The organism is Methyloversatilis discipulorum, from assembly GCF_000527135.1.
GTDB classification, from domain to species: domain Bacteria; phylum Pseudomonadota; class Gammaproteobacteria; order Burkholderiales; family Rhodocyclaceae; genus Methyloversatilis; species Methyloversatilis discipulorum.
This window is the reverse complement of sequence record NZ_AZUP01000001.1, coordinates 1,417,405-1,472,658: the sequence shown is the minus strand read 5'-3', so window position 1 is coordinate 1,472,658 and position 55,254 is coordinate 1,417,405. Positions and strand designations below refer to the sequence as shown.

At 65.7% G+C, this 55,254-nt stretch carries 57 protein-coding genes and 1 tRNA gene (2 of these 58 cut by a window edge); 50 read left to right on the top strand and 8 right to left on the bottom strand.

Annotated elements, in window-relative coordinates; all coding sequences use genetic code 11:
• Window positions 1-301 carry the 5' end (the start) of a flagellin N-terminal helical domain-containing protein gene (locus METFAM1_RS0106700; RefSeq protein ID WP_019918835.1) on the bottom strand. The gene continues 542 nt to the left of window position 1, outside the view, so the window shows 301 of its 843 coding nt (coding positions 1-301); its start codon is at window positions 299-301; its stop codon lies beyond the left edge, outside the window.
• 346 nt (window positions 302-647) lie between these two features.
• Between METFAM1_RS0106700 and METFAM1_RS0106695 the strand changes: the two genes are divergently transcribed.
• The 17 genes from METFAM1_RS0106695 (at window position 648) to flgJ (ending at window position 13,958) form a co-directional block, all read left to right on the top strand.
• A complete protein-coding gene (locus METFAM1_RS0106695; RefSeq protein ID WP_019918834.1) occupies window positions 648-992 on the top strand; it encodes a flagellar hook-basal body complex protein FliE in 345 nt (114 codons plus the stop codon).
• A gap of 21 nt (window positions 993-1,013) precedes the next feature.
• The gene (gene fliF, locus METFAM1_RS0106690) at window positions 1,014-2,735 is read left to right on the top strand and encodes a flagellar basal-body MS-ring/collar protein FliF (RefSeq protein ID WP_019918833.1); all 1,722 of its coding nucleotides are present in this window, start codon (window positions 1,014-1,016) and stop codon (window positions 2,733-2,735) included.
• Window positions 2,707-3,744 (top strand): flagellar motor switch protein FliG, encoded by a 1,038-nt coding sequence (locus tag METFAM1_RS0106685; RefSeq protein ID WP_019918832.1) that lies wholly within the window; start codon window positions 2,707-2,709, stop codon window positions 3,742-3,744. Before fliF ends, METFAM1_RS0106685 begins: the two co-directional genes overlap by 29 nt.
• The gene (fliH, locus tag METFAM1_RS0106680) at window positions 3,741-4,454 is read left to right on the top strand and encodes a flagellar assembly protein FliH (protein ID WP_019918831.1); all 714 of its coding nucleotides are present in this window, start codon (window positions 3,741-3,743) and stop codon (window positions 4,452-4,454) included. The genes METFAM1_RS0106685 and fliH overlap by 4 nt, the downstream gene beginning before the upstream one ends.
• Complete coding sequence (fliI, locus tag METFAM1_RS0106675; RefSeq protein ID WP_019918830.1) at window positions 4,451-5,761, top strand: flagellar protein export ATPase FliI; 1,311 nt, start codon at window positions 4,451-4,453, stop codon at window positions 5,759-5,761. Before fliH ends, fliI begins: the two co-directional genes overlap by 4 nt.
• On the top strand, window positions 5,758-6,189 hold the full coding sequence (locus tag METFAM1_RS0106670; RefSeq protein WP_019918829.1) for a flagellar FliJ family protein: 432 nt from the start codon (window positions 5,758-5,760) through the stop codon (window positions 6,187-6,189). The genes fliI and METFAM1_RS0106670 overlap by 4 nt, the downstream gene beginning before the upstream one ends.
• Window positions 6,190-6,277: 88 nt before the next feature.
• Window positions 6,278-7,651, top strand: a complete 1,374-nt coding sequence (fliD, locus tag METFAM1_RS0106665) for a flagellar filament capping protein FliD (RefSeq protein ID WP_019918828.1) — start codon at window positions 6,278-6,280, stop codon at window positions 7,649-7,651.
• A gap of 38 nt (window positions 7,652-7,689) precedes the next feature.
• Complete coding sequence (gene fliS / locus METFAM1_RS0106660) at window positions 7,690-8,076, top strand: flagellar export chaperone FliS (RefSeq protein ID WP_019918827.1); 387 nt, start codon at window positions 7,690-7,692, stop codon at window positions 8,074-8,076.
• Complete coding sequence (locus tag METFAM1_RS0106655) at window positions 8,069-8,380, top strand: hypothetical protein (RefSeq protein ID WP_019918826.1); 312 nt, start codon at window positions 8,069-8,071, stop codon at window positions 8,378-8,380. Before fliS ends, METFAM1_RS0106655 begins: the two co-directional genes overlap by 8 nt.
• Window positions 8,377-9,417, top strand: a complete 1,041-nt coding sequence (locus METFAM1_RS0106650; protein ID WP_019918825.1) for a flagellar hook-length control protein FliK — start codon at window positions 8,377-8,379, stop codon at window positions 9,415-9,417. Before METFAM1_RS0106655 ends, METFAM1_RS0106650 begins: the two co-directional genes overlap by 4 nt.
• A gap of 5 nt (window positions 9,418-9,422) precedes the next feature.
• Entirely contained in the window at window positions 9,423-9,872 is a 450-nt protein-coding gene (locus METFAM1_RS0106645) for a flagellar basal body-associated FliL family protein (protein WP_019918824.1), read from the top strand.
• Window position 9,873: 1 nt separating this feature from the next.
• Complete coding sequence (locus tag METFAM1_RS0106640; RefSeq protein WP_019918823.1) at window positions 9,874-10,587, top strand: FliA/WhiG family RNA polymerase sigma factor; 714 nt, start codon at window positions 9,874-9,876, stop codon at window positions 10,585-10,587.
• 30 nt (window positions 10,588-10,617) lie between these two features.
• Window positions 10,618-11,535, top strand: a complete 918-nt coding sequence (gene motA, locus METFAM1_RS0106635; RefSeq protein WP_019918822.1) for a flagellar motor stator protein MotA — start codon at window positions 10,618-10,620, stop codon at window positions 11,533-11,535.
• Window positions 11,522-12,508 (top strand): flagellar motor protein MotB, encoded by a 987-nt coding sequence (locus METFAM1_RS0106630; protein ID WP_024300532.1) that lies wholly within the window; start codon window positions 11,522-11,524, stop codon window positions 12,506-12,508. The genes motA and METFAM1_RS0106630 overlap by 14 nt, the downstream gene beginning before the upstream one ends.
• Window positions 12,509-12,560: 52 nt before the next feature.
• Window positions 12,561-12,836 (top strand): flagellar biosynthesis anti-sigma factor FlgM, encoded by a 276-nt coding sequence (gene flgM, locus METFAM1_RS0106625; protein ID WP_024300531.1) that lies wholly within the window; start codon window positions 12,561-12,563, stop codon window positions 12,834-12,836.
• Entirely contained in the window at window positions 12,833-13,252 is a 420-nt protein-coding gene (flgN, locus tag METFAM1_RS0106620; RefSeq protein WP_019918819.1) for a flagellar export chaperone FlgN, read from the top strand. The genes flgM and flgN overlap by 4 nt, the downstream gene beginning before the upstream one ends.
• A complete protein-coding gene (gene flgJ, locus METFAM1_RS0106615) occupies window positions 13,239-13,958 on the top strand; it encodes a flagellar assembly peptidoglycan hydrolase FlgJ (RefSeq protein ID WP_019918818.1) in 720 nt (239 codons plus the stop codon). The genes flgN and flgJ overlap by 14 nt, the downstream gene beginning before the upstream one ends.
• On the opposite strand, the gene flgA is transcribed toward flgJ, so the two are convergent.
• A complete protein-coding gene (flgA, locus tag METFAM1_RS0106610; protein ID WP_024300530.1) occupies window positions 13,952-14,686 on the bottom strand; it encodes a flagellar basal body P-ring formation chaperone FlgA in 735 nt (244 codons plus the stop codon). The two genes, flgJ and flgA, sit on opposite strands and share 7 nt — an antisense overlap.
• 202 nt (window positions 14,687-14,888) lie before the next feature.
• Between flgA and flgB the strand changes: the two genes are divergently transcribed.
• From flgB to METFAM1_RS0106525, 17 genes are all read left to right on the top strand, one after another.
• A complete protein-coding gene (gene flgB, locus METFAM1_RS0106605; protein WP_019918816.1) occupies window positions 14,889-15,254 on the top strand; it encodes a flagellar basal body rod protein FlgB in 366 nt (121 codons plus the stop codon).
• 2 nt (window positions 15,255-15,256) lie between these two features.
• Window positions 15,257-15,682, top strand: coding sequence for a flagellar basal body rod protein FlgC (gene flgC, locus METFAM1_RS0106600; protein WP_019918815.1), 426 nt, complete (start codon window positions 15,257-15,259; stop codon window positions 15,680-15,682).
• A 4-nt stretch (window positions 15,683-15,686) separates the two neighbouring features.
• Entirely contained in the window at window positions 15,687-16,355 is a 669-nt protein-coding gene (locus METFAM1_RS0106595) for a flagellar hook capping FlgD N-terminal domain-containing protein (RefSeq protein ID WP_019918814.1), read from the top strand.
• Window positions 16,356-16,372: 17 nt separating this feature from the next.
• The gene (locus tag METFAM1_RS0106590) at window positions 16,373-17,560 is read left to right on the top strand and encodes a flagellar hook protein FlgE (protein WP_019918813.1); all 1,188 of its coding nucleotides are present in this window, start codon (window positions 16,373-16,375) and stop codon (window positions 17,558-17,560) included.
• Between the two features lie 12 nt (window positions 17,561-17,572).
• Window positions 17,573-18,298 (top strand): flagellar basal-body rod protein FlgF, encoded by a 726-nt coding sequence (locus METFAM1_RS0106585; protein ID WP_019918812.1) that lies wholly within the window; start codon window positions 17,573-17,575, stop codon window positions 18,296-18,298.
• Between the two features lie 46 nt (window positions 18,299-18,344).
• The gene (gene flgG / locus METFAM1_RS0106580; protein ID WP_019918811.1) at window positions 18,345-19,121 is read left to right on the top strand and encodes a flagellar basal-body rod protein FlgG; all 777 of its coding nucleotides are present in this window, start codon (window positions 18,345-18,347) and stop codon (window positions 19,119-19,121) included.
• Entirely contained in the window at window positions 19,121-19,786 is a 666-nt protein-coding gene (flgH, locus tag METFAM1_RS0106575) for a flagellar basal body L-ring protein FlgH (protein WP_019918810.1), read from the top strand. Before flgG ends, flgH begins: the two co-directional genes overlap by 1 nt.
• Window positions 19,787-19,796: 10 nt before the next feature.
• The gene (locus METFAM1_RS0106570) at window positions 19,797-20,951 is read left to right on the top strand and encodes a flagellar basal body P-ring protein FlgI (protein WP_019918809.1); all 1,155 of its coding nucleotides are present in this window, start codon (window positions 19,797-19,799) and stop codon (window positions 20,949-20,951) included.
• 2 nt (window positions 20,952-20,953) lie between these two features.
• A complete protein-coding gene (locus METFAM1_RS0106565) occupies window positions 20,954-21,376 on the top strand; it encodes a rod-binding protein (RefSeq protein WP_019918808.1) in 423 nt (140 codons plus the stop codon).
• Window positions 21,373-22,752, top strand: coding sequence for a flagellar hook-associated protein FlgK (flgK, locus tag METFAM1_RS0106560; RefSeq protein WP_019918807.1), 1,380 nt, complete (start codon window positions 21,373-21,375; stop codon window positions 22,750-22,752). The genes METFAM1_RS0106565 and flgK overlap by 4 nt, the downstream gene beginning before the upstream one ends.
• A gap of 10 nt (window positions 22,753-22,762) precedes the next feature.
• Window positions 22,763-23,674: a flagellar hook-associated protein FlgL gene (gene flgL, locus METFAM1_RS0106555; RefSeq protein ID WP_024300528.1), complete on the top strand. Its 912-nt coding sequence runs from the start codon at window positions 22,763-22,765 to the stop codon at window positions 23,672-23,674.
• 17 nt (window positions 23,675-23,691) lie between these two features.
• Complete coding sequence (locus METFAM1_RS0106550) at window positions 23,692-24,720, top strand: hypothetical protein (protein WP_019918805.1); 1,029 nt, start codon at window positions 23,692-23,694, stop codon at window positions 24,718-24,720.
• Window positions 24,721-24,865: 145 nt separating this feature from the next.
• Complete coding sequence (locus tag METFAM1_RS0106545; protein ID WP_232419674.1) at window positions 24,866-25,525, top strand: TetR/AcrR family transcriptional regulator; 660 nt, start codon at window positions 24,866-24,868, stop codon at window positions 25,523-25,525.
• A 1,042-nt stretch (window positions 25,526-26,567) separates the two neighbouring features.
• On the top strand, window positions 26,568-27,611 hold the full coding sequence (locus tag METFAM1_RS0106540; protein WP_019918803.1) for a sensor histidine kinase: 1,044 nt from the start codon (window positions 26,568-26,570) through the stop codon (window positions 27,609-27,611).
• Window positions 27,586-29,034, top strand: coding sequence for a sigma-54-dependent transcriptional regulator (locus METFAM1_RS0106535; protein ID WP_019918802.1), 1,449 nt, complete (start codon window positions 27,586-27,588; stop codon window positions 29,032-29,034). Before METFAM1_RS0106540 ends, METFAM1_RS0106535 begins: the two co-directional genes overlap by 26 nt.
• A gap of 154 nt (window positions 29,035-29,188) precedes the next feature.
• Window positions 29,189-29,647 (top strand): Crp/Fnr family transcriptional regulator, encoded by a 459-nt coding sequence (locus METFAM1_RS0106530; RefSeq protein WP_020164161.1) that lies wholly within the window; start codon window positions 29,189-29,191, stop codon window positions 29,645-29,647.
• Between the two features lie 38 nt (window positions 29,648-29,685).
• Window positions 29,686-30,435, top strand: coding sequence for a sulfite exporter TauE/SafE family protein (locus METFAM1_RS0106525; RefSeq protein ID WP_019918800.1), 750 nt, complete (start codon window positions 29,686-29,688; stop codon window positions 30,433-30,435).
• A gap of 318 nt (window positions 30,436-30,753) precedes the next feature.
• Here METFAM1_RS0106525 and METFAM1_RS0106520 read toward each other — a convergent pair whose 3' ends face one another.
• The 4 genes from METFAM1_RS0106520 to METFAM1_RS0106505 are packed head-to-tail and all read right to left on the bottom strand — an operon-like array spanning window position 30,754 to window position 37,205.
• Complete coding sequence (locus METFAM1_RS0106520; RefSeq protein WP_019918799.1) at window positions 30,754-31,695, bottom strand: dimethyl sulfoxide reductase anchor subunit family protein; 942 nt, start codon at window positions 31,693-31,695, stop codon at window positions 30,754-30,756.
• Between the two features lie 33 nt (window positions 31,696-31,728).
• Window positions 31,729-32,460, bottom strand: coding sequence for a 4Fe-4S dicluster domain-containing protein (locus METFAM1_RS0106515; RefSeq protein WP_019918798.1), 732 nt, complete (start codon window positions 32,458-32,460; stop codon window positions 31,729-31,731).
• A gap of 58 nt (window positions 32,461-32,518) precedes the next feature.
• The gene (locus tag METFAM1_RS0106510; protein WP_019918797.1) at window positions 32,519-35,425 is read right to left on the bottom strand and encodes a molybdopterin oxidoreductase family protein; all 2,907 of its coding nucleotides are present in this window, start codon (window positions 35,423-35,425) and stop codon (window positions 32,519-32,521) included.
• A gap of 46 nt (window positions 35,426-35,471) precedes the next feature.
• Window positions 35,472-37,205 (bottom strand): SulP family inorganic anion transporter, encoded by a 1,734-nt coding sequence (locus tag METFAM1_RS0106505; protein ID WP_157256736.1) that lies wholly within the window; start codon window positions 37,203-37,205, stop codon window positions 35,472-35,474.
• A 547-nt stretch (window positions 37,206-37,752) separates the two neighbouring features.
• Between METFAM1_RS0106505 and METFAM1_RS0106500 the strand changes: the two genes are divergently transcribed.
• The 11 genes from METFAM1_RS0106500 (at window position 37,753) to METFAM1_RS0106450 (ending at window position 48,017) form a co-directional block, all read left to right on the top strand.
• The gene (locus METFAM1_RS0106500; protein WP_019918795.1) at window positions 37,753-38,958 is read left to right on the top strand and encodes an aromatic ring-hydroxylating oxygenase subunit alpha; all 1,206 of its coding nucleotides are present in this window, start codon (window positions 37,753-37,755) and stop codon (window positions 38,956-38,958) included.
• Window positions 38,959-38,993: 35 nt separating this feature from the next.
• The gene (locus tag METFAM1_RS0106495; protein WP_024300526.1) at window positions 38,994-39,455 is read left to right on the top strand and encodes an aromatic-ring-hydroxylating dioxygenase subunit beta; all 462 of its coding nucleotides are present in this window, start codon (window positions 38,994-38,996) and stop codon (window positions 39,453-39,455) included.
• Window positions 39,456-39,474: 19 nt separating this feature from the next.
• On the top strand, window positions 39,475-40,515 hold the full coding sequence (locus tag METFAM1_RS0106490; protein WP_019918793.1) for a 2Fe-2S iron-sulfur cluster-binding protein: 1,041 nt from the start codon (window positions 39,475-39,477) through the stop codon (window positions 40,513-40,515).
• Between the two features lie 10 nt (window positions 40,516-40,525).
• Window positions 40,526-41,251: a cyclic nucleotide-binding domain-containing protein gene (locus METFAM1_RS0106485; protein ID WP_081627194.1), complete on the top strand. Its 726-nt coding sequence runs from the start codon at window positions 40,526-40,528 to the stop codon at window positions 41,249-41,251.
• Between the two features lie 123 nt (window positions 41,252-41,374).
• Window positions 41,375-42,514, top strand: coding sequence for an ABC transporter substrate-binding protein (locus tag METFAM1_RS0106480; RefSeq protein WP_024300525.1), 1,140 nt, complete (start codon window positions 41,375-41,377; stop codon window positions 42,512-42,514).
• Window positions 42,515-42,569: 55 nt separating this feature from the next.
• A complete protein-coding gene (locus tag METFAM1_RS0106475; RefSeq protein ID WP_019918790.1) occupies window positions 42,570-43,922 on the top strand; it encodes an ABC transporter permease subunit in 1,353 nt (450 codons plus the stop codon).
• Window positions 43,922-44,785, top strand: a complete 864-nt coding sequence (locus METFAM1_RS0106470) for an ABC transporter ATP-binding protein (protein WP_019918789.1) — start codon at window positions 43,922-43,924, stop codon at window positions 44,783-44,785. The genes METFAM1_RS0106475 and METFAM1_RS0106470 overlap by 1 nt, the downstream gene beginning before the upstream one ends.
• 3 nt (window positions 44,786-44,788) lie before the next feature.
• The gene (locus tag METFAM1_RS0106465; RefSeq protein ID WP_019918788.1) at window positions 44,789-45,610 is read left to right on the top strand and encodes an ABC transporter permease; all 822 of its coding nucleotides are present in this window, start codon (window positions 44,789-44,791) and stop codon (window positions 45,608-45,610) included.
• 11 nt (window positions 45,611-45,621) lie between these two features.
• A complete protein-coding gene (locus METFAM1_RS0106460) occupies window positions 45,622-46,515 on the top strand; it encodes an ABC transporter ATP-binding protein (RefSeq protein ID WP_232419671.1) in 894 nt (297 codons plus the stop codon).
• Window positions 46,516-46,687: 172 nt separating this feature from the next.
• Complete coding sequence (locus METFAM1_RS0106455; protein WP_019918786.1) at window positions 46,688-47,536, top strand: amidohydrolase family protein; 849 nt, start codon at window positions 46,688-46,690, stop codon at window positions 47,534-47,536.
• 22 nt (window positions 47,537-47,558) lie between these two features.
• Entirely contained in the window at window positions 47,559-48,017 is a 459-nt protein-coding gene (locus METFAM1_RS0106450) for a GNAT family N-acetyltransferase (RefSeq protein WP_027491022.1), read from the top strand.
• A 129-nt stretch (window positions 48,018-48,146) separates the two neighbouring features.
• On the opposite strand, the gene METFAM1_RS0106445 is transcribed toward METFAM1_RS0106450, so the two are convergent.
• Window positions 48,147-48,731, bottom strand: a complete 585-nt coding sequence (locus tag METFAM1_RS0106445) for a TetR/AcrR family transcriptional regulator (RefSeq protein ID WP_019918784.1) — start codon at window positions 48,729-48,731, stop codon at window positions 48,147-48,149.
• Between the two features lie 248 nt (window positions 48,732-48,979).
• On the opposite strand from METFAM1_RS0106445, the gene soxC reads away from it, so the two are divergent.
• Entirely contained in the window at window positions 48,980-50,290 is a 1,311-nt protein-coding gene (gene soxC, locus METFAM1_RS0106440; protein ID WP_232419670.1) for a sulfite dehydrogenase, read from the top strand.
• Window positions 50,291-50,300: 10 nt separating this feature from the next.
• Window positions 50,301-50,903 (top strand): c-type cytochrome, encoded by a 603-nt coding sequence (locus METFAM1_RS0106435; protein WP_019918782.1) that lies wholly within the window; start codon window positions 50,301-50,303, stop codon window positions 50,901-50,903.
• Window positions 50,904-51,199: 296 nt separating this feature from the next.
• Here METFAM1_RS0106435 and METFAM1_RS0106430 read toward each other — a convergent pair.
• Window positions 51,200-51,275: transfer RNA gene (locus tag METFAM1_RS0106430), tRNA-Asn, on the bottom strand.
• Between the two features lie 214 nt (window positions 51,276-51,489).
• On the opposite strand from METFAM1_RS0106430, the gene METFAM1_RS0106425 reads away from it, so the two are divergent.
• From METFAM1_RS0106425 to rfbD, 3 genes are all read left to right on the top strand, one after another.
• The gene (locus tag METFAM1_RS0106425) at window positions 51,490-53,280 is read left to right on the top strand and encodes an AsmA-like C-terminal region-containing protein (RefSeq protein WP_019918781.1); all 1,791 of its coding nucleotides are present in this window, start codon (window positions 51,490-51,492) and stop codon (window positions 53,278-53,280) included.
• Window positions 53,281-53,381: 101 nt separating this feature from the next.
• Complete coding sequence (rfbB, locus tag METFAM1_RS0106420; protein ID WP_019918780.1) at window positions 53,382-54,449, top strand: dTDP-glucose 4,6-dehydratase; 1,068 nt, start codon at window positions 53,382-53,384, stop codon at window positions 54,447-54,449.
• Window positions 54,446-55,254, top strand: partial view of a dTDP-4-dehydrorhamnose reductase gene (gene rfbD, locus METFAM1_RS0106415; RefSeq protein WP_019918779.1) — the 5' portion only. Its footprint extends 85 nt past the window's final position; 809 of the gene's 894 nt are visible here — the first part of the coding sequence; it begins with the start codon at window positions 54,446-54,448; its stop codon lies off the right edge, out of view. Before rfbB ends, rfbD begins: the two co-directional genes overlap by 4 nt.

Here is a 55,254-nt window from a genome sequence, read left to right as displayed (position 1 = left end):
CGTTACGGGCTTCGGTCGCCAGATCCTTCATGCGCAGCAGGATGTTGGTGATCTCGGTGAAGGCGCCCTCGGCGGTCTGCATCATCGAAATGCCGTTCTGCGCGTTGCGCTGGGCGACCGCCATGCCGCGGGTCTGGGCGCTCAGGCGGGTGGCGATCTGCAGGCCGGCGGCGTCGTCCATCGCGGAGTTGACGCGGAAGCCGGTGCCCAGGCGGGTCATCGAGGTGGACAGGGCTTTCTGGGTACCGCCCACCGAGTTCTGGGCGGTCAGGGCGGCGGCGTTGGTGTGCAGGCTCAGCATGGAATTCTCCTGGTCTAGGTCGGTGGGCACGGATCGGGCGTCATGCGCCGTCATCAGTCACAGGCGACCGTCGACCCGCCGGCCTTAAATCAGGATTCACCGGCTCGATTCCGGCACCCGACCGTGAGCGCTCGTCACATCTGGTCACTCCGGACCTTCAGGAATTTTTCCTTCCTCACGAAAAAACGTGGTTTTTCATATAGATAGTCTCAATATGAAGTTTGTATTTACACGTAAAGTTTTGTCTCTGGGCGTCGATACATACACGTACGGTTAAGCAGCGCATGCTGTGCCACACAAAACCTGCCGGCCTCTGCCACCGGCAAGACAAAAAGGTAATGCACGTATGGGATATGAGTTCGCCAACGCGATCGGCGCCAGCAAGGCCCTGATCGAGGCCGATGCCACCAACATTGCCGCGAGCGTCGCCATGCCGCTCCAGTCGGCTTCCCGCTTCGGGGGCGCAGACGGCGCCGGGTTCGCGAGCGCCATGCAGGACGCCGTGCAGCGTGTCGACGCGATGCAGCACGAGGCTTCGCAGCGCATGGAAGCGGTCGACAGCGGCCAGAGCGATGACTTGGTCGGCGCCATGCTGGCCAGCCAGGAGGCGAGCCTGTCCTTCTCGATGCTGATGCAGGTGCGCAACAAGGTTGTGGGGGCCGTCGAGGACCTCATCAAGCTGCCTCTCTGATACTGACCCGGAACAGCTCACGTGATCGCAACCGTACGCGGCGGCCTGCAACGCCTGCGCGCCGGCTCCGGGGCCATGCCCTCGCTGCCGCCGGCCTTCCTCAAGAGCCTGGTTCCGCTGATGGTGATCGCCGTCGCGGTGACCGCGCTCGTCCTCATGTATCTGTGGCAGGACCAGGCGAGTTACAAACCGGTGTTCGGCGCCCGACAGAAAGTGGCGACGGCCGACATGATGTCGGTGCTCGATGCCGAAGGCATTCCCTACCGGCTGCATCCGGAGAGCGGACAGGTGCTGGTACCGGACGCCCAGCTCGGCCGCGTACGCATGCTGCTCGCCGCCAAGGGCGTATCGGCGCAACTGCCGGCCGGCCTCGAACTGATGGACCAGAACGATCCGCTCGGTGTCAGTCAGTTCGTGCAGGACGTGCGTTATCGCCGCGGCCTGGAAGGTGAGCTGGCGCAGAGCATCCTGACACTGGACGCTGTCGATTCTGTGCGCGTGCATCTGTCCATCGCCCGCTCGACCTCCTTCGTCGCCACCGACGGCGAGAAGAGCACCGCCTCCGTGGTGCTCGGACTCAAGCCCGGGCGCACGCTGAGCCCCGAGCAGATCGCCGCCATCATCAATCTGGTGGCCGGCAGCGTGTCGACGCTGGACCCGCAGCGCGTCAGCCTGGTCGACCAGGCCGGCAACTACCTGTCGGCGCGCGTCGATCTGAGCGACGGCTTCGAGACGCACGGCGGCAACGAGGCCGCACATCGCTTCCAGAGCGAGGCGCGCGCCAATGTGCGCGACCTGCTGTCGCCGGTGCTCGGCGAGCACAACTACCGCGTCAGCGTGACCGCCGAGGTCGACAACGACCGCGTCGAGGAAACGCACGAGAAGTATGGCGAAGCGCCGCGCGTCACCAGCGAGGCCACGCGCGAGGAGCAGGACCGCAATCGCGTTGCGCTCGGTGTACCCGGTTCGCTCAGCAACCGCCCGGTCGCCGCACCGGCCGCCCAGGCGCCAGCGCAGCCGGGTGCGGCCGGAGAACAGCCGCCGGCCGCTGCGGCCGATGCCGCCGGCGCGCGCAAGAATGCCTCGACCCGCCAGTACGCCTACGACCGCAGCATCACGCAGATCAAGCGCAGCCGCGGCCGGCTGCAGAAGCTCAACGTGGCGGTCGTGCTCAACAACGCGGCGGCGGCCGATCCGGCCAAGGGCTGGAGCGAGGCCGAGATCGGAAACATCCAGCGCATCCTCGCCAACGGCCTGGGCATCAACGCCGAACGTGGCGACCAGCTCGTCGTGTCCGCGATGAGCTTCCCGGCGCAGCCGGAAGCGCCGGCCTGGTGGGCGCAGCGCGACAACATCGTCGATATGGGGTCCTGGCTGCTGTACGCCGCCGGCGGACTGCTGGCGCTGCTGTTCGTCGTGCGACCGCTGGTGCGCGCGGCGCAGCAGCGCATCGCGCCGCCAGCCGCACGGGACGACGACATTCCGGTGCGCGATGCCACGCCGGACGCACCGGCCGCCACCGCTGGCGCAGCACCCGCGCTGGCGCTGGATGGCGCACCGGCCGCCGGTGGCAGTCCGGTGGTGTCGCTGCTCGAAAACTACGATCTGCCGCCGCCGGGTTCCCCGGTCGACGTGCTGGTCGAACATCTGAAGGTCCTGGCCGGCAAGGAGCCGGAGCGGGTCGCCGAAGTCGTCAAGCAATGGGTGCAGAAAAATGGCCGATCCGAACAACCCGCTGAGTAATCCCATCATTCCGTCGGGCAGCAATCTGAGCCCGCTTGAACAGGCGGCCATCGTGCTGCTGAGCATGGGCGAGGAGCCGGCGGCAGGCGTGCTGCGCTGCCTGTCGCGTGAGGAACTGCTCGAAGTGACCGGCGTCATGTCGCGCCTGAGCAGCATCAAGGTCGAGAGCGTGCGCACCGCGATCCAGCGCTTCTTCGACGAGTACCGCGAACAGAGCGGCGTGCATGGCGCCTCGCGCGCCTATCTGAAGCGCTCGCTCGATCTGGCGCTCGGCGGCGAGATCGCCAGCAGCGTGCTGAACAGTCTCTACGGCGACGCCATCCGCCCGCTGATGGCGCGCCTGCAGTGGGCGTCGCCGAAGTGGCTGGCCGACTTCATCGCTGACGAACATGTGCGCATGCAGGCGGTGTTCCTCGCCTTCCTGCCGCCGGCGCTGGCCGGCGCCGTCATCGACGCGCTGCCGGTCGACGGCCGCGACCTGCTGCTGCTGAACGTGGCGCGGCTGAAGGAGATCGACCACGAACTGCTGGTCGAGCTGGAAGAACTGGTGAACCGCTGCCTTGCCAGCCTCGGCTCGCAGAGCGCCAGCGTCGAGGGTACGCGCCAGGCTGCCGAGATACTGAACCGTCTGTCCGGCAACAAGCAGCAGATGGTGGAACAGCTGCGCGCACGCGATCCGCAGGTGGTGTCCGAGATCGAAATGAGCATGTACGACTTCTACATCCTGTCGCGCCAGTCCGACACGGTGCTGCAGCGCCTGCTCGAAGACGTGCCGCTGGAACAGTGGGCGATCGCGCTCAAGGGTGCCGAGCCGGAAGTGCGCGATGCCATCATGCAGACCATGCCACGCCGCCAGGCGCAGAGCTTCGAGGACACGATGCGCCGCACCGGCCCGGTGCCGCTGAGCCGCATCGAACAGACCCGCCGCGAGATCATGGCCCAGGTGAAAACGCTGGTGGACGCCGGCGAGATCGAGGTGCAGCTGTTCGCCGAGGCCGTCGTCGAATGAGCGGCGTGCGCCCACACCGCTTTCCGCCGCTGGCGCAGATCGCCGCCGGCCGCGCGGACGGTCAGTCCGCCGCGCAGTACCAGCAGTCGCTGGCCGACGGATTCCGTCAGGGCATGGACGAGGGCTATCGCGTCGGCCACGAATCCGGTCATGCCGACGGGTTGGCCGAGGGGCGGGAAAGCGGCCGCCAGGAAGGTCTGCAGGCGGGGCGCGAGGAGGCGATGCAGCAGACGCTGGCGTCGTTCGAACAACTGGCGCGGCCGCTCGATGCCATGCTCGAACGGCTGCACAGTCTGCAGGCGGATTACCAGACCGCGCTGCGCAAGGAAGTGGTCGACCTGGTGGCGCGCGTCGCCCGTCAGGTCATCCGTTGCGAGCTGGCGCTGCAGCCGGCGCAGCTGCTGTCCCTGGTCGACGAGACGCTGGCGGCGATGCCGCCGACCCGTCAGGGCATCGAGGTTCACCTGAATCCGGAAGACCTGAAGCGCATTGCCGACATCGATGCGTCGCGTGCCGCGCGCTGGCATCTGGTCGCCGATCCGCGCCTGGAACTGGGCGAATGCCTGGTGAAGGCGGGCGATCACGAGGCCGACGCCGGCTGCGCGCAGCGGCTGGCCGCCTGCGTCGAGCAGGTGCGCGCCCAATTGCTCGACGGTGGCGATGTGCCGCAGTCGGTGATCGACGTGCCCTTCACCGCGGAGGCCGCATGATTACCGACGTGCTGCGCCGCCTCGAAATCGACGACGTGCCGGTGGCCACGCCCACCGGCCGCCTGGTCGGGGCTTCGGGCCTGCTGCTCGAAAGCGCCGGCTGCCCGCTCTATACCGGCCAGCGCTGCCAGATCGAAACGATGGACGGTGGCTGGCTGGATGCGCAGGTCGTCGGCTTCCGCGACAAGCTGTCCTTCCTGATGCCGTTCAAGAAGCCGGTCGGCCTGACCACCGGTGCCCGCGTGCTGCCGGTGCAGGACAAGCTCGATCTGATGATCGGCCCGTCCTGGCTGGGACGCATGGTCAACGGCCTCGGTGAACCGATAGACGGCCTCGGCCGCCTCGGCGGCGAACATCCGCTCGACCCGCATCCGCCGCGGGTACATCCGCTGAAGAAGAAGCGCGTGTCCGAGCCGCTCGACGTCGGCGTGCGCGCGATCAACGGCATGCTCACGCTGGGCAAGGGCCAGCGCGTCGGCCTGATGGCAGGCAGCGGCGTCGGCAAGAGCGTGCTGCTCGGCACCATCACCCGCCAGACCGCGGTGGACGTGGTCGTCGTCGGCCTGATCGGCGAGCGCGGCCGCGAGGTGCGCGAATTCGTCGAACTGTCGCTGGGCGAGGAAGGGCTGAAGAAGGCGGTCGTCGTCATCGCGCCGGCCGACGAATCGCCGCTGATGCGGCTGATGGCGACCGAGCTGTGCCATTCCATCGCCGCCCATTTCCGCGACCAGGGCAAGGACGTGCTGCTGCTGGTCGACTCGCTCACCCGCTACGCGATGGCGCGGCGCGAAGTGGCGCTGGCACTGGGTGAGCCGCCGGCCACGCGCGGCTATCCGCCGTCGGTGTTCTCGCTGCTGCCGCAGCTGGTCGAGAGCGCCGGCAACGGCGAGAACCCTCAAGGCAGCATGAGTGCGATCTACACCGTGCTGGCCGAAGGCGACGACCAGCAGGACCCGGTGGTCGACACCGCCCGCGCCATCCTCGACGGTCACATCGTGCTGACGCGCGAACTGGCCGAACGCGGTCACTACCCGGCCATCGACATCGCCGCGTCGATCAGCCGCTGCATGGCGCTGGTGGTCGACAAGGCCCATCTGAACGCCGCGCGCATGGTGAAGGAGATGGCGTCGCGGCACGCCCAGGTGCGCGATCTGATTCCGCTCGGCGCCTATGTCGCCGGCGCCGATCCGCAGACCGATCACGCGGTGTCGCTCTATCCGGACATCGAAGCCTATCTGCGCCAGGGCGTGGCCGAAGCCGCGCCGATGGCGCAGTGCGTGGCGCGCATCCAGGAGCTGGCGGCATGACGACGAAGACATCGATCCGCGCGCTGGCGCGACTGGTGGACGTGCGCGAGCGCGAGGTGGACCGCCTGCAGGCCGACATGGCCGGCAAGGTGGCGCTGCGCCAGCGCTATCTCGGCAACATCGAACGGCTGCAGTCGCTGTGCGACGGCGCGCCACAGACCGGCTCGCTGAACCCGCTGCTGTCGATGAACAGCGCCGGCTACAAGCAGTCGGTGGCCGAAATGGTGGCGGTGCACCGGCAGGAACTGGCGGCCCATGAGATCGAGATCGACCTCGCGCGACGCGAGCTGGCGCTCGTTTCGCGCCGCTGCGAAGTGCTCGACCAGGTGCTGCTGCGCCAGCGCCGCATCGTCGCCGATGGCGCGCGGGTGAAGGAACAGAAGGGGCAGGACGACATCGCCGCCCAGATGTGGAGATGCGCGCCGTGATGTCCCGCTATCGATCGATTTCAGTTTCTGGCCGTTCCGGTCGCCTTGACAGGTGGACGCGTCCGCTAACCGTTCACAGGAGCCAGCCATGAGCACTTTCGATCCCGTCACCACCGCCTCGCAGCTTGCGACCGCCTACATCAGTGCGTCGCAGACCCAGGTCGACACGCAGAGCAAGAAAGCGCAGGCCACGACGTCGGCGCTGACCAAGCTGCAAAGTGCGCTGCAGGCCTTCGACAGCGCCTTGTCGACGCTGTCGTCGAAAAAGGGCGTCACGCAGAACACGGCCACGCTGAGCAGCACCGGCGTCGGCACGGCGAGCGCATCGCCCGGCGCGGTGGCGGGCGAGTATCCGCTGTTCGTCGAGCAGGTCGCCAGCGCCCACCAGGTGGTGTTCACCGATCTGCCGGCGGTGCCGGTGCCGATGAGCGGCATGCTCAGCATCAATCTCGCCGGCGGCGCGACGATAGGCGTCGATTTCTCCGGCGCCGACATGGACGCCGACGGCACGCTGTCGCAGACCGAAATGGCGCGCGCCATCAACCAGGCCAGCGGCAACCAGGGCAAGGTCACGGCCATGGTGATGACGGCCGGCGGCCAGACGCAGCTGGTGCTGTCGTCGACCGAAACCGGTGCCGACGGCCAGATCACGCTGGATACCAGCGGCCTGCCCGCAGGCGCGTTCAAGGACTCGCTCGACAACGGCAGCGAACTGACCGCGGCGCGCGATGCCGTCGTATGGCTGGGCGCGCAGGGAAGCGGCGTGCGACTGCAGCAGGCGTCGAACACCTTCACCGCGATCGAGGGCGTCACGATGACCTTCACCCGCGCGATGACGGCGGGCGAGGCGCCGCTGACGCTGAAGGTGGCGGGCGACAGCAGCGGTACCGCAGCCAATGTGCAGAGCTTCATCGATGCCTTCAACAAGCTGAAGACCAGCCTGGACGAGCTGACCAGCACCGGCGACGCCGACAGCGGCGTCGCGGCGGCGGCTTTTGCCTCCGACGCCGGCATACGGTCGCTGCGCAACCGTCTCGACAGCCTGGTCCGCCAGCAGGTCGGTGGCCTGCGCCTGATGGACTTCGGCGTCAGCGCCGACCGCAGCGGCAAGCTGTCACTCGACGCGTCCAAGCTGGACAAGGCGATCGCCGCCAATCCGGACGCCATCGACACCCTGTTCGGCAGCGCCAGCATGACCTCGGGCAGCGGCCTGCTCGGCGGTTTCGCCAGCTATATGGACGTCTGGCTCGACTCCGCCGGCGGCCAGATCCAGCGCCGCAAGGACACCGTGCAGAGCCAGCAGAAGGCACTCGGCACGCGCCAGACCCGTATCGACCTGCAGTACGACAACGCCTATCAGCGCTACCTCGTGCAATTCACGCAACTGCAGTCGCTGCAGTCGCAGATGGGGCAGACCACCAGCATGTTCGACGCGCTGTTCGCGAGCTCGTCGGCCGGCTGAGGACTGCCTGCCCGACAACGAAACCGGAAGAGGATGCCTTGAACTACGACGCCTACCAGAGCTACCACGCCGTCAATCTGAACGCGCAGACGGCGCGCGCGACCCCGGTGCAGCTGGTGCTGATCCTGATGGACGGCCTGCTCGAGGAGATCGCCCGCGCACGCGCCCATATCGAAGCCGGGCGTTACGAACAGAAGGCGCTCAGCCTCGACCGCTGCGTCGACATGCTGAATGGTCTGGCGAGCTCGCTCGACGTGGACAGCGGCGGCGATGTCGTGGCCAATCTGGACTGGCTGTATGACTACTGCGCGTGGCGTCTGAGCGAAGGCGGCATCAAGCTCGACACCGCGCCGCTGGACGAAGTGAGCGGCCTGCTCGGCACGCTGCGCCGCGGCTGGGTCGGACTGGCGGACGGCCATGACTGACCGCCACACCTTCGCCCGCATCGCCCGCCGCCTCGAAACCGCTGCGCTCAGCGACGACTGGGCCACGCTGGCCGCGGCCGACCGCGAACTGGCCACCGTGCTGCAGGCGGTCGCCACCCGGCGCGAGCTGTCGGCGGCCGATCGCGACGCGTTGTCTGCGCTGCGCAAGGTGCACGACGGCGCGCTTGCGCGCTGCGTCGAAGCAGCTGGGCAGGTCAGTGGCCGGCTGGCCGAGCTGGACGCCGGGCGCGACGGCTGGCTGGCCTACGCACACGATGTCGAACTTTCCGGTAGCCACTCATGACGCAATCCATCCTCACGCTCGCGCCCGCCACGGCCGCGTTCCCGACATCGACGCCGGTGCTGCCGGCGCCGCCGGCCGGCCTGCTGACGGCCGCGAATGCGGCCGCACCGCTGCCCTTCGTCGACGTATTCCGCGCGCTGGGTCTGGCTTCGAGCGCCGCCGAGACTGCCGCGATGCCGCCGCTGGTCGATGCCGAGGCGGGCGCCTCCGAGGTGCCCCCCAACGACGTCAGCCTGCCGTCGCAATCGGCGCTGCCGGCCGCGCTGCATGCCGGCAGCGGCGTCACCGGACGCGAGGCGGAGACCGACGAACTGCCATCCGGCGAGGCGATGAACATGCCGATCGCTGCGCCGACCGTACCCCTTCCGCTGCCGGCGCAGACGCAGCAGGTGGCGCCTGCCGCGGCACGGCGCGGTGAGGTCGCACCGGTGGCGTTGGCCGGCGGCACGTCGGTTGCGCCGCAGCTTCTGCCGGTCGACGGGCCGGACGCCGAGGTCGTCGCGGCGGCGCAGCCTCTGCCGCAGTCCACACACGGCGCGCTTCCGACGACATCGCAGTCCACGCCGGTCGCGACGGAGACCGTACTGAAGCTCGCGCCGGCCTCACCGCAGAGCTGGCAGCAGCCGCTGACCGATGCGCTGGGCGATCGTCTGCAGTTGCAGAGCGTGCAACAGGGCGAGCGTGCGGTGATCCGCCTCGACCCGCCGACGCTCGGCCGCATCGAAATCATCGTGCACCAGGACGCCGGTGGTGCGCTGCAGGTTCATCTGAGCGCCAGCAATGGCGAGGTGCTGCGCCAGCTGCACGCCATCGGCGACAGCCTGCGCGCCGATCTTGGCCAGCGCCATGCGCAGGGCGACGTCACCGTGGTGGTGGCCGAATCCGGTCGCGATGCCAACGGCCGCGACGCCGATGGCCGCTCGCGCTCGGGACAACAACAGCAGGGCAGGGACGACGACAACCCGGGTGACGCACTGGCCGAAGCACAGGCCGGGGCTGGCGCGTCGCGCTTCGCCCTGACGACGGACGGGAGCTGAATCCGATGAAGAAGGCGATCATTTTCGCGGTGGTCGGCGTCGTGCTGGCGGCGGCCGGCGGCGGCGCGGTCTGGTGGTTCGGCATGAAGGATGCCGGCGGCGCCGATGCTCAGGCTGCAGTGCCGAAGGAGGCCGTGCCGCAGAAGTACGTGAGCCTCGACAAGGTGGTCGTCATGCTGCGACGCGCGCCGGAGGAGAACGTGACGCGCTACATGTCGATGGACCTGGTGTTCACCACGGCGATCGAGAAGGAGAAGGACACCAAGGAGCACCTGCCGCTGCTGCGCAGCATCGCGGTGCGCGCGCTGGCGTCGATGACCGCGCAGCAGGTCAGCGCGATGACCATCGACGAACTGGCGGCCGAGGTCAATCGCGCCTTCTCCGAGGACTACGACAAGGCGCATCGAAGCAAGCCCTTCGTCGAGGCGATGGTCGGCAAGCTGATCGTTGAATGACATGGACATGCATTCGGACTACGCCGAGGTGAGCAGCGCGGCGGCGCGCACGCTGGACGCCGCCGAGGAGCAGCGCTGGCTGGTGGAGTACGCACCGCTGGTGAAGCGCATCGTGCGCCAGCTGCTGTCGCAGGTGTCCGGAGCGATGGATCGCGAGGACATGGAACAGATCGGCCTGCTCGGCCTGCTCGAATCGTTGCGCCGCTACGGCACGCCCGATCAGGGTTTTGCCGGCTACGCGGCGCTGCGCGTGCGCGGCGCCATCCTCGACGAACTGCGGCGGCAGGACTGGCGGCCGCGCACCGTGCGCCAGGACAGCCACCGCACCCGCGACGCGGTGCGCGCGCTGACCCGTCAGCTCGGGCGCGAGCCGACCGAGGCCGAAGCGTGCGCTGCGCTTGGCATTGCGGCCGACGCCTTCCAGGCGCACCTGCTGGCGGAGAACGCCGAAACCATCGCCAGCTTCGACGAACTGGTCGGCCAGATGCACGAGATGGCGGCGGCCGGCCAGTCGCCGGAAGAACAACTGATGACCCGGCGCAGCCTGGCGCAGGCGCTGACCCGGCTGGACGAGCGCGAACAGCGCGTGATCCAGCTCTATTACGAATTCGAACTCAGCTACCGCGAGATTGCGGCGGTACTGGACTTGACCGAGGCGCGCATCTGCCAGATCAACAAGGGCGCGCTCAGGAAAATGAAGGCCTTCCTCGGCTGACCGCCCGGGAAAACCAAGAGGAAACGAATCATGCAGTCCATCGTAGGCGTCGCCATCATCCTGATCAGCGTGTTCGGCGGCTTCATGCTGCATGGCGGGAAGCTCGCCGTGATCTGGGAACCGATCGAACTGATCATCATCGTCGGCGCTGCGGCCGGCGCCATCGTGCTCGGCAACCCCGGTCACGTGCTGAAGGAAATGTGGCTGCAGCTGCGCAAGGTGATGCTGCGGCGCAAGCAGGGCGAGGAATTCCAGCGTCAGCTGCTGCTGCTGATGTACGAGCTGCTGCAGACCGCGGCCGGTGGCCTGAAGGCGCTGGATGCTCACGTCGAGGCGCCGCAGGAGAGCGAAATGTTCCGCCGCTACCCGCTGATACTCGAAGAACCCAAGCTGCTGCACTTCATCGTCGACAACTTCCGGCTGATGGCGATGGGCAAGATCAATGCGCACGAACTCGAAGGCGTGCTCGAACAGGAGATCGAGGCGATCCACGAGGAAATGTCGCAGCCGGCGCGCTCGCTCGGCAAGATCGGCGAGGCGATGCCGGGCTTCGGCATCCTGGCCGCGGTGCTCGGCATCGTGATGACGATGAATGTCGTGGCTGACGGCGCCGGTACCGGCGAGATCGCGGTGCGCGTCGGTTCGGCCATGGTCGGCACCTTCATCGGCATCTTCTTCTGCTACGGCGTGCTCGACCCGATCAGCAACATGATGAAGCAGCTGGTCGGCGAGGAACTGCAGGCACTGGAGTCGGTGAAGGTGGTGCTGGTCACCCACGTATCGGGCAAGCCGCCGCTGCTGGCGATCGACGCCGGACGTCGTCTGGTGCAGCTGAACATCAAGCCCAGCTTCGCCCGCCTCGAAAGCTGGATCAACGCGATGCAGGGCGCGGGCGATCCGGATGCCACGCCGCGCCGCCGCGCCGGAGACAAACGTGTCGAAGCCTGATGCGCACGGCGCAACCGTCGTCAAGCGCGTGTCCGGAAAGGGACACGAGGAGTCGCATGGCGGCTCGTGGAAAGTGGCTTTCGCCGATTTCTGCCTGGCCTTGCTCTGCCTCTTCCTGGTGCTGTGGCTGCTCGCGTCGCGCGAGCAGGAATCGCTGGAGCAGGTGCTGCGCGCGTCCGACAGCAGCCGCATCGACGAAGGCAGCGGCCTGATGGCGCAGTCGCTCGGCGGGCCGCGCGGCAGCCTGATCGAACGCGAACCGATGCCGCCGCGCGAGGGCATGTCGGCGCCGGGCGAAAGCGCGGCCCGCGGCGAAACCGCCCCGGCGGACGGGCCGCGCACGGCGCGCGTGCGCTACGAATCCCCGGCCGATATGGAAGCGCTGGCCCGCGTGATGAAGAAAATGAGCGCGGACGCCGGGCTCGAAGGCAATCTGCAGTCGGTGATCACACCATATGGCCTGCGCGTGATGCTGCACGATACCGACCAGCAGGGCATGTTCGACCGCGGCAGTTCCTTCGCCACCGAGCGCTTCCGCAAGCTGTTGCGTTCGCTGGGACCGCTGTTCGCGCAGATGGAGAACCAGATGCTGATCGTCGGTCACACCGATTCGGTGCAGTATGCGAATCGCGATCACGCGGCCTTCTCGAACTGGACATTGTCGAGCAACCGCGCGCTGACCGCGCGCTCGCAGCTGCTGGCCGGCGGCATGCCGAACGGCAGCGTGCTGCAGGTGGTCGGCATGGCGGACCGCGCGCCGTTGAATACCGAAGATGCGACGGCCGGCGTGAACCGGCGCATCGAACTGTTGATACTCACCAGCCGACAAGCCGAACTGGTGGCCGCGATGTATGGTTTGCCTAACGAGCGGCTGCCCTTTGCCGAGGGCGCGCACGCGGCCATGCCGGATCGCGCGGCGCTGGAACAGCTGCGCACGCAGCTGGCCGCACCGTCGGCCGGCGAATTGCGCTGAGTCGCGCGGGAACAGGTGAGCTTGCATGCGGACACGATCGAGAGGACATCAGATGAGAATTACCAGTAGCGCTGCTGCCGGGGTCAATGCGCCGGGTTCGGTGAGCGGCAACGGGCCGGTCGAGGCAACACCGGCGGTCGCACCGATGGCGCCCGCAACCTTGCAGTCGTCTGCGTTGCAGCCGGCGATGGAGGCGATGCGTGCATTGCCGGAGATCGACCAGGCGCGTGTGGATGCGCTGCGCGAAGCGCTGGCGCGCGGCGAGGTACCGTTCGATCCGGACAAGCTGGCCGGCCTGATCGAACGCTTCCATGGCGGCAAGGGATGAAGCGCGGCGAGGCCATCGCCCGTCTGCTGCGTGACCTGATCAGCGACGTGGCCGACTACGGCGCCTTGCGCTTGCTGCTCGACAGCCAGTTCGACGCCGCGCTGCGCCATGACGCCGCGACGCTGCGCGACCTCGCGACGCGCATTTCCGATGCGGTTCAGGCGCTCGACGCGCGGCGCCTGTTGCGCGCCCGTCTGGTGACCGGCCTCTACGGAAGTGACGGCCGCATGGAGCAGGTGTTCGCCGAACTGCCGGAAGACAACCGTGAACGCTGTCGCGCCATGTGGTCCGGGCTGCAGGCGCGGGTTGCCGACTGCAAGCGGCTCAATGCGCGCAACTGCCTGCTGATGACCGACCAGTACGAAATCATGCAGCGCGTGCTGCACGGCGAGGACCAGACCTATGCTCCGACCTGAGGCGGCGCGTGCGCTGACGCCCAACGTCGAGCCGACGCGCCCGCTGGCGCCGACCGGCGCCGCCGGACAGTTCGCGCCGCTGTTCGGCGAAGTGTCGGCTGAGGTCGACCGCTTCATCCGTCAGGGCTCGGCCGGCGGAGCAGACTTCGCCGGCAGCGCGGCCACGCTCAGCCCGGAAGCGCAGCTGCTGCGCAACACGACGCGGAGCGCCGGCGCGAGCACGGTGACCGGCGCGGACGATGCCGGTCGGCGCGATTTCGTCGCCGGCATACGCCCGTGGGCGACCGAGGTCGCGCAGAGGCTGGGCGTGAGCAGCGAAGCGGTGATCGCGCATGCTGCGCTGGAATCCGGTTGGGGACAGAAGCCGCTGCGTGCGGCCGACGGCAGCGACAGTCATAACCTGTTCGGCATCAAGGCGAGCGGGGCGTGGCGCGGCGCCACGGTCGAGGCGCGCACGACCGAATACCTGGAAGGTGTCGATGCATCGGTGAGCGCCAGCTTCCGCAGCTATGCCGACCGCGCCGGTGCCTTCAGCGACTACGCCCGCTTGCTTCTCGACAATCCGCGCTATGCCGGCGCGCTGAATGCGGGCAGCAATGTGCAGGCGTTCGCCGACGGGCTGGTGCAGGGTGGCTACGCCACCGATCCGGCCTATGCCGACAAGCTGGTGCGGCTGGCCGGCCAGATCCGCACGCGCGGCTATTGAGCGCCGCGCGTGACCGTCTCGACGTCACCGGCGCCGATGACGCGGGCGCGCAACACCGTGCCGGAAGACAGATTGCGCACGCGCACCATGTCGCCGATGCCACCCGCATCGAGCGCTTCGCCGGCCACCTGTACTTCGATGCCTTCGTTGCGCGCGACGATGCGTACCGCGTCGCCGCGCTTCACCAGCAGGGCGGCCGTCAGCAGGCGCTTGCGCAACAGATCGCCCGCTTTCAGCGGGCGGCGACCGGTCATGCCGATCACCTCGGACGGATCGGCGAAAAAGTCGGCGACGGCGGTCACGTCGCGCGCGTCGACGTCGATGTCGGCGTCGCCGATCGGATGTCCGGCCGCGATATCGGTCGCCGCGACGACCACGTCGGCAACGATGCGGGCGCGAGCCTGCACCTTGCGCGTCCAGCCGCCGTCGCCGGCGCAGCGCGCGGCATAGCGCAGGTGCGACGGTGATCTGACGTCCAGCGCCTCGACCTCGATGCGCCCGGCGCAGGGCGGTGGCGGCTTGTACGGGGGCTGCACGGTCACGCTGATGCGCGCATCGGTCAGCCCCATGCGCTCGGCCTGCTGTTCGAGCTGCAGCCGCGCGGCGGCCTCGACCTGGCCGACGATCTGTGCGGTGCCGTCGGCCTGCGCGGCAGCGGGCAGGCAGGACAGCGCGACGACCATGCAGAGGGCGTGGCGCATGCGGTTCGGATGAGTTCTTCGGTGCATCGGGGTCTCCTGTGGCCGGTGAAGGTAACAGCAATGCGGGCGTGAGAAATATCCGCATCCGGGGCCTCAAGTTCGCCGGCGGATTGTCGATGGTGTCCCTGAACTATACGCATACGCTTAACAAACGCCGACCGGATGAACGCCGGTGTCGCATCAGCGCGACGCCCCGATCAGCTTGCCGGCGATACAGACAGGAGCCGACATGGGTATCGATTTCGGGAAGGCGCTCGGCGTGCACGGCCAGGCCCTGCAGCTGCGTGCGGAGCGCACGCGGGTGATCGCCGAGAACATCGCCAACCAGAACACGCCGGGTTACCAGGCGCGCGACGTCGACTTCGGCGCCAGTCTGCGCCAGGCGATGGCGGGCGAGGCCGGAGGTCTGTCACTCGACAGCGAGGGGGGCGAAACGCTCTATCGCGTGCCTTTTCACGCGGCACAGGACGGCAACACGGTCGAACTCGGTGTCGAGCAGGCCGCCTTCTCGCAGAACACCTCCGATTTCCAGATCAGCCTCACCTTCGCCAACATGAAACTCAAGGGGCTGGCGAAAGCCATCGCCGGACAATAGCCATGTCATTCCGCGACATCACCCAGATCGCCGGCTCGGCCATGGCCGCCCAGACCGTGCGGCTCAACACCATTTCCAGCAACCTCGCCAATGCGCATTCGGCGTCCGGATCGGAAGAGACGGCCTACCGCGCGCGCAAGCCGGTGTTCGCCACGCTGCTCGGCGGCGAGGACGTCGGCGGCGCGCCGGCGGTGGCCGGTCGCGTGCAGGTGCTCGACGTGGTCGAGAGCACCGAACCTCTGCGTTCGGTGTACGAACCTGACAATCCGCTGGCCGATGAGGACGGCATGGTGTTCTACACCAATGTGAATTCGGTGGCCGAGATGACCGACATGATGTCGGCGTCGCGTGCCTTTGAAACCAACGTGGAAGTGCTCGGTCGCGTCAAGTCGATGCAGCAGGCCCTTCTGAAACTCGGAGAGGGGTGAGGCCATGCAGACCAGTCAGGTAGTAGGCGGCAGCCAGGGCAGCGCGTCCGACGCCGTGCAGGCGGCGAACGGCGAACAGGGTTCGCCGACCGAACTGTTCACCAAGCTGCTGGTGGCGCAGATCCGCAACCAGAACCCGCTGGAGCCGACCGACCCGAGCGACTTCGTCAATCAGCTGACGCAGCTCAGCCAGGTCGAGTCGCTGCAGGCGCTGGCCGAACAGACCGGCGCCAACGCGTCGGTGCTGTCCAGCCTGCAGGTGCTGGCGCTCGGCGCGCAGGTCGGTTCGGAAATCATGGTGAATACCGACACCGTCGAGGTCGGCAGCGAGCCGGTCAGCGGCGCATTCACGCTGACGTCGTCGAGCGCGCGCACGACGCTCGTTCTGAGTGGCCCGGACGGCGTCGAGCGCCGCATCGAGCTGGGCACCCGGGCGGCCGGCGAAGTGCCGTTCGAGATCGATCCTGCCGAGCTCGGCCTGCCGCCCGGCGCGCACACGCTGCGCGTCGAGACGGAAACAGGCGAGACGCCGGCCACCGAGATCGCCGGCCGGCTGCTCAGCGTGCGCATGGCCGGCAGCGGCAATGTCGCCCTCAACGTCGCCGGCCTGGGCGAGGTGTCGCCGGCCTACATCACACGTTTCAACGGCCGTCCGGCCACGTCGGTCAACTGAAAGAGAGGATACGGTCCATGAGTTATGAAATCGCGCTGTCCGGCATCAATGCGATCAACACCCAGCTCGAAACCATCAGCAACAACATCGCCAACACCGGCACCTATGGCTTCAAGTCCAGTCGTGCGAACTTCGCCGCGATGTATGCCGGTACCCAGCCGACCGGCGTCGAGGTGGCTTCGCTGACGCAGAGCATAGACATCGGCGGCGGCGTGCTCACCACCGGTCGCGGCCTCGATGCGGCGATCCAGGGCCGCGGCTTCTTCGTGACGCGCGACACCGCCGGCGCCTCACTGTTCAGCCGCGTCGGCATCTTCTCGACCGACAAGGACGGCTTCGTCGTCGACACCTTCGGCCGCCGCCTGCAGGGCTACGAAATGCAATCCGGCAGCACCACGCTGGGCGCCATGGGCGACCTCAAGGTGCCCGCCGGCCAGGTGCCCGCGAAGCCGAGCGACACGCTGCAGTACGTCGGCAACATGTCGGCCGACTGGGCTGCACCGGCGGCCGCGCCTTTCGATCCGGCCAATCCGCTCACCTTCAACAGTTCGCAGGTGGCGGTCGTCTATGACTCGCTGGGCGGCAAGCACAGCGTCGGCCAGTACTTCGTCAAGACCGGCACCAACCAGATCACCGCCCACTACACCTTCGACGGCGCGGCACTGCCGACGACGACGGTGATGGACTTCAACACCAGCGGCGCGCTGGTCACGCCGGCCGCACCGGTCGCGCTGGCGCTCGGCACGCCGGCGGGGGCTGCCGCGCTGAGCGTGGACATCGACTACACCGGCACCACGCAGTTCGGCGGCGACGCCACCGTGCGGGTCAACGCGGCCAACGGTTACGCTTCGGGCACGATGATAGGCGTGCAGATCGCCGAAGACGGCTCGGTCATCGCGCAGTACAGCAACAACGTGAAGGAGCCGGTCGGCCGCATCGCGCTGGCGGTGTTCCCGGACGAGGCCTCGCTGACCCCGGTCAGCGACACCAGCTGGACCAGTTCGTCGCTGTCCGGCGATCCGCTTTATTTCACGCCCGGCACCGGCATGGCCGGCGCGCTGACCGGTGGCGCGCTGGAGCAGTCGAACGTCGATATGACCTCGGAACTGGTGGGCCTGATGTCGGCACAGCGCAATTACCAGGCCAACAGCAAGGTGATCTCGACGCAGACCGAAATGATGCAGTCGCTGATGCAGGCGCTGTAACAGAGACCGGCCATGGATGCGCTGATCTATACCGCGATGAGCGGCGCCGAGCGCGCGCTGCATGCGCAGCAGGTGCGCGCCAACAACCTCGCCAACGCGGACACGCCCGGCTTTCGTGCCGATCTCGAAATGTCGGTCAGCGAGGCGGTGCAGGGCTACGGTTACGACGCCCGCCACCTCGGCCGGCTGCGCGCCGACTCGGTGTCCAACCGCCAGGGCACGCTGAAGCAGACCGACCGCGACCTCGACGTCGCCATTTCCGGCGACGGCTATCTCGCCGTGCAGTGGGGCGACGGCGAGGCCTATACGCGGGCCGGCGCGCTCACCGTCGATGCCGAAGGCACGCTGACCGTGAATGGCCGCGCGGTGATGGGCGAGGGTGGCACCATCGTGCTGCCGCCGTACTCACAGCTGGCGATCGGCGAGGACGGCACGATTTCGATCCGTCCGCCCGGGCAGCCATTGATGCAGCCGCTGGAACGCCTGAAGCTGGTGCGTCCGGATCCGGCAACGGTGATCAAGAACGAGGCCGGCCTGCTGGTGAGCCGCGGTCAGGACGAACTGCCGGCCGACCCGACGGTGCGTGTGCGCGCCGGTTTTCTCGAAGGCAGCAATGTGTCCGCGGTCGAGGAAATGGTCGCGACGATGGCACTGAACCGCGAATTCGAACTGCAGATGAAGCTTTACAAGGCCGCCGATTCGATGGCCGATACGGGCAACCGCCTGATCCGCGAATGACGAACGGCAGCACTGCCGACACAGGAGAGACGACATGAATCCCGCAATGTGGATCAGCAAGACCGGCGTGCAGGCGCAGGACGCGAAGCTGCAGGCCATCGCCAACAACCTGGCCAACGTGAACACGGTCGGCTTCAAGCGCGACCGCGTGCTGTTCGAGGATCTGTTCTACCAGATCGAACGCGAACCGGGCGCGCAGCGCGACGACAACACGGTGAGCCCGGGCGGCGTGCAGCTGGGCACCGGCACCCGGCTGGTCGCCACGCAGAAGGTGTTTACCACCGGCAATCTGCAGACCACTGGCCAGTCGCTCGACGTCGCCATCTCCGGCATCGGCTTCCTGCAGGTGCAGCGCCCGAACGGCGACATCGCCTACACCCGCGCCGGCCAGCTGCAGAAGAACGCCGAAGGCCTGCTGGTGACCGCGCAGGGCCTGCCCATCATTCCGGAAATCAACATCCCGCAGAACGCCACCGCGATCACGATAGGCGAGAACGGCATGGTGTCGGTCACGGTGCCGGGTCAGGCCGCGCCGCAGGAAGTCGGCCAGCTCACGCTGGTGAGCTTCGTCAATCCGGCCGGTCTGCTGGCGATGGGCGACAACCTCTATCAGGAGACGGCCGCCAGCGGCGTGCCGACCGAAGGCAACCCCGGCGAGGAAGGTCTGGGCAAGCTCAAGCAGGGCGCGCTCGAAGGGTCCAACGTGCAGGTGGTCGAGGAAATGGTGGACATGATCGCCGCCCAGCGCACCTATGAAATGAACACCAAGGTGCTGTCGGCCGCCGACAACATGATGCAGTACCTCGCCCAGGCCGTTCGCTGATGCGCCATCCGGCCCGCCTCATCGCGCTGCTCGTGCCGCTGTGCCTCACCGCCTGCGCAAGCCTCGAGCACAAGGCGCCGCCGCTGGCGGAGACCGACCGCCTGCCGCCGCCGGTACAGCCGCCGCTGGCGGGGGCGGGCGGCGGCGTGTTCCAGCCTGCATCGGCCTGGTCGCTCACCTCGGACAGCCGCGCCTTCCGCACCGGCGACGTGGTCACCGTGGTGCTGCAGGAAACGACGCAGGCGAGCAAGGCGGCCGGTACCACCTTCGGCAAGGAAAGCGGTGTCGCGATGCAGCCGACGGTGATCGCCGGCAAGCGCTTCAAGACCGACGTCAGCGTCGACGCACAGACCGACTTCAAGGGCAACTCGACCAGTTCGCAGCAGAACCGGCTGCAGGGCTCGATCACCGTCATCGTGCACGAGGTGCTGCCCAACGGCCTGCTGCGCGTCAGCGGCGAGAAGACGCTGTACCTGAACCAGGGCGACGAGACCGTGCGCCTGCAGGGCTATGTGCGTGCGTCCGACATCAGTTCGGACAACACCGTGTCCTCGCAACGCGTGGCCAATGCCCGCATTTCCTATTCCGGCGAAGGCGTGCTGGCGGACGCCAACAGCCCGGGCTGGCTGCTGCGCTTCTTCGTCGGCGCGCTGATGCCCTTCTGAGGACGCAACGATGATCTTCCGCCGGACCCTCCTGGCCGTCCTGTCCTGCCTTCTCGCCTGGGGCGCCTTTGCGGCGCCGAAGCCGGCGGCGACGGCACGCACGGCAGCGGTTGCCGCCGCACCCGCCACCCAGCCCTTGCGCAATCTGGTCAGCGTCGAAGGCGTGCGCGAGAACCAGCTGATCGGCTTCGGTCTGGTGGTCGGTCTGCACGGTACCGGCGACAGCACGCAGGTCAAGTCGGCCGGGCAGTCGGTATCCAACCTGCTCAAGCAGTTCGGCCTCAAGCTGCCGGAGGGCACGCAGAGCCGCAGCAAGAACGTGGCCACCGTGATGGTCAGCGCGGTGTTCCCGCCGGGCTATCGCAAGGGGCAGAGCATCGACGTGACGGTGTCCTCGCTCGGCGACTCGAAAAGCCTGCGCGGCGGCACGCTGTTGCTGACCCAGTTGCGCGCGGCAGACGGCGAAATCTATGCGCTGGCCCAGGGCAATCTGGTGGTCGGCGGCCTCAGCGCGAGCGGCCGCAGCGGATCCAGCGTGACCGTCAATACGCCGACCTCCGGACGCATTCCGAACGGCGCGACGGTGGAACGCGAAATCATGACCGACTTCGATGTGCGACCGACCGTGCTGCTCAGCCTGAAGCGCCCGCATTTCCAGACGGCGACCAATATCGTGGGTGCGATCAACGGCCGTTTCGGCGAGGTCGCGTCGACCCGTGACGCCACCGCCATCGAAGTCGTGGCGCCGGCTGATCCGACGCAGCGGGTGGCCTTCGTCGCCCAGCTCGAAGCGCTGCCCGTGGTGGTCGGCGAGACGACGCCGCGTGTCGTGTTCAACTCGCGCACCGGCACCGTCGTCATCGCCGAGGGCGTGACCGTGCGGCCGGCCGCGGTGTCGCACGGTTCGCTGAAGGTGATCATTTCGGAAAGTTCGAACGTGAGTCAGCCGGCACCGCTGAGCCGCGGCGAGACAGCCGTCACGCCACGTTCCAAGGTCGAGGTGGAGCAGGGCGACGGGCGCATGTTCAACTGGCCGGCCGGTGCCAAGCTGCAGACCATCATCGACACAGTAAACAGCATCGGCGCCACGCCGGACGACATCATGGCCATCCTGCAGGCGCTCGATCAGGCCGGCGCAATCGATGGCGAACTGATCGTGATCTGAACATGAACGTCCACGACATCGCATCGTCCGCAGCGACCGTTCAGACGGAGGCGCAGCCCGCACTCGTCGCACCGCAGGTCGATCCCGCCCTGTTGAAGAAGGCGACCGAAGCGGCCGTCAAGTTCGAGAGCTTCTTCATCAGCGAAACCCTGCGCCAGATGCGCCGCAGCACGCGCGAGATGGCGGGCGAAGACAGCATTTTCAAGGACCGCGTGAACGAGGACATGCTGGACCTGGCCGACGGCCTGGTCGCCGACGCGATGGCCTCGCAGCGCGCTTTCGGCATTGCCGACATGCTGCTGCGGCAGCTGCTGCCGCAACCGGCGCCGGTCGCATTTAATGCATCTGCGCCGGCGGTCGCCTCTGTCGAAGGGGAGCGTGCGGAAGGCGCTCCCGGCCACGCAACGACCCGGGATATCCGATGAGCCTGATCAACAACGCATTGACCGGAACGCTGGCGGCGCAGGCCGCGCTCAGCGCCACCGGCCAGAACATCGCCAATGTGATGACACCGGGCTACACCCGCCAGGCCGCCGTGCTGGCTTCGGTGCAGCCGATGCAGAGCGGTGCGCTGTCGGCCGGCAGCGGTGTGGCGGTGTCGTCGCTGCAGCGCTTCAGCGACGATTACAAGAACCTGCAGATGTGGCAGGCGGCGTCGGAACTGTCGAACCGCTCGACCCGGCAGCCCTATCTCGACCAGCTCGAACAGGTGATGGGCGACGATGCTTCCGGCATCAACAACGGTCTGGATGCCTTTTTCAGCGCGTTGAACGCCGCCAGCGTGGAACCGAGCTCGGTGCCGCTGCGTGCGCAGGTGATCACCGCGGCCGACGCGCTGGCACAGCGCTTCAACAACCTCACCACCGTGCTCGCCAATCAGCGCGCCTCGATCGCGCAGCAGCGCACGACGCTGGTGTCGCAGATCAATTCCAGCACTGCGCTGATCGCCGATCTGAACAAGCGCATCTCGCTGGCCGAGGCGGCCGGTGTCAATGCGTCGGGCCTGATGGACGCGCGCGATCAGGCGATCGACGGGCTGGCCGGCATGGTGTCGATACAGGTGGTCAACCATCCGGACGGCTCGCGCAACGTGTCGCTGAAGAGCGGGCAGCCGCTGGTGGTCGGCACCACGGCCTCGCGTCTCGAAGTGCAGGACACGCCGGCCGGCACGCAGGCGCTGACGCTGAAGTTCGCCAGCGAAGTGTTCGCCGTGCGCGACGAAGGACTGGGCGGGCAGCTCGGCGGACTGGCCGATTTCGAGTACGGCACGCTGCTGCCGCTGCGCCAGTCCATCGGCGACATCGCTTCGGAGATCGCCACGCTGATGAACACCCAGCTCGGCGCCGGCTACACGCTGGGCGGAGCCGCGGGCGGTCCGCTGTTCGTCTATGACGCATCGAGCTCGACCTCGATGCTGTCGGTCGCGCCGGGCGTGCTGCCGCAGGATCTGGGCTTCTCGTCCGACCCGACCAAGCCCGGCAACAGCGACAACCTGCTGGCCATGATCGCGCTGCGCAACCAGCCCATCACCGTGACCTCGCTCGGCACGGTACGGGTCGGCGACGCCAATACGCAGCTGATCGGCAAGCTGGGCATGGACAGCCAGCAGAACCAGGCGTCCCTGACCACGGCGACCACGGTGCGCAACCAGGCGGAAGAGGGCTGGAAGTCCACCAGCGGCGTGAACAACGACGAAGAGGCAGTGAACCTGATCCAGTTCCAGCAGATGTATCAGGCCAACATGAAAGTGATCACCGTCGCCAACGAGCTGTTCGACAGCACGCTGGCGATGATGGGTTGAGGAGACGGACATGCGGGTCGCCAGCACACAGTTCCACGCAACGATGAATACCGCCCTGCAGGACGCGAACAGCCGACTGGAGGGCATCCTGCAGCAGATGTCGAACGGTCTGCGCGTGCAGAAGCCGTCGGACGACCCGATCGCCAGTGTGCGTATCGCGCGGTTGACGCGCGAGGAGGCCGCGCTCGACCAGTACCTGGAGAACATCGGCGCACTGCGCAGCCGGCTGCGGCAGAACGAGGAACTGCTCGACGGCATGAGCCGTGACATCATGCAGGCGCGCGACCTGATGGTTTGGGCGGCCGACGGCACCAACACCACGCAGGACCTGCAGGCGATGAGCACCTCGCTGATCGCGCTGCGCGACAGCCTGATGTACTCGGCGAACAGCATCGACCAGGAGGGGCGCTACCTGTTTTCGGGTACGGCAACCGCCACCGCACCGATCGCCTTCAATGGCGCGGCGGCTGCCGGTACGCGCTACAGCTTCGCCGGCAACACCGATCCGCAGCGCGTGGTGGTCGGCAACGGCGTGACGCAGGACGCCAACGTGCATCTGCAGGAGATGGCTGACGTGCTGAACCGGCTCGATCTGTCCATCGACGCGCTGCAGGTGCCGGGTGCGACGGCCAACGATCCGGCGGTGCGTACGGTGCTGGTGGGCACGCTGAACGGTCTCGACACCGGGCTGGACGCGGTCAGCGCGAAGATCGCCCGCCTCGGCGGTGCGCAGACGACGCTGGAAACGCTGGAAACCAATCACGCCAACGTGAGCCTGTCGAACAAGCAGGCGATGATCACGCTCGGTCAGCTCGACTATGGCGATGCGGCGGTCAAGCTCAATGGCTACACCACCGCGGTGCAGGCGACGCAGAAGGCCTATGCCAAGGTCAGCGCGCTGTCGCTGTTCGACACGATCTGATCGGCCGTATGCACTGAATGCAGATCGGTCCTCATCTTTCTTCTGCCCGTCCGGTCGACGCGATCGGCCCGGGCAGGGCGCATGCTGCCGGCAACGCCGCGCCGCCGACGCGCGACACGCCGCGGACGCGCAATGACGAACGCGCGCCGGCCGGATCGGCCGGGCTGAAGACATGGAGCCCGCGCTTCAACGAGCAGGTCGGCAAGGCGCAGCTTGCGGCCGACTATCTCGATCGCGGCATCGGCCAGCTGAAGTCGGTGCGCAGCCTGCTTGGCCAGCAGATCGCGGCCGGAGAAGGTGACGTCTTGCTGCAACGCCGGATCAGTCAGTTCGCCGCGCTGTGGCAGTCGCGTCCGGCGCAGACGGCCGGCAGCCTTGACCCGGCGCTGACGTTCGATGCGGTCAATCCGCCGCTGCGTCAGTTCACCGTACGCGGACTGGACCTGGCTTCGCTGCGCGAGGGCGACAGCGAAAACCTGAGCTTTTCGGTGGCGGGAGCCGGCCGGCGTACGCCGTCGGTCGCACTCGAAGCGGGTCTTCCGGACGTGGAGATAGTGCGCCGCATGGATCAGGCGCTGGCGTCGACCGGTGTGCGCGCGACGGCCGACGACCAGGGCAGGCTGGTCTTCAGCGTGGCCGAACAGGCCTGGCCTGGCGTGCGCGACACGCTGATGCTGCGCGGCGGCGGCATCCGCTGGCCAACCGGCCAGTTCAGTCGGGTGCAGGCGCAAGCCCTGCCCGATGGTATCGATCCCGCGCGCTGGTCGGTCGATGACGCCGACGCCATGCGCGCGACGCTTGCCCAGGCCACCCGCGCGCTGGACGCCTTCACGCTCGCCCGGCGGCGGGTCGATGACGTGCTGCTCGACGCGGCGCAAAGTGCCGATGCCGTCCTCCCGCAGAACGCCGCAGGGCGCGCGGCGGGCTTTGCCGAGGCCTTTGCCGCGCTGGGCGAATCGCGCAGCTATCGTGCCCTTAGCGAGTTCTCCGGTGCTCTGGCCGGTATCCGGCGGGAACGCGTGCAAGCCTTGCTCGCTGTCCGCTGAGTTCACTTGCGGGGCTGGATGGCCAGGGAATAGTTCCGGAATAAAGGGGTGTGGAAACGATTGTCGACAAACTGTACTGGTATAAATCGAGGTAATTTCATTACACTTTGCCAGTACGCGCTGTCTGACCAACGTTGTTCAGCCCATGCCAAACAATTCAAAAATCGCGACCCCGGAAAAACGCTCGCGGATACGTGGCCAGGAAGGCAAGGCTAGGTTTCGTGAGCAACTCCTTGCCGAAGCCAAGGACATCTACAGCCGACAAGGCTATGAAGCCGTGTCGGTACGCGCCGTCACCAAGGCGGTCGGCATATCGCCGATGGCCTTCTATGGTTATTTCGTCAGCAAGCAGGATCTCGTCAAACACATCTGGCTCGACTTCTTCTGCGAGCTGTTCGAGTGTCTGAAGCAGGCGAGCAACCTTGACCAGTCGCCGGCCGAGCGACTGAAAGCCCATGTCGATGCGTATCTGGACTACTGGGAAAGACATCCCGAGCGCTATCGCATGGTGTATCTGTCATCCAGTGTCGACGATGAGCGCGAACGCATTGTTTTCGACGAGGAGGATGTGGTCGCGCAGCAACTGCTGAGCCTGACCAGAGAGCGGGTGAGTGATTGCGCATGCGGCCGCCCGATCGCCGCGGAGCAGATTCACCTGCACAGTGACCTTGTTTTCCTGAAGGCCCTGGGTTACCTGCACGGCGTGCTCACGGTAGGGCGCTACCCCTTCTCGGATCTCGCGCGGATGCGTGGCTGCCTGATAGACGACATCGTCGACGGCGTGGTGCGCGCGACCGCCGCTTAGCGTTCGATGCCCATCGCGGGTGGTCGCTGACTGACGCGCCGGCAGCGGCGGCATTCGACACCTGCCGGCCGGCCCCCCCCCCGAGGGCTGAGGGCATCCCGTTCCCCGATCCGGTGACCGGTTCTCCGAAGAAGCGTGCCGCAATGCAAGGCGGGCTTGCACATCGGTGCCTGGCCCGTCCGACCATGGCGGGGGGGGCGCATCGTCCGGCCGATCGGCGCTCCAGTGCGGGCGCGCCGAAGACATTTCCCTACGACGATCAGGCATGTGCGCGGCGCCGGCTCGGACACGGCGCCTGCTGCCGCATCTTCCGTGCCGACCCTGACGCGGCGGACCGGTATCGTCGAGTGGCCCGCTGGCTTCATTGATGCCGACCGTCGCGATGATCGAGGCCGCGCGTCGGCGCCGTGATCCGGATTGTCTTGGGCCGAAGCCCGGTGCGCATCAACTCCGCGCGCCGGGCAGGCGAACGCGGCGACACGATCCGCGCAAGCGGAGGGGAGGATGCGGCATCCATGCCGCCGACTGAAGGGTGGCTCGAAACCCGATTCGTGCGTACTCTGTACCGAACGATCGGTCTGGGTTATAAACCCCAATCATCAGGGACACGTGCGACGAGTCTGACAACTCGGTTCAGATCTTGCTTTTACGTGTTCCAGGCACGTGCGCAGACTGCGCAGCCCGACCGCATCGCGAGTTGCCCTCGCGTCTCATTGCCCTCGGGACGACAAGCCGATTCGTTCGATTCCGGCCACTTCCGGTGGCTCGGAACGGACGTCTGGACAAGGAGGAAACGATGATTCAAAGAGCTGACGTCTTCGCAGTCGCCTTCGACTCAGTCGCGTCACGATCCGACGATCCGGCGGGCCCGCACGCGCTCATGACGTCCTGTCCACTCAGGCACTGAGCCCTCATTCCCGCCACCAGGGCGGGCCGACCGCACGGCACTTGAGGCCCCCGCGTTCAGTCGGGGACCCATTGCTGCCGTCGATGCCACGCGCAAACGGTTCCAATGATGAAGATGCCGATGGATAACGCTCGGATGGATCTGGGTCATGCGGAGTTGCTGCATGCCTTCCCGTGGCCGACGATCATGCTTGACCCGCAAGGATTCGTTGTGGCGCTCAGCCGCCCGCTCCCGGGCCTGGGAGTTACCGTCGTTTCGGGCGGACAGCATCTGCGCGACCTGCTTCCGGCGTACTGGGACGCGGTGTGCGAGGCCGGTCCCGGCCCTTGCGAACGCTTCCGCGACGTGGCCCGCGCGATCGACGGACGCTGGCTGCACGAGCGTGTATGGATGAGCGCAGTGCGCGATGGAATGCTGCTGTTCGTCGAGGACCGCAGCGAGCAGATGACCACCTCGCAGGCGGAATTGCAGCGTGACCGGCTGGCGTCACTGGGTTTCATGGTGGCGGGCGTGTGTCACGAGATCAGCAATCCGCTGACCGCGGTGCAGTCGATGATGCAGATGCTGCTGGGGCGCGCCGACGTCAGTGCCGAGGCGCTGCAGAAGGGGCTGCGGATCGTTTCGGACAATGTGCGCCGCGTGATGGACATATCGCGGCGCATGGTCGATTTCTCACGCGTCGGCGACGAGCCGCGGGTGCCCTTCGAGATCGACGCCTCGATCATCGAAGCCATCGTGCTGCTGCGTCAGGGGCTGTGCACGGAAACCGTGTCGGTCGAGCATTTTCCGGAACTTGGTGCGCTGGTGCTCGGCAACGCAGGTCAGTTGCAGGAAGTGATCTACAACATCCTGATCAACGCAGCTCACGCGGTCTGTGACGCGGGGCGGATTTTCGTCACCACCGCGATGACTGCAGACCGGCGGGTTCTGGTCCGCATTTCGGACACCGGTCCGGGCATCCCGGAAGAGGTGCTGCCGCGCATTTTCGAGCCCTTCTTCACGACGCGTTCCTCCGGACAGGGCACCGGTCTCGGACTGGCCATCGCCTACGAATTCGTGCGCGAGCACGGCGGCGAACTGCGCGCCTACAACAATCCCAATGGCGGTGCGACGTTCGAGATCGACCTGCCTGCTCATTCAGCGAGGACACAGCATGAGCGCCAAAGCGAACAAGCATGAGGTGGTGCGCCCGGAGCGCATCCTGGTCATCGAGGACGACCCCGGCATCGCGGTCTGCGTCGAAATGCTGCTCAGCACCCGCGGCTATGCCTGCACGGTGTTCGACAACGGGGCCGCCGGGCTGGCCCATCTCGCCGCCGAGCAGGTCGATCTGCTGATCACCGACCTGCGGCTGCCCGACACCACCGGACTGGACATCCTGGCCGCCAGCAAGGCTGAAAGGCCGGACCTACCGGTCATTCTGATGACCAGCTATTCGTCGCTGGAAAACGCCATCGACGCATTACGGAAGGGCGCGGTCGACTATCTGATCAAGCCCTTCGACAACGACGAATTCCTGTTCGCCGTCGAGCGTGTGCTCGCCGAACAGCGAACTCACCGCGAGAACCGATCGCTCAGGCGCAGCCTGCGTCGTGCCTACGGCGAGCGCACCATCATCGGCGACAGCGATGGCGTCAAACGCATGCTGGCGATGATTTCCCGTGTTGCGTCGACCGATACGAACGTACTGATCCAGGGCGAGAGCGGTACCGGCAAGGAGCTGGTCGCCCAAGCCATACACTTCGGTGGCGAACGGGCTGAGCGGCCCTTCGTCGCGATCAACTGCGGCGCCATTCCGTCCGATCTGATCGAGTCGGAACTGTTCGGCCACGTGAAGGGGGCCTTCACCGGTGCGGTCAGCACGAGCGAGGGCCTGATACGCGAGGCGAGTGGCGGCACGCTGTTCCTGGACGAAATATCCGAACTGCCGTTGAACGTCCAGGTGAAGCTGCTGCGCGTCATACAGGAGCGTCAGGTCAGACCGGTCGGCGCCACCCAGACCTATCACACCGACACCCGCTTCGTTGCCGCGACCAACCGCGATCTGCGCGCGGAAACCGAGAGCAACACTTTCCGGGCCGACCTCTTCTACCGTCTGAACGTGATCACCATCCAGGTGCCGCCCTTGCGGGAGCGGGGCGACGACATCGAGCTTCTTGCCCGCTATTTCCTCGAGCGCCACTGCAAGCGGCTGGGCATGCGGATCCGCGGCATGTCCGACGAGTTCGTCGCCTTCCTGCGGGAGTACCCCTGGCCGGGCAACATCCGTGAGCTGGAAAACGTGATGGAGCGGGCCATCATCATGGCCGAAGGCGACACCCTGTCACTGGACGACCAGTTCGACACGCTGCCGCAGGCAACGCTGGCGCGGCCGAGCACGTCGTCCGGGGCTGATGAGGCGAGTGAAGCGCTGGGGCCCATGTCGATCGAGGACTACATCCGCCACAGCATTCTTCGCTACCAGGACAGCTACTGCGACCGCGATCTCGCCGCCTTGCTCGGCATCGGTCGCAAGGCGCTGTGGATGCGCCGCCGTCGCTGGGGTCTGATGAAGGACAGGGGACGCGCGGAAGACATGCAACTGGACCACCAGATGTCGTGAGCGAAGAAGCGTCGTGTTTCGTTTTGAACCCCATCTGTGTTTCTCCTGGAAACACGCGACGCATTTCGATGTTCGATAGCGCGTCCTGATGGCCGTCCGGACATGGTATGGATAGTGCATAGCACTGTACGGACAGGTTGAATGAGAGGTTGGCATGACCGGGGTTTCGAGTCCGCTGCACACGCCTTTCAGTGTTCTCAGGCAGGCGCCGTTCTTTACCGGGCTGAGTGATGCGCAGTTGCACGCCATCACGCTCATCGCGCGCCCCGAGGACTGGGCGCAGCACAGCCGGATCTACAACATCGGCGATCCGGTGAAGTCGCTCTACGTGCTGCTCGATGGCAAGGTCAGGTTCGCCATTGGCGTAGGCGGCAGGAATACCTCGGCGGGCGATGTGCTCGAGCGCGGACAGGTGTTCGGCTGGGCCGCGCTGGTACCGGAGGCGCAGGGGCGCATCGCCACCGCTTCCTGCGTGACCGACTGTCGCGTGCTGGCGATAGACGGCACGCGCCTTCTGATGCTGATGGATGCGGACCACACGATGGGCTACCGCATCATGAAACAACTCAATCTCCTGATCACGGGCACTTTCACTTCGTTCGCCGCGGGCTGAACGCCCAAGCGGCGCAAGGCTCGCATCGGGAGAGCATCATGGTGTTGTTGATGCTGATCGCACTCGTGGTCGGCACCTTGATCGGCGCGGTGGGCGTGGGCGGCATCCTGCTCATTCCGGCGCTCAACCTGATCGGCGGCCTGAGCATACAGTCGGCGATGGCCACCGCGCTGTTCACCTTCGTATTCACCGGCATCGTCGGCACCATCGCCTTCATGCGCCATGGCAGCATCGACCTGCGCATCACGGTGCCGGTATGCGCGGGCGCACTGATCAGCGGCTTCGCGGGAGCCTGGGTGAATGCGCTGCTCAATGCATCGTTGTTGATGCTGCTGCTCGCGCTGGTGGTCTGTCTGGCCGGCGTCTACACGCTGGCGACGCGCGGCCGGCCACGGCGCCCTGCGCTGCACGGTCACCCCGGCCTGCAGCGCGCCATGCTCTTCGGTCTCGGTGGTGTGGCCGGATTCGGCTCGGGGCTGACCGGTGTCGGTGGGCCGGCGCTGTCGGTACCGATGATGGTGCTCGCAGGCTTCGCACCCCTGACCACGATAGGAACCAGCCAGGTGATACAGATACTGGCCGGCGCGTCGGGCACGCTCGGCAATCTGCGCTTCGGCGTCATCGATTTCGGCCTCGCCGGCGCGCTGGTGCTGTTCGAACTGGCGGGTGTCATGATCGGCGCGCGCATCGTCCATGCCATCAACGCGCAGCGTCTGCGCTTCTGGGTCGGTGTCCTTTGCCTGGCGGTTGGTGGCGGGCTGCTGGTCAAAGCGGTCGGCGGCTACTAGAACGAGTGGGCGAGGCGCCCGCATCGCCTGCTTCTCCTGTCGGGACGGACCTCCGTGGAGACAACCCGGATCAGTTGCGAGCCCTGGGGGGCGCGCTTCGCGCCTGGACGAAGTGATGGTGCATCGCCGCTGTTGCGGTCGGCGTCTGTGCTGCCGGACGGTGAGCACTGACTGACGGCAAGGCGCGCTCTTTCAGCGCCGCGGGGATGCGGCGCTGAAACAGCTTCAATGCGGAATGCGTGCAGACCTTCGACAGCGCTTCGATGAGACCGCGGAACCGGATGTGACCGGTGGCGGGCCGCAGCCCGCCAATCGCTCTCAGGAGATGGTCTGGTAGTAAAGATTCTGCGGGTGGTTGGCCTGTGCGAAGAAGTACCAGCGCTCGGCCAGCAGACCGGTGTACTGGACTGCGAAGGCCAGCCACAGCAGGGGCGAGGACGTGGTCGCAGCGCCCGCAGCGAGCAGCAGCACCGGCAGCACGAAGGCAAGCAGCAGGAAGGTCCATTTCACCGAACGCAGGAACTGCAGCGTACGGTGGTGGAAGAACTCGCGGGTGTTGAAGGAGCCGCCCATCAGGCCCTGAGAGCGTTGCGCGATGCGCGGGTGGTGGATGCCGATTGCGGTCTGCAGCGACGAGCGAGGCCGCAGTCGTGCATTGCGCAGCAGTGACGCGCTGCGTGTGACCAGACCGAGCAGCGTCAGGGCGATGGCCAGCGACGTCATCATCGTCATCAGTTCCGCGGCGCTGAGTGCGGCGTAGGCGCTGGCCAGTGTCAGGCCGGAGGCGCAGCCCAGTACCAGATAGTTGACCACGGTGAGCGGGCTGGCCCATTCCTGCAGGAACTTCAGGCATGCGTAGATCATGCCGGTGCAGACGAAGAGCGCCAGCGCAAGCACTGCACCGATCGCGCCTGTCGCCAGGGTCAGGGGCCAGTCCATGGCATGGCTGAGCCCGTACAGTGCAGTCGTGGCCATGAAGGCCGGCAGCACGATGACTTCGCGGGACAGCCAGGAGGTACGCCACATCGCCGCACTGCGCCAGGCCCGTTCGGGCCGACCCAGATGGAAGAACGATGCGATCAACCCGGCGCCCGACAACGCAAGACTGATCAGTGCGCCAACGACGTAGAAGTCGTGCCCCGGCGTCGGCGCGGACAGGTTCAGCGCATGCGCGAGCTCACACCCGAAAAGTGCAAGGAAGAGGCCCTGAGCGGCGCCGGTGAGCGTCGTGAGCAGAATGACGGAGAAGGCGGGATTCATCGTGTCGTCCTGTTGAGTGAGGGAGGGGGCGGCTTACCAGCTTGCGGCGTCGTCCAGCGCCGGTGTGCTGGCGTCCGGCATCGGCTTCAGGCCATCCACTTTCAGCGGATTGTCGGTACGTACGATCTCGTCTGGCCGTATCGTCATTTCGGTTTTCCGCCGCGGCAGGTAGTGGTTGGACGGCTCGGTGCCCCATTCCGGCATCAGCTGGTAACCGCCGCGCTCGCGTATCGCCTTCGAGGCCGAAGAGTCCGGGTCGTGCACGTCGCCGAAGATGCGTGCGCTGGTCGGGCACGCCAGCACGCAGGCCGGTTTGCGATCGCGCTCGGGCAGCGCCTCGTTGTAGATGCGGTCCACGCACAGCGTGCACTTGGTCATCTCCTTGCGCTCCGGATCAAGCTCGCGGACGCCGTAAGGACAGGCCCATGAACAGTACTTGCAGCCGATGCACTTGTCGTAGTCGACCAGCACGATGCCGTCCTCGGCCCGCTTGTAGCTGGCGCCGGTCGGGCAGACCGGAACGCAGGGCGGGTCTTCGCAGTGCAGACACGATTTCGGGAAATGCACCGTTTCGGTATTCGGGTAGCTGCCGACCTCGAAGGTCTGAACCCGGTTGAAAAAGGTGCCGGTCGGGTCCTCGTCGTAGGGGTTGAGGTCGGCCAGCGAACCGGCCGTGCCCGATGTGTTCCACGACTTGCAGCTCGTCACGCAGGCCTGGCAGCCCACGCAGACGTTGAGATCGATCACGAGTGCCAGCTGGGTCATTGCATGTCTCCTGCACGCGGTCCGCATTCGCGGGCGAAGGGATGGATCGGATGGCGGCTCACGAGCGCTTCTTCCAGTTGCCGACGAAGTAGGTCAGGACGCCGGGGCGCTTCTTCGTCACGCCCGGCAAGGTTTTCATCGGCTCGAACTGCGGCCAGCTCTCCTTGGGCTCGTCGTCGCCGGCGCGATAGATGCGCACGCGCACGTCGTACCAGGCCGCCTGTCCGGTCACCGGATCGGAATTCGACATGCGCCGCGAACTGCCCTGCATCGGCAGTTCTTCGGAGATCAGGTGGTTCAGCAGGAAGCCCTTGCGCGCCTCGTTGGCCATCGGGCCGAGGTTCCACGCGTTGCTCGCCTTGCCGATCGCGTTCCAGGTCCATACGGTTCCGGCCTCGACCGCCTCGCTGTAGCGGCACATGCAGCGCACCTTGCCCCAGGGCGATTCCGCCCACATCCAGTCGCCGTCGCCGATGCCGGCGGCGCGTGCGGTGGCTGGATTCACGTGCAGGTAGTTGTGCGCGTGTATCTGCCGCAGCCAGGCGTTCTGCGAATCCCACGAGTGGTACATCGCCATCGGCCGCTGCGTCACCGCGTTCAGCGGGTAGCGCGTGGTGTCGGTGCTCTGCGATTCCAGCGGCGGGTAGTAGAAGGGCAGCGGGTCGAAGTACTTCTCGACGCGCTCGCGCAGTTCCGGCGGCGGCCGGCGACCCGGCCGTCGCCCTTGCGCGGCCAGCCGGAAGCGCTGCATCACGTCGGAGTACAGGTGGATCAGGATCGGGTCCGCGTCACGCCGCATGCGCACCCGCTGCGCCCACTCCATATAGCCCTTGTTCCAGTTGCGCATGTACTGATAGGACGCGGGCAGAACGTAATGGAAGACGCAGTTGTTCTTCGCATACATTTCCCACTGCTTCGGGTTCGGCTCGCCGCGTATGGCCTTCTGGCCGTCAACGCCGCGCCAGCCGGCAAGGAAGCCGATGCCCGATCCCGGCTCGGTTTCGTAGTTCACGATGAAGTCGGGGTAGTCGCGGAACTTGCGCGAGCCATCCGGCCGCACGAAGGCCGGCAGACCGAGCCGGCTGCCCAGTTCGATCAGCACTTCCTGGAAGGGCTTGCACTGCCCCTTGGGCTCCACCACCGGAATGCGCACCGAGTCGACCGGACCGTCGAACTCGGAGATCGGCCGGTCGAGTATCGACATCACGTCGTGCCGTTCCAGATAGGTGGTGTCGGGCAGGATGAGGTCGGCGAATCCCGTCATTTCCGACTGGAAGGCGTCGCAGACCACGATGAAGGGAATGCGGTACTCGCCGTCCTCACCCTTGTCGTTCAGCATCTGGCGCACTTCGCTGGTGTTCATGGTCGAGTTCCACGCCATGTTCGCCATGAAGATGAGCAGGGTGTCGATCGGATACGGGTCACCGCGCCATGCGTTGGTGATCACGTTGTGCATCAGGCCGTGCGCCGACAGCGGGTACTCCCACGAGAAGCCCTTGTCGATGCGCACCGGCCGCCCGTCGTCATCGACGCACAGATCGGCCGGGTCCGCCGGGAAGCCCAGCGGCATGCCGTCCAGCGGACTGTTGGGCTTGACCGCATGCGGGCCGCGCGGCGGCTTGGCGATCGGCGGAATAGCGCGCGGGAAGGGCGCCTTGTGGCGGAAGCCACCGGGGCGATCGATGGTCCCCAGCAGCGACATCAGGATGGCCAGCGCACGTATCGTGTGGAAGCCGTTCGAGTGAGCGGCCAGTCCGCGCATCGCGTGGAAGGACACCGGATTGCCGGTGACGTGGTCGTGTTCGACGCCCCACGAGTCGGTCCACGAGATCGGCAGGTGGATCTTCTGGTCACGGGCCGTCACGCCCATTTCGTGCGCCAGCCGGCGGATGGTGTCCGCCGGAACGCCGCAGATGCCCTCCGCCCATTCCGGCGTGTAGCTCTTGAGGCGATCGAGCAGCAGCTGGAACGCCGGTTTCACCGGTGTGCCGTCCGGCAGCGCATAGCAGCCGCGCAGGCGCGGATCGGCGCCCGGCGTGTGGGTCGGTACCAGCTTGTCGGTCAGGCGATCCCACCAGTACTTGTTGTGCGGGTAGTCCGGGTTCACCGGATCGCCCTCGGGGTCCATCGCGAACAGCCCGAAATCGTCGGCGTCGGGGTTCTGCATCACCAGCTGGCCGGCGTTGGTGTAACGCGCCAGGAACTCCCGGTCGTACAGCCCCTTGGCGATGATTTCGTGACACAGCGCCAGCAGCAGGGCGCCGTCGGTGCCGGGCTTGATCGGCACCCATTCGTCGGCGATCGCCGAATAGCCGGTACGCACCGGATTGATGGACACGAAGCGGCCGCCGTTGCGCTTGAATTTCGACAGCGCCACCTTCATCGGATTGGAGTGGTGGTCCTCCGCCGTGCCGATCATGATGAACAGCTTCGAGCGTTCGAGGTCGGGGCCGCCGAACTCCCAGAAGGAACCGCCTATCGTGTAGATCATGCCGGCCGCCATGTTGACCGAGCAGAAGCCGCCGTGCGCTGCGTAGTTCGGTGTACCGAACTGCTTGGCGAACATGCCGGTGAGCGCCTGCATCTGGTCGCGGCCGGTAAACAGCGCGAATTTTTTCGGGTCGGTTTCGCGCAGCTTCTTCAGGCGCTCGGCGAGCAGCGTGAAGACCTCTTCCCAGCTGATCTCGTCGAACTCGCCAGCGCCGCGCTCGGTACCGGGCCTGCGGATAAGGGGCTGGGTCAGTCGCGCCGGCGACTGCTGCTTCATGATGCCGGACGCGCCCTTGGCGCAGATGACACCCTGGTTCAGCGGATGGTCCGGATTACCGTCGATGTAGCGGACCTCGCCGTTACGCAGATGTACGCGGATGCCGCAACGACAGGCGCACATGTAACAGGTGGTCTTCTTGACATCCAGTTCCTCCACCGGCTCGGCATGCGGGTTCGACAGACGGACTGTGCTCATCGATGACTCCATGGTGGTGATTGACGTACTTGGCGCGTGGCAGCGGTCAGCGGGGGCTGCCATCGGGTAGCCATTCCTTGCATTGCCTGAAGATGCGGTTCCGGCAGTTCGCGCAGACCTGCGGATCGAAGTGCGGATAGAGCGTGCCGATCACGTCGTCGCCGATCGCGAAGAGCCTGTCCCGTCCGATGTCGTCGAGCTGGCCGCCGCGCTCGAGCGTGCTGCGCGCCTGCTCGTTCAGCCGATGGAAGTAGAGTCCGCCTCCGCGCGCGCGCCGCCGGCGTGCCTCCTCGGCGAGCAGGTCCGCACCGGATGCGTCGATGAAGTTGATACCGGGTGCCAGCACAAGTAGATGGCGCTGTTCCGGATGGACTTCCTCCAGCTGATGGAGATGGCGCTTCACGTGATCGATGGCACCGAAATACAGTTCGCCGTCGATGAACTCCATCTTCAGCTGCGGACAATCCGGCTCGTCGCGCTGCGGAACGAAGTGGTACTGACCCTCGCCGGGCGCCGGTACGGCGGCGCGTATGCCGGGTCGTGCGGTGCGCTCCAGGTAAAGCACCAGAGAGAGAATGACGCCGGCGTAGATTGCGAACTCGAGCTGGAACACGAGCGTGGAGGCCAGCGTTGCGAACAGCACTGCAGACTCGCGCCGGCTGGTGCGCATGACGGCCCGGATGTGCTTCACGTCGATCAGCGCGTAGGCGACCATGAACAGGATGGCCGCCATCGACGCGATCGGCAGGTAACGCGCCAAAGGCACGAAGAACAGCAAGGTCAGAACAAGGAAGCAGGCCGAGAACACCGACGACAGCGGCGTGACCGCGCCGGCCTCGTAGTTGATGCCGCTGCGTGTGAACGAGCCGCTCGACACGTAACCCGAGAAGAAACTTCCGGCCAGATTGGCCAGCCCCTGGCCGAAGAACTCCTGATTGCCATCAATGTGCTGGCCCGACTTGGCGCCCACGGCGCGCGCGATCGACAGCGCCTCGGTCAGCGACAGCAGGGTGACGGCGAGCGCTATCGCGCCGAGCTGGTGGAGCACCTCCATGGACAGCATTGGCGCGGAGAGCGGCGGCAGGCTGCGTGGAATCTCCGACACCGTCTCGATGCCTGCATCGTGGCCGAGCACCGCTTTCACGGCGAGCGCGTAAACGCTGCCGACGACCATGGCCACGATCATGTAGGGCACGCGGGGCAAGTGACGCTTGGTGAGTATCCCGGCTGCGAGCGTCATCGCGCCCACGCCCGCCACCTGCCAGTTGATGTCACCTGCTGCTGCCGCAAAGCGGGACAGCGTGCCGAAGAACTCCCCGCCTGAGCCGTAGTGCAGACCGAAGAAGTTCTTCAGCTGGCTCACCGCGATCAGCATGGCCGCGCCTGCCGTGAAGCCGATGACCACGCTGTGCGAGATGAAGTTGACCAGCATGCCCATGCGCGCGAAGGCGAGCGCGAGCTGCATCAGGCCGACCATGAAAGTGAGCGTCAGGACGTAGGCGATATAGGTCGCGCTGCCCGGCTCGGCCAGCGGGCTGATGGTCGAGAACACCACGATGGAAAGTGCCGCGGTCGGACCGGATACCAGATGCCTGGACGAGCCGAACAGTGCCGCAAAGATGACCGGAATGATTGCGGCGTAGAGACCGTACTCGGGTGGCATTCCGGCGATGTGGGCATAGGCCACCGCCTGTGGCAGCAGGATGATGGTTCCGCTCAGGCCTGCCATGGCATCGCTGCGCAGCGATGCCCGGTTGACCATCGGCCACCAGCGCCGCATCGGCAGCAATGACAGACCGGTTCTATACACGCGATTGGACAGTGGATTCAAGCGTCGGGCTTCCGTGATGAGAGTGCGCGCCGGCAGTTGAGTGAGGCGGTGAAGTGCGATGACTTGTCGGTGCGCATGGCCGACCCCTTACGCAAGTTCAGTGCCACGGCACGCGCGCGCAGGCGGCGCAAACGCCTGCGCGGCGCCGCATCAAGGCCGTACGGAAGGGATTGCGGAGCGGGCTGGCAGCCGATGCGTGTGGCAGCGCCACCCGCCGCTGCGCGCGGGCGCTGAGGGGATGTTTCCTGAGGAAACGTTGCGGTGTTTCACGAGGAAACCGCACACGCGGCCGGCACGCCGTCGAGGTCGCGCTGCCGCGCTCGAGGCGGGCGGCTGTGGTGTGCGCAGAAGGCTTGTGCAGCAACGGTTCTGGCGCAGTGGCCCGCTCGGCTTTCAGCGGCGGGCACGCCTTCTGCTAAGTCAGGTTATCGACGCATTACCGTCGATCCGAGCAGCTGTACGACATCACCTCGTTACGTACCGGAAAGGACCTCACATGTCTCGCAACGCAGTGGAGTGGAAGCAGACGCCGAGCTTCCCTGAATCTCACTATGTCGATACGCGCATCTATACCGAGGAAGACATCTTTCTCGACGAGCAGCGCAAGATCTTCAACAAGTGCTGGATCATTGCCTGCCACGAGTCGGAGATTCCGAACGCCTACGACTACCGCACGTTCAGCCATCCCGGCGGGCCGCCGCTCATCGTGATTCGCGGTGAGGACATGAAGGTGCGGACCTTCTACAACATCTGTCCGCATCGCGGCAACACGCTGCTTTACGAGCCGGTCGGAAACGCCAAGCGCATTACCTGCATCTTCCACGCGTGGTCGTTCAACGCGACAGGCGACTGCATCGACATCTCCCGCGGCAAGGAGGGCTATCAGGACCGCTTTGGCTGCAAGGATGCAGGGCTGCGCGAGGTGAAGACCGAACTGGGCTTCGGCGGCTTCGTGTGGGTGAACGTCGATGACGAGAGCTGCACCCTGAAGGAATACATCGGCGAGGCGATGGGCATGCTCGACGAGCATCTGGACCAGCCGCTCGAGGTGTTCCACTACCACAAGGCGATCGTGAATACGAACTACAAGCTGTGGCACGACACGAACAGCGAGTTCTATCACGACTACATGCATTACTTCAATCGCATCACCGGCATGATCCAGCCGGGCTACTTCGACCGGAAGTACACCGGCTATCCGAACGGACACGCGTCGGTGGGTTCGATGGCGATCAAGTACGACGCCTACGAGGGCAGCAAGGCGCGCGGCGTGGGCTGGCCTGGTCTGGCGCCGGGCGGCTGGGTGCTCATCGATATCTTCCCCGGCATGACCTACAACCTGCGCACCTCGGTGCTGCGCATGGACACCGCCATCCCGCTCGGCCCGAACAAGCTGCTGATCGAGTTCCGCGGGCTCGGACTCAAGAGCGATACGCCCGAGCAACGCGCCGAGCGCATCCGTGACCACAACATGATCTGGGGGCCGTTCGGCCGCAACCTGCACGAAGACCTGCTCGGCGTGCATGGCCAGGGGCTCGCGATGCGCGAGCGCACGGACAGCCGGTGGGTGATCCATGGGCGCGAGGAGAACATGACCATCCACGATGAAGGCGGGATGCGTCACTTCTATGCCGAGTGGAGCCGCCGCATGGGACGCAAGGCCTACGACCCGTACGGCGAACAGGCCGTTGCGGCGAAGTGACTCCTGATCAACCGAACCGATACGAGAGGGCAAGCGTGGATACCAGAACCGCCATTACCGAACTCATCCACAGATCCGGTCTGATCATGGACGAGCGGGATTTCAAGGGCTATCTCGACCTGTGTGCGCCGGATTACCAGTACCGGATCACCGCATACAGCCCCGAGATCCGCAAGGACATGACGTGGCTGGAGCATGACAAGGCCGGCATGAAGTCGCTGTTCGAGAACCTGCATCGGCACAACAGCGACAAGTCGCCGATCAGCCGTCACATCAATGTCTGCCTGGTCGACATCGATGAAGCGGCCGAAGAGGCCAGCGTCACCAGCACGATCGAGGTGTTCCGCACCACGCTCGATGGTGGCGAGACCGAACTGTTCGCGGTGGGCAAGCTGTACGACACGGTGACGCTGGGCCATGACGGCCCGGCGCTGCGCAGTCGGAACGTGCGCCTCGATACGCGGCTGCTCGGCTACGGCTATCACATTCCGTTCTGACCTCGGCCGGGGACACGACATGAAAATCCAGGTCAACGCACGAAACCGGACGCATCTGTTCGAAGCTTCACCGGGCGAGAAGATCCTGCACGGCGGTCTGGCGCGGGGCATCGCACTTCCCTACGAATGTGCCAGTGGAACCTGTGGGACCTGCAAGGCGAAGCGGGTGTCCGGCGACATCGATGACGCCTGGCCTGACGCGCCCGGACGCAAGAGCCTGAAGTCGGCGGACGAGTTCCTGATGTGTCAGTGCGTGGCCCGGACCGATGTCGTGGCCGAGGTACCCGCCTTCGTACAGATGATGGATACCGGCTCCTGCGTGCCCTGCGCAGGTACCGGGCGCATCGCCTCGACCGAGATGCTCACGCACGACGTGATGCTGATCGATGTCGAAACGGACGCACCGGTGGAATTCGACGCCGGCCAGTTCGTGCTGCTCGGTGTCGACGATGTCGAAGGCATGCGCGGGTGGTCGATGGTCAATTTTGATCGCCATGCGCGCACCTTGCGCTTCGTCGTCCGGCGCAAGCCGGACGGCGTGCTCTCCGACTGGCTGTTCGGCGGTGCGTCACGCGCCGGCACACGCGTTTCGCTGTTCGGGCCGCTGGGGCACGCAACCTTCTACCCCAGCCTCGGACGCGACCTGCTGTGCATCGCGGGCGGCAGCGGTATCGCCGGCGTCATGTCCATCCTCTCCCGCGCCGAACAGGACGAGTACTTCAGCCGCCACTCGGGCGATGTGTTCTTCGGCATCCGTACGTCGCGCGATGTGTACTTTCTCGACGAGTTCACGCGCCTGCGTCGTGTCTGTGGCGAGGGGCTTGCGGTCACCGTCGCGCTGAGCGACGAGGACCCACCGTCCTCCCTGGTCAGTGACTACCCGCTGATCCGCTTCGATCGCGGCTTCGTGCACGAGGTGGCGAAGCGGCACATGGTGGGCCGTCTGGGCAATGTCATTGCCTATCTCGCAGGGCCGCCTCCGGCGGTCGATGCCTCGATCCGGATGCTGCTGCTGTCGCGCGTCACCGCGGACAACATCCGGTACGACAAATTCAGCTAGGACCGCCGGTATGCAAAAACAGCGAATCTGCAGCGCGTCTGACGTCCCGGACAACGGGATGAAGAGCTACGACATCGAGGGCATGAAGATCCTCGTGGTGAATGCCGGCGAGTGCTTCCATGCATATCAGGGGCTGTGTCCGCACCAGGATGTGTGCCTCGACGAAGGTTACTTCGACGGCCAGTTGCTCACCTGTCACCAGCATTTGTGGCAGTGGGACATCCGGACCGGCGAAGCCGTCGGCCTGGCGGAGGCGCCGCTCGAAAAGTACGAGGTGGAGGTCAGCGAGGGCGAGATCTTCGTACTGCAATCGAGTGCGCTCAAGGCGGTGGACATGTTGAAGGACGTCTCCGCTGCGTCGCTCGAGCGCCTCGAAGCGCTGGCCCGACGCGAGCAGCTCTCCGCGGGCACGGTGATCTACGAGGTCGATGACCCGGCTGATGACCTCTACGTGCTCGAGTCAGGGCGCGTGGAATTCACGATAGGGCGCGACGACCGCACGCGGCTCGCGGGCTTCATGTTGCGCAAGGGTGAGGTGTTCGGCTGGGCGGCTCTGCTCGAACAGCATCCCCGCCGCATCGCCCGCGCGGTCTGCCACGAGGACTCGGTGCTGTTGCGGCTGAACGGCGAGGCCATGCTCGATGCGCTGGAGGCCGATCCGATCTCGGGGCTGATGGTGATGCGACGGCTGGCGACGCTGGTCGCGCGCCACACGACAGGACCTCAGAACAGTTAGTACCGGACCGGATAGACGGTCCCGAAGTATCCGTAAGGAACGGAGGCCAGGGTATGCAGATGCAGTGATGTGGCAGTGCGGAGACTTCGATGTCCATACCAACAATCAGGAGGAGAGTTTGCCATGGGTAATCTCAGGAATCGGGTATGCAGGATGGTGTCGACGCTGCTCGCAGCGGCGGCGTGCACGCTGACAGGTGGCGTCGCGCAGGCTGGCGACATCAACTTCGGCAAGGTCGGCGAACCGGTGAAGCTGGTGGTGGGCTACCAGCCTTACTACACGGAGTCGTGGTCGGGCGTCGTCATGCGCGGCAAGAAGTTCTACGAGAAATACCTGCCCAAGGGCTCGAAGGTCGACTTCGCGGTGGGCCTGCAGGGCGCGGTGGTCGTCAATGCGATGCTCGCAGGCAAGCAGCACATCGGCTACGTCGGCGACATGCCGGGCATCGTGTCGACGACCAAGCAGCAGGTCGCCGACATCCGCATCGTCGCGGCGCTCGGGCTCGGCAAGGACCAGTGCAACATCTTCCTCGCACGCAAGGACGCACCGAACTTCGCATCCTCCAAGGAAGCGCTGAAGTGGCTCAACGGCAAGAACGTAGCGGTGCCCAAAGGCAGTTGCACCGACCGTTTCGCCCAGGAGACCTTCAAGAAGGAGAGCATCACTCCGGGTGCCTATCTGAACCAGAACATCGAAGTCATCACCAGCGGCTTCCGTGCCGGCAAGCTGGATGCTGCGGTGGTCTGGGAACCGACCGCGTCGCGCCTGGTGCAGGAAGGCCTGGCAAAGCGCGTCGCGTCGGGAACGACAGTGGACGAGAGTGACGGCGGCTTTCTCACCATGCGTGAGGATCTGATTCGCACCCGTCCCGATGTCGTGAAGGCCTGGCTGAACGCGGAACTCGACGCCCAGCTCTTCCTTGCGGACCCCGCCAATGCGCAGGAAATCGCCCGCATGGCGATGGAACAGACCACCGGCTTCACCGAGCGGGCGCTCTGGTCGTCGATGTTCCTGCGCTATCCGGACAGCGCCGGCGGCGTCGATCAGCGCCTGCTGCTTCCCTTCACGATCACGCCTGAAGTGCAGGCACTCATCACCGATGCCACCGCCTTCCTGTTCGCCATCAAGAGCATCAACGTCGACAAGCTTCGCCCGGAAGCCGTGATGCCCGAATTCACCCAGGCTGTCCTCAAGGAGCGCGGACTGACCTCACCGATCGGTGCGGTCAAGGCGCTGCCGGAATCCGCTTACAAGGGTAACTGAGCTGAGGAACGCGTCCGCACGGGGCGGACGCGTCACACGTTGAATGCGAGGGAACATGGAACAAGTCGAACGCTTGCTTAAGCGGACCTTGCCCTTCCAGGTCGTGTCGCCGGAAACGCTGGACGGCATTGCCGAGATCTCGAGACATGAGGTCTTCAAGGCGGGTGAGGTCATCTACGGGGCTGGTCAGCCAGCTGAAGAGGTCTATGTACTGGTCTCTGGCCGGGTAGCGCACCGGATCGATCCGGAAATCAAGGCGCGTGTGCATGAGAAGGAACTGCAGGTCGGGGACGTCTTCGGCTGGGCGGCGATACTCGAGGGCGAGAAGGTGCGGCTTGCCGACGTCGCCTGCATCGAGGCGGCCGAAGTCCTGAAGATCGACGGCACCCGCCTGCTGGAGCTTCTGCGCAAGGACGTCAATTTCGGCGAGGCGGCGCTGAAGAGCTTTTCTCAGCTCATCAGCCAGCAGTACTACCTGCCGCCGTCGGTGTCCGGGCGCGTGCCCACCACGTTGTCCAAGGTGGGGGATACGCGCACACCCGCCTCGAATCAGGCGGAACCGCAGACGGCCTCGGCGTGGACGCTGACCATGTACCGCGCCGGAGAGTGGCTCAGGAGCCCCGATCCCTACCTGATGATGGTGGGTTTCGCGCTGATGCTGGGCTTCTGGTACCTGACGGTGGAAGTGCTGAAGCTGCCGCGCTTCGAGGATCTGCCCGGCCTGACTACGGTGGTGAAGGAGTGGTTCGCCGAGGATCCGGTCTATGGCATGTCCATCTACACCGCTGAGTACTACCAGCACATATGGGTGAGCATACGGCGCGTCGCCATTGCCTTCCTGCTGGCGACCGCGCTCGGCGTGCCGCTGGGTCTGTTCCTGGGCTGGTCGCGCAGCTTCCGCGAGTACGTGTTCCCGGTGTTCGAGCTGCTTCGCCCTATCCCCATCCTGGCATGGGTGCCGCTGGCAATCATCATGTTCTCGGGAAGCGAGACGCCAGTCATCTTCCTCACCTTCCTCGCGTCCTTCTTTGCGACCGCACTCAACACGATGCTGGGGGTGGAGTCGATCGACGAGTCCTACACGCGCGCCGCAGCCTGTCTCGGCGCGAATCGGTGGCAGGTGTTCAAGGAAGTGATCGTGCCGGGGTCCATGCCCTATGTGTTCACCGGACTGCAGATCTCGGTCGGCGTTGCGTGGTTCTCGCTGGTGGCCGGTGAGATGGTGTCCGGACAGTACGGACTGGGCTACGTGATCAACACGTCCTACACGATGGTCAGATACCCCACCATCATCATCGGCATGGTGACGCTCGGCATCGTCGGTTACACGACGAGTGCGATGGTCCGGGTTGCCGGCAACTACATGATGCAGTGGCGTCTGCGTGAAATGGCTCTGGGAGGTCGGTGATGAGTGCTGTGCTTGAGAAGGTACGTACGCAGGGCAACGAGGCGCGCTACGGGGCGATCCGGATCGACGACGTGGTCAAGATCTACGACCCCGAGGGGGCCGCGGTCATGGCGGTCGATCACTGCACGCTGGACATCAAGGCGGGCGAGATCTGCATGATCGTCGGACCATCCGGCTGCGGGAAGACGTCGCTGCTTAACGCGATTGCCGGCTTCCACGACATCACGTCGGGCGCCATCTACATGGATGGCGAGATGCTCTGCGGCCCTGGCAAGCCGAGGGCGGACCCGGGTGCCGACCGCATCGTGGTGTTCCAGAACGGCGCCCTGTTTCCGTGGAAGACGAATCTCGAGAACGTCGCCTTCGGCCCGATGATGCAGGGCAAGATGAGCAAGAAGGAGATCATCGAGAAGGCGCGCAGCATGATGGCCGATGCCGGCCTCAGCGGCACCGAGCACAACTACCCGGGCGAGGTTTCGTCGGGGCTGCGGCGGCGGGTCGAGATCGTGCGCGCGCTGATGAACGACCCCAAGGTGCTGCTGTTCGACGAGCCCTACCGGGCTCTCGATTCGCTGACCCGTTCGGTGATGCACGAGTCGCTGCTCGAGATCTACTACAAGAACAAGGTCACCATCTTCTTCATCACTCACGACCTGGAAGAGGCCATCTTCCTCGGCCACAAGCTGGTGATCATGACGACGCGGCCATGTCGCCCGAAGAAAGTGCTCGAGGTCGACATACCGCATCCGCGCGACTACAGCGTGCTCACCAGTCCGCGTTTCCGCGAACTGCTCGAGGAAACCTCGTCGGTCGTGCATGAAGAGGCGCGCAAATCCTTCGCCTCCGGCGAGAAGGAGGGCTGAACGATGAACATGAAGAAGATACGGCGTTCGCTGTTCAGCCGCACCACGCTGCGCGCCATCGTATCGATCACCGTCTTCCTGATTCTGTGGGAGGCGGGATCGCGGTCGAAGGAATGGGCCGGCTTCACCATGCCCTGGATCGGGCTGATACCGCCACCCACCAGCGTTGTGTCCGTGTGGTGGGATCTGCTGGGTGATAGCGGCTACTGGCAGAGCTGGTATCTGAGCCTGATGCGCGTACTGAGTGGCTTCGTCGCGGCAATGGTGATCGGCATACCGCTCGGTCTGCTGATGGCGGTCAGTCGAACCTTCAATTCGATCACCTTCCCGTCGTTCGAGATCCTGCGGCCGATTCCGCCGCTTGCCTGGGTCCCGGTCGCCATCATCTTCTGGCCGACCGAAGAGCTGTCGATTGCCTTCGTCACCTTCCTCGGCGCCTTCTTCACGGTGGTGATCAACGTGCTGGGTGGTGCGCGCTCGATCGACATGCGCTTCTACCAGTCAGCGCAGGCCATGGGCTCGTCGCAGTGGGACATCTTCAAGCGCATCGTGCTGCCGGCGACCGTGCCGTCCATCGTGGTGGGGTCGTCGGTGGGCATGGGCATCACCTGGAACGTGGTGGTGGCCGCCGAGATGATCTCCGGTGGTGGGGGTGGCGGTGGCTCGGGCGGCGGACTCGGGTTCTTCATCTGGAACTCCTATGTCGGTGGCTCCTATGAGCAGATCGTCATCGGAATGATCAGCATCGGCATCGCCGGCTATGCGTGCAGCGAGCTTCTGCGCGGTATCGGCGGCTTCTTCACACCCTGGCTCAGAACACGGTAAGGAGGCGGATCATGGCAAGTGCAACTCAGAGCGCGATGGCGCCGATCACCAGCAAGATCTCGATCAACGCCGGGGAGATGATTGTCAGCAATGTGTGCAAGTCATACGGCACGGGGCTGTTCGAGAAGAAGGTGGTGAAGGACTGTTCGTTCAACGTCGAACGCGGCAAGCTCACCGTGATGATCGGCCCCTCCGGCTGCGGCAAGAGCACACTGATCAAGCTGCTCGCGGGGTTCGAGAAACCCACCAGCGGCAACATCCTGCTGAATGGCAAGCCGGTGACCGGGCCGGGGCGGGACAGACTGGTGGTGTTCCAGGAGTCGGCGCTCTTTCCGTGGATGACGTCCTACGACAACATCATGTACGGGCCGATCGCGCGCGGTGAGGACGACAAGAAGGCGCGTGACCTCGCTGAGTTCCTGCTCGACAAGGTGGGCCTGCGCGACTTCCGCAAGAAGTATCCGATGCAGCTGTCGGGGGGCATGCAGCGCAGGGCGGAACTGGCGCGCGCAATGATCAACAACCCGGAGGTGATGATCCTCGACGAGCCCTTCCGCGGACTCGACGCGATGTCGAAGGAACTGATGTGGGAGTACTACTCGGCGCTGTACGAGGAGTCCCGCCGCACCACCTTCTTCGTCACTACGGATATCGACGAGGCGCTGTTCCTCGCCGACCGCTTGATCATCATGAGCAATATCCCGACCCGGGTGAGAGCCACCATCGAGGTGGACATTCCGCGGCCGCGCAAGCTAGCCGACTTCTTCCTCGGCGACCGCGCCAACGAAGTGAAGATGACCGCACTGTCACTGCTGCACGAGGAGGCGATGAAGTCCTTCTCCGGAGGCAGCAAGGCGGCGGCCGACTTCGTCGAATCCTACGCAAGGAGATCACAGAGGGCGTGACGCGTCGCGCCGCACGGCGCGCGTCTCGACACCTTGACGAGCGTGCCTGACGGTGCGCCCGCAGGGAGCGCTCGCGCCAGAAAAACGCGGAGTCGCATCACCGCGACTCCGCGCAACAGCCGGACGGGGCACAGAAAGCCCCACTCTCAACTACTCAAGACAGGCGGACACCATGACCCAGACCGTGATCGACATGCGCAGCAGACCTTCCTACCTGCACGACTTCTACGGCGCGACGCCCGACACCCCTTCGTTCGAGGTGGTGAAGTGGCTGAACCGCCGGACGGGGTCGCAGGACGAACTGCATTTCACCCGCTCGAAGAACGCCAGTTCCTTCGTCAAGGAGATCCGCGCCGCCGGCATCGCCCAGGCGGTGGTGGTCGGCCGCGACACACCGGGGATCAAGCATTCGAACGACGACATCATGAAGATGGTGTCGGAGCACAAGGAGCTCGTCGGCATCGGCTCGGTCGATCCGCACGCCAGCGGCATCAAGGCGGCGACCGACGAGATCGAGCGCGCGGTCGGCAAGCTCGGCCTGAAGGGCATCAACATCGAGCCCGGCTTCTGCAATCCGCAGGTGGCGGCGGACGATGCGCAGCTCTATCCGGTGTACGAGGCCTGCCAGGCGCTGGGTGTGCCGGTGACCATCATGTCCGGTCCGACCACGCCGCGCTTCGAACTGACGGATCCGGCCTCCATCGGGCGCGTCGCGAAGAACTTCCCGCAGCTCAAGATCGTCTGCTACCACGGCTTCTGGCCCTACGTGAACGAGATGATCGGCATCGCCTTCCGCTGGGACAACGTGTTCGTCGTGGCGGACATGTACATCTTCCTGCCCGGTGGTTCGCTCTATGTCGAAGCTGCGAACGGCTTCATGCAGGATCAGCTGCTGTTCGGCAGTTCCTATCCCTTCCGTGCGATGGGTCAGTCGGTCGAGGACTACCGTACGCTCGGCTTCAAGGAGTCAGTCATCGACAAGGTGATGGGCGGCAACGCGAAGCAGGTTCTGGGGCTTTGAGGCGATGGGCGAGGAGGCGACGATGAACACGATAGGGCAGCCCATATCGATACGCCGGGCCGACGATGAGGACATCGACTGGTTGCTCGACATGTACTCATCGCTCGACTTCTCGCCCGAGCCCTCACTGCCGCTGACCGATGCACGCGCACGCTTCCGGCAGATCGAGGGCTATCCGGACTACCGGGTGTACGTCGCCGAGTGCGACGGCGAACGGGTGGGAACGTTCGCCCTCATCATCATCGACGGGCTTGCACATGGCGGGCGTCCGCACGCGATTGTCGAAGATGTTGTGGTCGCACCCGGGCGTCGCCGCCGTGGCGTAGGTCAGGCAATGATGCGCTTCGCCATGGAGGGCTGCGCGGAGGCGGGCTGCTACAAGCTCGCGCTGTCGAGTCACCTGAAGCGAGAAAAGGCGCACCGCTTCTATGAAATGCTCGGGTTCGAGCGGCATGGCTACAGCTTCATGATCGAGTTCTGAAGCGCATCGACGACGATGTCTCGCGTCTGCAGCCTCGCGCTTCAGGGACCGGGTGGACGCGGCGACGTGTCGGCTGCGGCGCGCCGTAAGGCTGCGGTCGCCAGGTGTGAGTCGCGCGTTGTCGGCGGGTCAGTCGAGCGCCAGCATGCGAAGAGCCATCTCGTTGAAGCGCTCGGAGATGGTCTCCGCACCGAGCGAGCCGTCCGGCCGCATCCACAGATAGCTGTAGAAATACATTCCGAGTACGCCCTTCAGGACCACCGGGTCGTAGGGCCTGAAGAGACCCTGTTCGGCGCCGGCGGTGAAGGCGTCCTTCCAGACACGTTCATAGCGTGTGTGCAGCGCCAGCACTTCCGCACGGCGCGTATCAGTCAGCGACTGGACTTCCCGAAAGCACACCGTCAGCTCCGCCTGATGAGACGCGATCATCGAGATCAGGTGGTGACCCAGTATGCAGATGCGCTTTCTCGGGTCCGCTTCCTCTTCGGCGATCACCGCGAGTTCGTTCAGATCGGTGATGTATTCGCGGGCGATGTCATAAAGAAGATCGTCCTTGCTGCGAATGTGGTGGTAGAGCGCTCCGCGGCCAAGCTGCACCGCGTTCTGCAGTTCGGTCATGCCGACTGCGTGGTAGCCGCGCTCGGCAAAGAGGCGGGCGGCCGCCTTGACGATGCGTGCCCGCTGCGAACGGTCGTCCTTCGTGTCTACGCTCATGAGGACGGCCCCGGAGGGGCCAGAGTTCAAAGTTCTCCAGATCATAAATTACCCGCTGTGCCTTGCGTTCAAAGCATCGTGCGCAAAGCGAGGCGTTGAGCACTATCCACGGAGCGGGGGCGTTCACCGAGCGAATCGTCAGCAGCGGACCACATGAATTGATTGCTCCGGCCAATGCGCCGACGTAGTATACCGACCGATCGGTACAATTCCGGTCGTCGGAGGTTCCCAACCACCTGGAGGTCATCGTGGATCAGAAGATTGACGGAGTACGTTTGGTCGCAGCCGCGCGCGCCGAACTCGAGGCTCACAGTTCGATTACGCACAATCCGTCGCGACGGGCGCTGCTCGCGAAGACGGCAGCCGCTGCGGTGACCGGGCTGGCTGGCGTCGGCGTCGCGCGTGCGGAGCCGCTCGCAGTGCCGGAATCGAACAAGGCGCTCGGACGACCCTTGCCGCCGGAAGAGTACGGCATGCCATCGAAGTACGAGTCGCACGTCAAACGACGGCGAACCGATGTGCTGGTGAACAAGCAGAACTATTCGGACTGGAGCTTCACGCCGCTGCATCAGCAACTGGGCACCGTCACGCCGAACGGGCTGATCTACGAGAGGCACCACAACGGGGTACCCGACATCAACCCCGATCAGCATCGCTTCGTCATCCACGGCATGGTCCGCCAGCCGCTGGTCTTTTCGATGTCCGACCTGATGAAGTACCCGTCGGTGTCACGCTTCCACTTCATGGAGTGTTCGGGCAACGGCCTTACCGACTGGCTGAAGCCGGCCGCCCGTACTGTGCAGCAGACGCACGGACTGTTGTCGTGCGCTCAATGGACCGGCATTCCGGTGTCGACGCTGCTCGACGAGGCCGGCGTCTCGCCATCCGCGACATGGGCGCTGGCGGAGGGCGGGGACGGTGCGGCGCATGCACGCAGCATTCCGATGAAAAAGCTGATGGAGGACGCGCTCATCGTCTATGCGGCGAACGGCGAAATGCTCAGACCTGAAAACGGTTACCCGCTTCGTCTGTTCATTCCGGGCTGGGAGGGCAACGTCAGCATCAAGTGGCTGCGCCGGCTCAAACTGGGCGACCAGCCCTGGCATCTGCGCAGCGAGACTGCGCGCTACACCGATCCGATGCCTGACGGGAAGTGGCGTCAGTTCAGTTTCGAGATGGAGGCGAAGTCCGTGATCACCTCGCCATCCGGCAGCATGAAGATCCGCCCGGGCCCGATCGAGATCGTCGGCTTCGCGTGGTCCGGAAAGGGGAGCATCCGCGCGGTGGATGTCACGCTCGATGGCGGGCGTACCTGGCACCAGGCTCAGCTGGAAGGGCCAGTGATGGACAAGTGCCTGACGCGATTCCGGCTGCAGTGGAACTGGACCGGTGGTCCGACGACGATCGCCAGCCGCTGTGTCGACTCGACCGGCTACGTCCAGCCGACGGTCGAGGACATCCAGAAAGTGCGCGCGATCACCGGCTTCGTGCAGCACCACAACGGCGTTTTTCCGTGGTTCATCAACGAAGCAGGGGAGGTGAAGAATGCGATCGCTTGAGACAGTGACGATGGCCCTGGCCACCACCCTGCTGCTGGCGGGTTGCGCGGGAAATACGGTGAGTTCGGCAACTGCTTCACCGCATGCCCGCCCGGCCGCGCTCGGCACGCCCGTCGTTGAACCGGATCTCGTCGCCTGGAATATCGATGTCCGTGGTCCGGACGGGCAGGGGCTGCCGCCGGGATCCGGCACCGCGCGGGCAGGGAAGGCGGTGTTCGACGCCCAATGCGCCTCCTGCCACGGCGCCGCGGCTGCCGGTGGACCGATGTTCGGCACCATGGTGGGCGGTATCGGCTCGTTCAAGACGGACAAGCGTGTGCTTACGCCGGGCAGCATGTATCCGTATGCGCCGGCGCTGTTTGATTACATCCGCCGCGCCATGCCGCTGACCGCCCCGCAGTCGCTCAGCAACGACCAAACCTACGCGGTGACGGCGTACCTGCTGCACCTCAACGGATTGGTGGAGCAGGACGCCGAGATGAATGCGGCCAGTCTGGCGGCGATCCGCATGCCGAACCGGGACGGTTTCATCGTCGACGACCGGCCGGATACGAACGCTGTCCGGTGCATGCAGGACTGCAAGCCGCTGCGCACAAGCGTCGCGGTGCCTTAGGGAGGCGACGGCAGATTCGCTCGCCACTTGTACGGCAGATCTGGACCAGGACTGCACAATCTGACGCTGACTGACGGATTGCCGGGGTGGCGTCGGCGTGGTCGGCCGCTCCGACGCCATCCATACCTGGCCGATCTGATCCGCCTTACGGGATCGGGTTGGCCGGGTCAAATTTGCCTCGTCTCACAGCCCGACATCGCTCGGCCTGGCGCTAGATAGGTATCCGCTTCGCCGCAACACTTAGATATTCGCGTGTTAACGGAAAAGGCCCGCATCGCTGCGGGCCTTTTGTGTCTTGGCTCCCCGACCTGGGCTCGAACCAGGGACCTACGGATTAACAGTCCGGCGCTCTACCGACTGAGCTATCGGGGAAGAAAGAGGCCGCAACTATAGACAGCCCGCTGGCGATCGTCAAGCGATTGATGCGATATTTTCTTCGGCCTGAATGTGCGGTCACTCCGCGCCCGAGTCGATTTATGATCGCGTCACCGCTGCCTGCAAGACTGTGTGGCAGCCATAACCGCATGACTCCATCTCCTCAGCGCCGGTGATCCAGCCGGCGCGGCAAGGCGGCCAGCGCGCATCCATGAATGAAAATGCTGTTTACGTAAAGACCGAGGCCGGCGAAGAGGCGGTGAGCAAGCGCACCATCGTCCAGCGCAACCTGCGCTCCATCCTGATCATGATCGATGGGCGCACGCCTGTCGGCAATCTGGCGCAGCAGTTCGGCGATCCGCTCATCGTCGAGGGTCTGGTCGGCGAACTGGAGCACCGCGGACTGGTGCGCCGGATCGACGCGCCGCCGCAGGGCGAGGAGGCGGACCGCGCCGAGCTGTCGTCCATGCTGGTCGATATCGAGGACCTGGTCAGCCAGCCGATCACGCCGGTGTCGGACGACATCCGTCGGGCGCATGAAAAGGCGTCCGCCAAGGAGTCGCCGGTGCTCGACGAGTTCGCGATGGCCTTGCCCGAGCTGGCGGCGCCGGCACCGGCGAATTCCCCCGCACCGGCTGCAGCGCTGTCTGCTGCCGACGATGTACGCGGCGCGATCCGTCGCGCGATGATGTCCGCCTCGCCGGACGCCGCTGCCGCAGAACGCAGCGGTGGTGGCCTGCAGCGACTGTTTGACCTGTTCGCCGGACGAGTCGGCGACCGCAAGGGCCCCCCGGGTTCGCTCGGCAAGAAAATCGTCCTCTCCGCGGCGGTGCTGCTGGCGCTGCTGGTCGGCCTTTTCTTCCTTTATCCCTATCAGCGCCATCTGCCGCACTTCGAGTCCCTGGCGACCGAATTGCTGGGGCAGCCGGTACGCATCGCGTCGGTTTCGCCCAGCCTGTTCCCCGAGCCGTCCATCGCGCTCGAAGGGGTGACGGTGGGTGGGCCCGGGCAACTTGAAATCGGTGCGGTAAAGCTGCTGCCACGGGTGTCCACGCTGCTGTCGGAACGTACTGTTCTGCGCGACGTGCGCATCGAGCGTGCGGCACTGAATCTGTCCTTCCTGCCATCGCTGTCGCGCCGCCAGGACATCAACTGGGCGTCGCGCTGGGTCACCGTCGAGCACGTCAGCATGGTCGATGCCAGCATCGTGCTGCTCGACGGTGCCATCGGTGCGCTCGGCGGCGATCTGGCGCTGGACGAGAACGGCGTGCTGACGCGCCTGTCGCTCGCCTCTGCCGACGGTGGGCTCAAGCTTCAGGGCAACAACGCCGGCGGCGTCTGGAGCGTGTCGATGACGGCGCTGGGATGGCAGACCCCGGGCAAGCCTTCGTTGCTGTTCGATGTGCTGGAGGCGCAGGGCACGCTGAACAGCCGCCGCCTGCAGTTCGACAAGCTGGACGTCAAACTCTATGACGGTTACGCAACCGGCAGCGTGGCGTTGGATTTTGCCGACGTCACACGGTTCGAGGGGCAGCTGCAGACGTCCCGTCTCGGCCTGGCGGGGCTGCTGAAGGTGTTCGCGCCGACGCTGCTGCTGACCGGTGACCTGTCGATGTCGCTGTCGCTGACCGGCGAGGGCCGTAATTTTGAGGAACTGCAGAAGAGCCTGCGGGGTACGGGCACGATGGGGGTGCAGCGCGGGCAGATCGAACGCGTCGATCTTGTGCAGGCGGTGCGCATTCCGCGGCCGGGTGGTGTGCGCGGCGGCAGCACTCGCTTCGATCGGCTGGACGCCAACGCGGTGGTCGATGCCAGCGGCGTCAGTCTGAGCCAGGTGGTGATGGAATCGGGTCTGGTCGGCGCCAACGGTACGCTGCGTCTGGCCGACGACACCTTGCGCGGGCGGCTCGACGTGACGCTGCAGGGCTCGGCAACGACGGTGCGCGCGCCGGTGAACATAGAAGGGCCGTACGCGGATCCGGTGGTGAAGCTGCTGCGCTGAGCCGGAACATCCTGTTGCATCGCAGCGTGCAGCTTTTACTACGCGCTGTCATGCCTGCCGGTTAAAGTGATGTCTCCCCGAATCGAACAGGCGTTTGCATCATGACCATCCTGGTAACCGGCGGTGCCGGTTTCATCGGCAGCAATTTCGTGCTCGACTGGCTGGCCGGCAGCGACGAGCCGGTCGTCAATCTCGATGCGCTGACCTACGCGGGAAACCGCGCCAACCTGGCATCGCTCGACGGCGACGCGCGGCACATCTTCGTGCACGGCGACATCTGCGATCGCGAACTGATCGACCGCCTGCTCGCGCAGCACCGTCCGCGCGCCATCGTGCATTTCGCCGCCGAATCGCATGTCGACCGCTCGATCCACGGCCCGGGCGAATTCATGCGCACCAACGTGACCGGCACCTTCACGCTGCTGGAGGCCGCCCGTGGCTACTGGGGCGCGCTCGAAGGTGATGAGAAATCCGCCTTCCGTTTCCACCATGTCAGCACCGACGAGGTCTATGGTTCGCTCAAGCCGACCGACCCGCCGTTTGCCGAAACCAACGCCTATGAACCGAACAGCCCGTACTCGGCGAGCAAGGCGGCGAGCGACCACCTGGTGCGTGCCTGGCATCACACCTACGGGCTGCCGGTGGTCACCACCAACTGCTCGAACAACTACGGGCCGTATCACTTTCCCGAGAAGCTGATCCCGCTCATCATCGTCAACGCGCTGGCCGGCAAGCCGCTGCCCGTGTATGGCGACGGTCAGCAGGTGCGCGACTGGCTGTACGTGAAGGACCACTGCGCGGCGATCCGCGAGGTGCTGGCGCGCGGCCGTCTGGGTGAGACCTACAATATCGGCGGCTGGAACGAGAAGCCGAACATCGACATCGTGCGCACGGTGTGTGCGCTGCTCGACGAAATGAAGCCGGACGCTTCCGGACCCTACGAACGGCTCATCACCTATGTGAAGGACCGCCCCGGCCACGACCGCCGCTACGCGATCGACGCCCGCAAGATCGAGCGCGAACTTGGTTGGCGGCCGGCGGAAACCTTCGACACCGGCATCCGCAAGACGGTGCGCTGGTATCTGGACAACCAGCCCTGGGTGCAGGACGTGCTCAGCGGCGGCTACCGCGACTGGGTGAGCAAGCAGTACGGCGGAGCGTCGGCATGAAAATCCTGCTGTTCGGCAAGGGCGGGCAAGTCGGCTGGGAACTGCAGCGCGCGCTCGCTCCGCTGGGTGAGCTGATTGCACTTGATTTCGACAGCGCCGGCGATCTGTCCGGCGACTTCAGTCAGCCGGCGGCGGTGGCGGCAACGGTGCGCCGTGTGGCGCCTGACCTCATCGTCAATGCCGCCGCACACACCGCGGTCGACAAGGCCGAGAGCGAGGTTGATCTCACCCGCCTGATCAACGCGACCACGCCCGGCCGCATCGCACAGGAAGCGAAGGCACTCGGCGCCCATCTGATCCATTACTCGACCGACTACGTGTTCGATGGCAGCGGGAACGCGGCGCGCGACGAGATGGCGGCGACCGGGCCGCTCAGCGTCTATGGCCGCACCAAGCTGGAGGGCGAGCAACTGATCGCCGCGTCCGGCGCGACGCATCTGATCCTGCGCACCAGCTGGGTCTATGCCGCGCGTGGGGGCAACTTCGCGAAGACCATGCTGAAGCTGGCGAAGGAGCGCGAACGGCTCACCGTGATCGCTGACCAGATCGGTGCGCCGACCGGTGCCGAACTGCTGGCCGACGTCAGCGCACACGCCGCGCGTACGCTGCGCGCCCGGCCCGAACTGAGCGGGCTCTACCACTGCGTGGCCGCCGGTGAAACGTCCTGGCATGGCTACGCCACCCATGTGATCGAGCGTGCGCGCGCAGCTGGTCACGCGATCAAGGTTGCATCGGACGCCATCCTGCCAATCCCGACCAGCGATTACCCGACACCGGCCACGCGTCCGCTCAATTCCCGGCTCGA

Excerpts from the sequence above, each read along its gene's own strand:
- METFAM1_RS0106695 (WP_019918834.1), top strand. The coding sequence starts at position 648 with ATGGGATATGAGTTCGCCAACGCGATCGGCGCCAGCAAGGCCCTGATC.
- METFAM1_RS0106685 (WP_019918832.1), top strand. The coding sequence starts at position 2,707 with ATGGCCGATCCGAACAACCCGCTGAGTAATCCCATCATTCCGTCGGGC.
- fliH (WP_019918831.1), top strand. The coding sequence starts at position 3,741 with ATGAGCGGCGTGCGCCCACACCGCTTTCCGCCGCTGGCGCAGATCGCC.
- fliI (WP_019918830.1), top strand. The coding sequence starts at position 4,451 with ATGATTACCGACGTGCTGCGCCGCCTCGAAATCGACGACGTGCCGGTG.
- METFAM1_RS0106670 (WP_019918829.1), top strand. The coding sequence starts at position 5,758 with ATGACGACGAAGACATCGATCCGCGCGCTGGCGCGACTGGTGGACGTG.
- fliD (WP_019918828.1), top strand. The coding sequence starts at position 6,278 with ATGAGCACTTTCGATCCCGTCACCACCGCCTCGCAGCTTGCGACCGCC.
- METFAM1_RS0106655 (WP_019918826.1), top strand. The coding sequence starts at position 8,069 with ATGACTGACCGCCACACCTTCGCCCGCATCGCCCGCCGCCTCGAAACC.
- METFAM1_RS0106650 (WP_019918825.1), top strand. The coding sequence starts at position 8,377 with ATGACGCAATCCATCCTCACGCTCGCGCCCGCCACGGCCGCGTTCCCG.
- METFAM1_RS0106645 (WP_019918824.1), top strand. The coding sequence starts at position 9,423 with ATGAAGAAGGCGATCATTTTCGCGGTGGTCGGCGTCGTGCTGGCGGCG.
- METFAM1_RS0106640 (WP_019918823.1), top strand. The coding sequence starts at position 9,874 with ATGGACATGCATTCGGACTACGCCGAGGTGAGCAGCGCGGCGGCGCGC.
- motA (WP_019918822.1), top strand. The coding sequence starts at position 10,618 with ATGCAGTCCATCGTAGGCGTCGCCATCATCCTGATCAGCGTGTTCGGC.
- flgM (WP_024300531.1), top strand. The coding sequence starts at position 12,561 with ATGAGAATTACCAGTAGCGCTGCTGCCGGGGTCAATGCGCCGGGTTCG.
- flgN (WP_019918819.1), top strand. The coding sequence starts at position 12,833 with ATGAAGCGCGGCGAGGCCATCGCCCGTCTGCTGCGTGACCTGATCAGC.
- flgJ (WP_019918818.1), top strand. The coding sequence starts at position 13,239 with ATGCTCCGACCTGAGGCGGCGCGTGCGCTGACGCCCAACGTCGAGCCG.
- flgA (WP_024300530.1), bottom strand. The coding sequence starts at position 14,686 with ATGCACCGAAGAACTCATCCGAACCGCATGCGCCACGCCCTCTGCATG.
- flgB (WP_019918816.1), top strand. The coding sequence starts at position 14,889 with ATGGGTATCGATTTCGGGAAGGCGCTCGGCGTGCACGGCCAGGCCCTG.
- flgC (WP_019918815.1), top strand. The coding sequence starts at position 15,257 with ATGTCATTCCGCGACATCACCCAGATCGCCGGCTCGGCCATGGCCGCC.
- METFAM1_RS0106595 (WP_019918814.1), top strand. The coding sequence starts at position 15,687 with ATGCAGACCAGTCAGGTAGTAGGCGGCAGCCAGGGCAGCGCGTCCGAC.
- METFAM1_RS0106590 (WP_019918813.1), top strand. The coding sequence starts at position 16,373 with ATGAGTTATGAAATCGCGCTGTCCGGCATCAATGCGATCAACACCCAG.
- METFAM1_RS0106585 (WP_019918812.1), top strand. The coding sequence starts at position 17,573 with ATGGATGCGCTGATCTATACCGCGATGAGCGGCGCCGAGCGCGCGCTG.
- flgG (WP_019918811.1), top strand. The coding sequence starts at position 18,345 with ATGTGGATCAGCAAGACCGGCGTGCAGGCGCAGGACGCGAAGCTGCAG.
- flgH (WP_019918810.1), top strand. The coding sequence starts at position 19,121 with ATGCGCCATCCGGCCCGCCTCATCGCGCTGCTCGTGCCGCTGTGCCTC.
- METFAM1_RS0106570 (WP_019918809.1), top strand. The coding sequence starts at position 19,797 with ATGATCTTCCGCCGGACCCTCCTGGCCGTCCTGTCCTGCCTTCTCGCC.
- METFAM1_RS0106565 (WP_019918808.1), top strand. The coding sequence starts at position 20,954 with ATGAACGTCCACGACATCGCATCGTCCGCAGCGACCGTTCAGACGGAG.
- flgK (WP_019918807.1), top strand. The coding sequence starts at position 21,373 with ATGAGCCTGATCAACAACGCATTGACCGGAACGCTGGCGGCGCAGGCC.
- flgL (WP_024300528.1), top strand. The coding sequence starts at position 22,763 with ATGCGGGTCGCCAGCACACAGTTCCACGCAACGATGAATACCGCCCTG.
- METFAM1_RS0106550 (WP_019918805.1), top strand. The coding sequence starts at position 23,692 with ATGCAGATCGGTCCTCATCTTTCTTCTGCCCGTCCGGTCGACGCGATC.
- METFAM1_RS0106545 (WP_232419674.1), top strand. The coding sequence starts at position 24,866 with ATGCCAAACAATTCAAAAATCGCGACCCCGGAAAAACGCTCGCGGATA.
- METFAM1_RS0106540 (WP_019918803.1), top strand. The coding sequence starts at position 26,568 with ATGGATCTGGGTCATGCGGAGTTGCTGCATGCCTTCCCGTGGCCGACG.
- METFAM1_RS0106535 (WP_019918802.1), top strand. The coding sequence starts at position 27,586 with ATGAGCGCCAAAGCGAACAAGCATGAGGTGGTGCGCCCGGAGCGCATC.
- METFAM1_RS0106530 (WP_020164161.1), top strand. The coding sequence starts at position 29,189 with ATGACCGGGGTTTCGAGTCCGCTGCACACGCCTTTCAGTGTTCTCAGG.
- METFAM1_RS0106525 (WP_019918800.1), top strand. The coding sequence starts at position 29,686 with ATGGTGTTGTTGATGCTGATCGCACTCGTGGTCGGCACCTTGATCGGC.
- METFAM1_RS0106520 (WP_019918799.1), bottom strand. The coding sequence starts at position 31,695 with ATGAATCCCGCCTTCTCCGTCATTCTGCTCACGACGCTCACCGGCGCC.
- METFAM1_RS0106515 (WP_019918798.1), bottom strand. The coding sequence starts at position 32,460 with ATGACCCAGCTGGCACTCGTGATCGATCTCAACGTCTGCGTGGGCTGC.
- METFAM1_RS0106510 (WP_019918797.1), bottom strand. The coding sequence starts at position 35,425 with ATGAGCACAGTCCGTCTGTCGAACCCGCATGCCGAGCCGGTGGAGGAA.
- METFAM1_RS0106505 (WP_157256736.1), bottom strand. The coding sequence starts at position 37,205 with ATGCGGCGCTGGTGGCCGATGGTCAACCGGGCATCGCTGCGCAGCGAT.
- METFAM1_RS0106500 (WP_019918795.1), top strand. The coding sequence starts at position 37,753 with ATGTCTCGCAACGCAGTGGAGTGGAAGCAGACGCCGAGCTTCCCTGAA.
- METFAM1_RS0106490 (WP_019918793.1), top strand. The coding sequence starts at position 39,475 with ATGAAAATCCAGGTCAACGCACGAAACCGGACGCATCTGTTCGAAGCT.
- METFAM1_RS0106485 (WP_081627194.1), top strand. The coding sequence starts at position 40,526 with ATGCAAAAACAGCGAATCTGCAGCGCGTCTGACGTCCCGGACAACGGG.
- METFAM1_RS0106480 (WP_024300525.1), top strand. The coding sequence starts at position 41,375 with ATGGGTAATCTCAGGAATCGGGTATGCAGGATGGTGTCGACGCTGCTC.
- METFAM1_RS0106475 (WP_019918790.1), top strand. The coding sequence starts at position 42,570 with ATGGAACAAGTCGAACGCTTGCTTAAGCGGACCTTGCCCTTCCAGGTC.
- METFAM1_RS0106470 (WP_019918789.1), top strand. The coding sequence starts at position 43,922 with ATGAGTGCTGTGCTTGAGAAGGTACGTACGCAGGGCAACGAGGCGCGC.
- METFAM1_RS0106465 (WP_019918788.1), top strand. The coding sequence starts at position 44,789 with ATGAACATGAAGAAGATACGGCGTTCGCTGTTCAGCCGCACCACGCTG.
- METFAM1_RS0106460 (WP_232419671.1), top strand. The coding sequence starts at position 45,622 with ATGGCAAGTGCAACTCAGAGCGCGATGGCGCCGATCACCAGCAAGATC.
- METFAM1_RS0106455 (WP_019918786.1), top strand. The coding sequence starts at position 46,688 with ATGACCCAGACCGTGATCGACATGCGCAGCAGACCTTCCTACCTGCAC.
- METFAM1_RS0106450 (WP_027491022.1), top strand. The coding sequence starts at position 47,559 with ATGAACACGATAGGGCAGCCCATATCGATACGCCGGGCCGACGATGAG.
- METFAM1_RS0106445 (WP_019918784.1), bottom strand. The coding sequence starts at position 48,731 with ATGAGCGTAGACACGAAGGACGACCGTTCGCAGCGGGCACGCATCGTC.
- METFAM1_RS0106435 (WP_019918782.1), top strand. The coding sequence starts at position 50,301 with ATGGCCCTGGCCACCACCCTGCTGCTGGCGGGTTGCGCGGGAAATACG.
- METFAM1_RS0106425 (WP_019918781.1), top strand. The coding sequence starts at position 51,490 with ATGAATGAAAATGCTGTTTACGTAAAGACCGAGGCCGGCGAAGAGGCG.
- rfbB (WP_019918780.1), top strand. The coding sequence starts at position 53,382 with ATGACCATCCTGGTAACCGGCGGTGCCGGTTTCATCGGCAGCAATTTC.